The following is a 57,671-nucleotide window of genomic DNA, read 5'->3' as shown; positions in this document are numbered from 1 at the left end:
CTACGCGCGCACGGAAGGCAAAGGCCCTTTTGCTTTTTAGCGACCTTTTTGACTCCGGGTCTTGATCCATGCGCAAGGGTGAACCCTGCTATGAAGGCTTGGCCAGCAACTTGAAACCCGGACGCTGACCCATAGTTTTATGCCGAAACAGATTCAGGAGCGTTCCATGTCTCAATTTCCAAGAACCATTTCACATATCGGATTGTCGGTTCCAAATGTGGATGAGGCTGTAAAATTCTACTCCGAGGTCCTAGGGTTTTACGTCATCATGACGCCCACGGATGTGGTCGAGGATGACTCGGATATTGGCGTCATGTGCACGGATGTTTTTGGTCCGGATTGGAAAAAACTACGTATCGCACATCTGGCGACTGCGGATCGCATCGGGATTGAGCTTTTTGAGTTTGACGGGAATTACGCGCCCGAAAACAACATCGATTTCCGCAGAAATGGAACGTTTCACTTTTGCATTCAGGACCCTGACGTCGAAGGTCTGGTCGAAAAGATTGTGCAAGCCGGTGGAAAACAGCGGATGCCGATCCGGCACTATTATCCCGGAGAAAAGCCATACCGCATGGTCTATGTTGAAGACCCATTTGGTATCGTATTCGAACTCTACAGCCACTCGTATGAGCTGACCTACTCGTCTGGTGCTTACACCTGAAGCCTGCGAGCATGCTTTGATAAGCGTTAGGGCGAGAATGCAGTTGTCGCGCTGGTCCAACACGACCCGCTATATTTCCTTTCGCGCCCTGAGTGCCGCGGTGATTGTCCCGTCATCCAGATAATCCAGCTCTCCGCCAATCGGCACGCCCTGAGCCAGTGAGGTCAGGCGGACCTGCCCCTCCAACTGATCGGCGATGTAGTGGGCTGTGGTTTGGCCATCGACGGTGGCGTTGAGCGCAAGGATAACCTCTGTGATCCCTTCGGCCAGAACCCGATCCTTCAGGCGCGGGATGCGCAATTCGTCCGGGCCAACTCCGTCCAGCGCCGACAGCGTGCCGCCCAGAACGTGATAGCGGCCCTTGAACACGCCAGCGCGTTCCATCGCCCAGAGGTCGGCCACGTCTTCGACGACGCACAGCTCTCCGGTTGCGCGGTCCTCGCTGTTGCAGATGTCACAGATATCGGTGGTGCCCACATTGCCGCAATTCAGGCATTCCCGAGCGGTGATTGCGACCTGCTGCATCGCGTCTGAAAGGGGCGTCAGCAGCAGGGCGCGTTTTCGAATCAGGTGCAACACCGCGCGGCGGGCCGAGCGGGGGCCAAGGCCGGGCAGTTTGGCCATCAGGTCGATCAGATTGTCGATGTCGCTGTTCGAACTCACGGTCTGTCCTGCGTATCGCCGGAGGGAAGCTCCGGCGAATCCAATTGTGAAATGATGAAAATCAGAACGGCAGCTTGATGTCTGCGGGCAGGCCCATGCTTTCGGTCAGCTTGGCCATTTCAGCCTGAGAGCGCTCGGCAGCTTTGGTCTGCGCGTCCTTGATGGCAGCCAAAATCAGGTCTTCGACCACTTCCTTGTCGTCACCGTTGAATATCGACGGGTCGATGTCCAGACCTTTGAGCTCGCCTTTGGCGGTCGCCGTCGCCTTGACCAGACCAGCCCCGGATTCACCGACAACCATCATGTTGTTCAGCTCTTCCTGCATTTCGGTCATCTTTGTTTGCAAGTCCTGCGCGGATTTCATCATCTTGGCCATGTCGCCCAGACCGCCAAGCCCGCCGAGTCCTTTCAGCATAGGTATTCTCCTGTGTCTCTGTTTGGTCTCTAGATACGGCCCGTCGAAGCGCGGCACAAGGGTTGTCCCGCCGGTCGGAGAGGTCTTTCAAACCACGCGGACGTCGTGCAAGCCGTCTGTCTCGGTAACCGAGCAGCAGATCGATTTCAGGGTTCTTGGATGGTCGTAGTCCCAGGGACGACCGCGATGCATTGTTGCGCGCTCGTCCCAGATCAATACATCGCCGACGGACCAATGGTGCGAATAGACGTATTCGGGCTGCGTGCAAAACGCGATGGCTTCGTCCAGTAGGGACTGACTTTGTTCATGCCCCATGCCTTCGATGGCAAAGGCGTGCGAGGCGATGAACAGGGCTTCTTCTCCGGTTACCGGGTTCGGCCAAATCGCGCGCCATGGGCGATCTGGCCATCGCGTCATTTTTGGCAGCGCAGCGAGGTCGGCTGAAATTTTTGAACGGGAATGCGACAACCGGTGCCAGATGATGGCGTCCCTAAGAACGGATTTCAGACGATCTGGCATATGCGCCCAAGCGGCGCGGGTCGATGCGATCTCGGTTTCGCCGCCGGATGGCGGGACGACTTTTGCCGTCAGAATATTGATCAGCGCCGGCGTCGGCAGGAACGTGCTGTCTGTGTGCCACAACATGTTGGCCTGCAAATCCAACAGACGCAGATCGTCTTTCGCACGCAGCCCATCCTTGGTTTTGTTTGTCAGTTCGGGAAGCTGAAACTCAACATCGCGACCCGCTGCCATGGCTTCACGGTTTTCCAATGGCCCAAAAAGTTCGGCAAGGCGAATGTGGTCCGCATCAGATATCGATTGGGCCGGAAACAAAAGCACAGAGCGGGTTTCGAATGCGCGCCGGATTTCCGGAAAGTAACGCTGTTTGGTAACGTCGCGCAAATCTAGGTCGTGAACGACCAATCCGAAACGTGGGTGCAGTGGTGATGTTCGCATGAAATCCCTCCCTGGCATCATGGAAGGGTGTACCTGTTTGAAGGGTCGATCTGCTTCGTTTGCGACACGGGATCGAGCGCTTTCGGGTCAGTCTTCTTCGAACGGGTCCCACTCATCTTCAACTTCAGGAAGCGCTTCGGTCTCGACCTGGGCGGCGCGTTGTTCCGGCGTCTCGATCTTTGTGATCTTTGCCTTGGGGAATTGCGCCAGCACCGCCTGAACCAGAGGATGCTTTTCAGCTTCGGCCTTCAAGGCCAGCTCGGCCTCATCTCGCACTTCGGCAATTGTCGGCGTATCCCCGTTCGAGACGATCGAGACAGCCCACCGGTTTCCGGTCCAGCGTTGCAGGGCAGAGCCCAGCCGGGGCGCAAGGTCTGTCGTTGCATTCGTGGCTGGGGTGAACTCGATCCGACCGGGCTGATAAGACACAAGTCGCACGCCGTTTTCCACTTCAACCAGAAGCTTCACGTCGCGGTTGGCGCGGATCAGTTCGACCACGTGCTCAAAGGTCGGGTACCGGGCCAGGGCCGTCTGAGCATCCTGTGCCAATGCGGCAACCGGCGCGCCGCTTGAACCACGTGGGGCCGAGGCGTATGTGGATGCGGGGGTGGCGCTGGCCTGCGCGGGTGTTGCACCCTGCCGAGACATCAAGGTGCCGCCGCTAGGTCCACCTGCCGGAGGCGGCGGGGCGTCCTGCAGCCGTTTGACCAGTTCTTCAGGGCTGGGCAGATCAGCAACATGGGTCAGGCGGATAACGGCCATCTCAGCGGCCATCATGGCATTGGGCGCGGCCGAGACTTCTTCGAGCGCTTTCAGCAACATCTGCCACATCCGGGTCAGAACGCGCATCGGCAGGGCCTCTGCCATGTGTTGGCCACGGCTCCGTTCGTCCGGAGAAACGGTTGGGTCTTCGGCGGCGTCTGGCGTGATCTTCACGACGGACACCCAATGTGTGATCTCAGCCAGATCGCGCAAGACAGCCAATGGGTCAGCACCTTCTGCGTATTGGCCGCTGAGTTCTGTCAGTGCGCCTGCGGCGTCGCCCCGCAGGATCATGTCCATGAGGTCCAGAACGCGGCCACGGTCCGCAAGGCCCAGCATTGCGCGAACCTGTTCGGCAGTGGTTTCACCCGCCCCGTGCGATATCGCCTGGTCCAGCAGCGAGGTTGCATCCCTTGCAGACCCTTCCGCGGAGCGCGTGATCAGCGCCAGCGCATCTTCTGCGATCTCAGCGCCTTCCGCTGACGCGATCTTTTGCAGAAGGCCGATCATATCCTCGGGTTCGATCCGGCGCAGGTCAAAGCGCTGGCAGCGGGACAGAACTGTGACCGGCACCTTGCGGATTTCAGTGGTTGCAAAGATGAACTTCACATGCTCGGGCGGTTCCTCAAGCGTCTTGAGCAGCGCGTTGAAAGCGCTGGTCGAAAGCATGTGGACCTCATCGATGATGTATATCTTGTAACGCGCGCTGGCGGCGCGATAGCGGACACTGTCGATAATCTCGCGAATATCGTTCACGCCAGTTCGGCTGGCGGCGTCCATCTCCATCACATCGACGTGGCGGCCTTCCATGATCGCCACGCAGTGTTCGCATTGGCCGCAAGGTTCGGTCGTCGGGCCGCCATTACCGTCGGGCCCGATACAGTTCATACCCTTGGCGATGATCCGTGCGGTGGTGGTTTTTCCGGTGCCGCGAATGCCGGTCATGATGAAAGCCTGCGCAATCCGGTCCGCTTCGAACGCGTTTTTCAGGGTGCGCACCATGGCATCCTGACCCACCAGATCGGCAAAGGTTTCCGGGCGATATTTGCGGGCGAGAACCTGATAGGCGGGGCTGGGCGTGTCGGTCATGTTTTCTCGGTCGGATTCGGTGCTTCGGCTCAGCGTAGTGGTCGCTGCCTTCCGCGTCCACTGCGAGGCGCGATGATTTTTGATTTAGATTCTGACCGGATTCGCACTAAGCTGGTCCAACAAAATTTATGGTGCATTTTCGTTAAGAGTTCTTGGTGGAGGACACTGGTTTATGTCGCAACTGGTTATCTATGCCCTGCAAGTCGCGGGGGGTACACTTGCCCTGACATCGATGCCCGGACGGGGCGGGGATTATGAAAGGGATCTGGATACGATTGCCGCATGGAAGCCGGGGCTGGTTGTTTCAATGACAACGGACGTCGAGATGCTCCAAAACGGGGCGCAGGAATTCGGCAGCGATATCCAAAGCCGCGCCAGCCGGTGGGTGCATCTGCCGATCGAAGACTTTGGCGCCCCTACGCCTGCAGTTGAAGAGGCGTGGCCCTCGATCAGCGCGGCCGCCCGGCATGCTTTGACGGGTGGAGGGCGGGTACTGGTGCATTGTCGGGGCGGCTGCGGCAGGTCGGGAATGGTTGTTCTGCGGCTGATGGTCGAATGCGGCGAACAGCCAGACAAAGCCCTGGAGCGTTTGCGGGCGCTGCGTCCTTGTGCCGTGGAAACAGACGCCCAATTGGCCTGGGCAGCACAGAATTTTCAGGCTCAAGTCGTATAGTCTTAGGCCGAAATCTGTTCAGGCGCGTGCACGGGTTTGCGAGGCCGCAGCTTTGCAACCTCGATCATCGCGCAGGGTGGGTCTGTAATGATGCCGGATGGCAAGGCGCTGAACGTGTTTCCAAAGATCAGATCGGCGTAAGCGTTCAGGTCCTGCGGCTCTGCTTCAGGCTGTGTATCGCAAAAGATGCGAATTCTGTCTGATTGCGCTCGGAAAGTTGCGTGGCATCCTTGCGTGCAATGTGACAATTCACTGCCACCTTCAAACTCGAACCCGTCGCTTGTGGCGGCTGTGGCCTGCTTCATCGCCTCGGAAATTGAGCGTGCCAGCCGCGCCAGGGCAGGGCAGGTTTTGCCCGTCCGCTGACACACCGTTGCACTGTATTCATGCGTCTTCGTCTTCCAGATCATCCTGCGCCCTCCGCGCGTGGTGGGCAGGAGAGTTGGGTCAGGTGGGACGGCAACGTGCTGTCAGGACCTGCCCGGACACCCCGCCCGAGTTTCGGTTTCAGTTCCGATGGCAGGTCTCCTGACTTGCGGGTCATGGCTTTGCCGACCTTCCCAGCCCTAGGGGCCAGTGGTGTTTTGGCATCGCTCACCGCTTACAGTTGCGGGGGCAGTCGCGGATTTGGTTTGCGCCCGGATGACCAGACTGAACCGCACCGTGTTCCCTTTTCATCCCGACCCCTTGTGGGGGACAGGAACCATCACACAATCGCTAGCGTCTGATCCGGTTCCGAGTCAAGCTGATCTTTTACCCCGACGTGTGGTCATGCTGGATGGGGGGAACGTTCCTCTTTAGTGTTTAAAATATTGAAGCCAAGCAATTCAGTTTTTCAGTGCAGGGTCAGGGATCATGTTGGACGCAGAGCAGACGGTGTTGGCTGAAGATTTCCTTTTCCCATCCGGGTCCACGACCCTTGCAGCACGGTTGTACCGACCGCTGTCAGAGCCTGAAACCGTGGTTGTGCTGAATAGTGCAACGGGTGTGCCGCGCGACTATTATCGCCACTTCGCACAGTGGCTAGCGGCCGAGCGGGGTATGGCGTGTCTGACCTATGACTACCGGGATTTCGGGCATTCTCTGACCGGCCGTATGAAGGATGCGCGTGCAACAATGGCGGATTGGGCTTTGATCGACATGCCAGCGGCGCGGGCGGAAATGCGCAGGCGTTATCCTGATGCGCAGCAATGGACCATTGGTCATTCCGTTGGTGCGATGCTGGGGCCTGTTCAGCCCGACATCGACCAAATCGATCGGATGATTTGCGTGTGTTCGGGGCTCGTAACCCTCAGTGATCACCCATGGCCTTACCGTGGATTGGCCGGTGTTTTCTGGTATGGACACGCACCGGTACTGGTCAAAGCACTTGGCTATCTGCCGGGAAATGCGATCGGGTTTGGTGCGGACTTGCCGGGCTCGGTCTACTGGCAATGGCGCGAATGGTGCACGGCTCCTTTGAATTATGTACCTGAAATCGGACAAAACCTTCCTGAGGCGCGTTGGGACGGCTCCGGTAGACCCGTGGATTTGTTCACTTTCGAGGACGACCAGATGGTCCCGCCCGAAGCTGTCTGGCGGCTTGCCGACCTTTATGGCGCCGAGGCTAAGCGGCACCTGCTTAGGTCTGATGACTTCGGATTGTCAGAGATTGGCCATATCGGAGCTTTTGCTCGGCGTAATGCGGCAGTTTGGCCGAGCCTGATCGCGTGATCAGGCTCGACTTTTGAATTACCGAGTATTTTTCGCTTAACGCCCTTTATGCAGTTTTCGATCCTTCATGACACCCCGCACCATCTTACCGAACGCTTTGTCCCGTGCCCGGGATTGGGCGACGGTTTCCGAGTTGCGCTGATCTTCGCGCCGAAGCTTTCGCCATCGATCCAAGCGGGCAGGGTCAAGCACGCCTTGTTTGATCGCCCGCTGTACAGCACAGCCTGGTTCGGATTCGTGCTGACAATCTGAAAAACGGCAGTTCAGGCCAAGTTCGGCGAGGTCCGAGAACACCTCGTCGATACCGTCCTGAGCTTCAAGCAGACGCAATGCGCGCATTCCAGGCGTATCAATCAGCCAGCCGCCGTTGCGCATCCGGTGTAACGCGCGCGCCGTGGTTGTGTGCCGACCGCGAGCGTCGTTCTCGCGAATACCTGACGTCGCCAAATCCTGATCGGTCAAGCCGTTGGACAATGTCGTCTTGCCAACGCCTGACGACCCAACCAGTGCTCCGGTCTGGCCTTTGGGGCACCAGGATAAGACCTTTTCCAATTCCGTTAGGTCTAGCGCGTTGATCGCCAGAACTGTCAGAAACGGGTCCAGAGCCTGCACCTGTTCCGAGAAACGATTGGGGTCATCCGATTGGTCAGCCTTTGTCAGGACAACAACCGGGTAACATCCTGCCTGATGTGCAAGTGCCAGATAACGCTCTAGCCGGGGCAGGTTGAAATCAGCGTTGCACGAACTGACGATGAACAGCACATCGACATTGGCAGCGATCAGTTGCGTCGCAGCGCCTGTACCGGCGGCGCGCCGGTGCAACAGGCTGCGCCGGTCGAGTAGATGTTGCACGCGATTGTCGTCGTCCGTGAGAACCCAGTCTCCGACGGCATAGCTGCCGGTCGATTGATCAAGGGTCAGCAATGGAGATTCGCCCTGCGGATTCAGCCCGATCAGGCGGTCCCTATGAACGGAAGCGATGCGAAAAGGCGTGCACGAAGGATGAGCCGCGTGTTGCGCGGCAAAGTGAGAGGACCATCCAAGGTCCGAAAGTGAAGAATTCATTGGTCTGCCTGTTGTCAGAAACAGCAATCCCAACGGATGGCGATCGCGCATCCCCGGGTCATGTGTTCAGGCAGTCAGCAAGTAGTGTGAGATCAGAACCGCGCTGCCCGAAGGGTTTTTGTTACAATCATAAAGCCCTCCTGTGGCTAAGGTTCATGAAGTGAGAGGTTGGACATCGACCCAAGCGGGGCTCGTTGTGGCTGCTTCCTTCCGGACCTGACCAGGTTGGCGAGGCGCTCGCCCGCGCCAACCTCTCGAGTCTGGATATAGGGAAGGTGTGGGCAAAAGACAACCCGTCAGAATGTCAGGCGAATACGTTCGAACCCATTGGAATCTGATTCCAGCAGTCTGGCTTTGAACGGGCGCAATTCGTTAATGTGTTTTAACGCACCCGGACCGGTTCGAAGCACGGATTGTGTACCTGTTTGGGGTGCCAGCACAAAAGGATAAGGTTGCTGCGCGATTGGATCAGGCGGAAGGCGATCGGACAGGTAATCCCGCACCAAATCCTTGATGTCCAGCGACGGCAGATTGATGCGTTGGGCCGTGGAAGCGGCGGGGAAATGCCCACCACCGCTGACGCGGTAATTGTTGCTGGCCAGCACTAATCTCTGTTCAGGAAGAACCGGCTGGCCTGCGTATTTCAGGTCGCGAATCCGTCTGTTAGCAGGATCGATCATGCGCCCCTCGGCGTTGAAGCGCGCTGGTTGCGACGGATCAATTTTATAGGTCAGGCCAAAGATGACGTCGAAATTGTACCCGGCGCGTTTGGGGTTGATCAGATCCGTTTCGACATCACAGGCAAGCTGGTTGAACATGCTTGCCGACATTTCAAGCCAGTCCAGCACATCTGCGCCGCTGATCTGGATGGCACGCAATTCGTTGGGAAACGGATACAGATCCGCAACATGGCGCAGGCATATTTCTCCTGCCGGAACATCCGTAAAGTGCCTGGGGCCTGCGCGGCCGCCGCTTTTACCGGGAGCCACGACTGACAAAAGCGGTAATTCGCCCGGGGCGGATCCATGCAGGAAAGGACGCAGAGCTGCAGCCTGTGCCGCGGCAACCAGGGCCAGCCCGCGATCTGGTGCGCAGAAGCTGAAATAGCTGTGCATGGTGTCAGCCACGTGCGCCACAGGTTTGGCCACTGCGCGACGGGTTTGACGATGGGCATTGGCAACAAGGCGCACCAAGTCATCGTCTTCATCGACCTCAGCGCCATTTTCACAGACAGGGTGCAGTTCAACGTGGCAATCCGTAACGCTGAACCCGGCATCTGGCCGAGGTGTAACAACCAGATCGATTACGCCAAGATACGACCCCGCGGAACCGGCCATGACAACCGGTGTTTCATGTATCAACCCTTTTTCCTGATCGAGATACGAGGCGTCGCCGTGGCCGCCGCCTGGAAAGGTCAAGTGAGTGTGCCCGGCGACAATTGCGTCGATTCCATCTATAGCTGCCAGGGGGATGACGGCGTTTTCCATGCCTTCAGAAGCATCCGCCGGACCCAGGCCTGAATGGGCCAACATCACTATCAGATCACACCCTTGATTGCGCAGAAGCCCAGTCAGGTCGCGCGCGGTTGAGAAGATACCGCTGGCTGTTACCTCTCCGTTCAGGTGATGTTCTTCCCAGCGGACGGTCTGGGGGGGAAGACCAGAAATAAGGCCGATGCGAATGGGTGTCTCGGTGCCGTTCACAGATACGGTTCGGTCCAGGATTGCATGGCTATGCCAGATCTGATTGCCGCCCGAGCGAAGCAAGTTGCTGCACAAAACCGGGCATGGCGCTTGTGCGAGGATGTCGTCCAAGGTTGGCAGCCCAAAGCCAAAATCATGGTTTCCAAGGCCGATGGCGTCGTAACCAAGCGCCGCGAACGCCTGCATCATCGGATGCGGTGTGTCGTTACGAACAGCCCATTCGCCCAGAGGTGTACCCTGAATAGAATCTCCGTTGTCCACCAAAAGGACCAACGCGTCATGGGCTTGTTGACGGGCGTTTCGGATCAGGCTGGCGGTGCGCGTTAACCCAAGCGTCGGGTCCTGGGTGTCTGTGTAATAGTCAAAACCTGTCAGGTGCATATGCAGGTCAGTCGTTGCCAGAATGCGAACACGCCCGTAGTTTTTCGCGGGGCGTACCTGCTTCAATGGGTTTTGCTTCACTTCGGATAGTCTGCTTTTGAAAAGGGTTATTGATTAAATAGCACAGAGCGTAACTTAAATGATTTTTCCGAGGCCGTCATGCGGCTTTTCGACGGCGGCGATGTGTAGCGCAAAGGATTGAATTGCCATTGCAACGCAGGCTGTGACATGGCAGCCCTGTGCCCCGAACCAAAAGGAAACCCAATGAAACACGCAGAGCAGGTGACGTTTGGCGGCTCGGGCCTGGATCGGGCGGCCCATATTCGCGGGAGCGCTGAACTTCTGGAAGAAGCGACAAACAACCCGGCCACGCAATGCATGATGGTGTGGCGCGGCAAAGTTCTGGTGGAAGGTGATGGGTTGGATCAGCTTGTTTTGCTGCCGATGACGCATCCGTTGGTCAGTGACGGCCCCGAAGGCATAGTTGAGGCCCCGGTCTTTTTGGGTTTGACCGCCGAAGATGCGCCTTTGTTTGCCGTGGATATCTCTGCCTGGACGGCAGAAGGTCTGGACCTGACCGGACTAGGGGAGTTCGTAGACAAATCTGAGCAGCAGCATCCGGATTTGCCGTATGGGTGTGTGTTTGCCGAGTTGCGCCGGATCATGACGCGATTGTCGGCGCGGGATGCGGAACTGGCCGCGACGGCTAAGGCAGTGATCGGCTGGCACGAAACGCATCGGTTTTGTGCGCGTTGCGGTGCAGCCAGTGAGATGTCGCAAGGCGGTTGGCAACGCAGTTGTCCATCATGTGGCGGGCAACACTTCCCACGTACCGACCCTGTTGTGATCATGTTGATCACATATGGGGAGAATGTGCTGATGGGGCGGTCTCCGGGTTGGCCCGAGGGGATGTTTTCGTTGCTGGCCGGCTTTGTCGAGCCCGGAGAAACCTTGGAAGCTGCCGTACGCCGCGAGGTAATGGAAGAGGCGGGCGTGCCGGTCGGGGAAGTATCCTATCTGTCCAGCCAGCCCTGGCCATTCCCGGCTTCGTTGATGTTCGGCTGCGCGGGTGAGGCACTATCGTGTGACATCGCTATTGATCCCGTCGAGATCGAAGAGGCGATGTGGGTGAGCAAATCCGAGATGATGCAGGCCTTTGCCGGGGACCATCCAACTCTGTTGCCCGCTCGCAAAGGTGCAATCGCACATTTTCTTCTTGAGAACTGGCTTGCGGATACGCTGGACTGACGAAATATTGGCGCGGCCATAAACATCGAAGGGTATCATGCAGTTTTCAGCCCGTGAGGATATCGAAGCCCCAATCAACGCGGTATTCGACATGGTGTCGGATTTCGAGCGGTTCGAACGCATGGCCATGCGCCGGGGGATCGACGTAAGGCGCTCAGATGCCGAGGCGATCTTTGCTGCGGGAACTGAATGGCAGACAGAGTTCAAGCTGCGCGGCAAGTTGCGCCAGATGTCGGTGATCATGGCGGGCTACGACCGGCCTTCGCAAATGCGTTTCGAGGCCAACAGCAAGGGCATGACCGGCCTGACAAGTGTGGATTTTCTGGCCCTGTCACCGCGCAGAACGCGCCTGAGCCTCGAGATGTCACTGGTGGCCAAAACCTTGCCTGCACGCCTGTTGTTGCAATCTGTAAAGTTGGGCCAATCCCGGTTTCGCAAACAGCTGCAATCCCGGCTGAGTGAATTTGCACGCGAGTTGGAGCAGCGCCATCTGCATGGCGCATAACAAAACGCTGTTGCGCTGTTACATTGTGCGATTGAGCAAAAGAGGCAGGTTGTCGAGTTGAACGGCCACAAGCGCTAGCGTGATGATCGCTTGCAAGGAGGCTGGGCGCAGCAACCTGCGCCAATCCAAATTTGCCCAATCGAAGGAATTGTTACCTATCCGCGCGGTTGCGCGGCTGGGTAAACGCCCAGTATTTCAACGTTGGTCGTGAAATGCTCTAACTCGTCCATGGCCAGTTGCACATTCCGGTCGTCGGGATGCCCGACGATATCTGCATAGAACTGTGTCGCGGTGAAGGATCCGTCGACCATATAGCTTTCCAGCTTGGTCATGTTGATCCCGTTGGTAGCAAAGCCGCCCATCGCCTTGTAAAGCGCCGCCGGGATATTGCGGACCTGAAACACAAAGCTGGTGATCATGCCATGTTCGCCGCGACGTGTCAGATCGAACTGGCGGGACATCACAAGGAAACGGGTCGTGTTGTCGTCACTGTCCTCGATGTGGCGGGCCAGCACATTCAGGTTGTAGATCTCACCAGCCAATTCGCTGGCCAGCGCTGCAGAGTGGAGGTCGCCCACCTCAGCCACTTCGCGTGCCGCGCGGGCGTTGTCGGGGCTGACACGCCCGCGAATGTCGTGCTTTTTCAGGAACCCCGCGCATTGCGGCAGCAGCACCAGATGAGAATGTGCCTCGGTGATATCTTCCAGTTTTGCGCCGGGGACGCCCAACAAGTTGATATGTACCCGCACAAATGCCTCGCCGATGATATGCAAGCCGCTATGAGGCAACAGCCGGTGAATATCGGCGACCCGTCCGTAGGTTGTGTTTTCGACCGGAAGCATCGCCAGATCGGCCGCGCCGGAACGAACCGATTCGATCACATCTTCGAAAGTACGGCAGGGCAGGGCCTCCATATCGGGCCGCGCGTTGCGGCACGCCTCGTGACTATAGGCGCCCGGTTCACCTTGAAATGCGATGCGATTGGTCATTTGGTCGATTCCATGCAACAAGTTCGCGATTTGGTCGTTTCGTCGCGGTGTCTATACCTTGCCTCTCGTAAGGGGAAGCCTTAGACAGCAGCCCAGACAGCTGAAATGGACTCGCGATCAATGTTCGACACGATGACAGTTACCAAGGCCGCTGCAGGCCTGTTCGGCACTTTCCTGGTGCTGCTTCTGGCCAAATGGGGGGCGGATGTCCTCTATTCTTCCGGTGGCCATGGCCACGCTGAGGCCGCCTACATTATCGAAACCGAAAGCTCGGGCGAAAGCGCCGACGGTGAAGAAGTGGTCTTCGAAGACCTGCTGGCCGCCGCTGACGTTGAGAAAGGTGCCAAGGTTTTCCGCAAGTGCACCGCGTGCCACAAGCTGGAAGACGGCGCAAACGGAACGGGCCCATACCTGTACGCTGTTGTGGACCGCCCTGTTGCATCGGCCAAGGGCTTTACAGGTTACTCGGCCAGCATGCAGGCCCACGGCGGCAACTGGACGCCTGAGGCGCTGGATGCCTTCCTGGAACGCCCAAGCGCCTACATCTCGGGCACATCGATGAGCTTTGCGGGTCTGAAAAAGCCGCAGGATCGCGCAGACGTGATTGCCTATCTGCAGACAATCGGCAACTGATTGCCAGTCAGATCAAAGCTTTCCAAAGCCGCTGCCCCATGCAGCGGCTTTTTTTGTCTGAAGGAAACTTCACAAAGCGCTCACGCATTCTAAACTTGAATCTGTCAGCGTTGGCACTTTAGCTAGCGGTTACGACATTGATGATGACAATGACCCAAAGGACGAGCCACATGATATCCCTGATGCCCGCTGCACGTGATCTTAAGATACGGCCTTGGGCTGGCATATTGGGGCTGTGCACGGCTTTGATCACTCCGCAAATCGTGCAGGCTTTGGACGATGGTGTTACCAGCAGTCATGGCTACTCATATTTTGGCAATCTGGATTATCCCGCTGATTACGCTCACCTGAACTATGTGAACCCGGATGCTCCTAAAGGTGGTGAGCTTTCTTTGGCTGCCTCGGGCACGTTCGATTCTCTCAATCCCTATTCCCGCAAGGGGCGCGCTGGCGCTTTGACGACGCTGCAATATGATCGCTTGTTTGAAAGTGCGGATGACAGTGTCGGGCAATATTACGGAGTATTGGCAGAAAGTCTGGAGTATGACGAAGGGCGGAACTACGTCATCTTTCACCTGCGGCCCGAAGCAACCTTTTGGGATGGAACGCCGGTAACGGCGGAAGATGTCGTCTATAGCCACCGCCTGTTCATCGAACAGGGTCTGCCCTCTTACGCGCAGGCCGTGGGTCGCATGGTGACGGGGGCCGAAGCGCTGGATGAACATACGGTTAAGTTCTCGTTTAACCCCGAAGTTACCCGCCGTAGCCTGATCGAAACAGTAGGCTCGACCCCCGTATTTTCAAAAGCGTGGTTCGAAGCGGATGAGTCCAGGCGCCTGGATGAGCCTCGCCTGGAAGTAGCGGTTGGATCAGGTCCGTATAAGCTTGACAGCTACGACATCAATCGTCGGATCGTTTACAAGCGCCGTGATGATTATTGGGGCAAGGATCTGCCGTTCAATGTTGGTCGGAACAATTTCGACACAATCCGCGTCGAATACTTTGCTGATCAGACCGCGGCGTTCGAAGGTTTCAAAGCCGGTGAGTACACGCTGCGTATCGAAAGCGACCCCAAGCTTTGGGCGACGGGGTATGATTTCCCGAAGCTGAGCGAAGGCGAGGTGGTTCGCGATGAGATCGTGGATGGTAGTCCGCCGACCCCATCGGGTTTTGTTTTCAATCTGGGAAAACCGCAGTTTGCTGACAAGGACGTCCGCAAAGCCCTTGCCTTAGCCTTTAACTTCGAATGGGCAAACGAGTCTTTGCTGTTCGGGCTGAATGCGCCACGCAATTCCTTCATTCAAGGCACCCCGCTTGAGGCAAAAGGTCTGCCTGAAGGTGATGAGATGGCGTTTTTGCAAGCTTTGGGTGACGTTGTGCCCGGAGACTTTCTGACAGAGCCTGCGGTCTTGGCCCACGAGTCAAATCCTGCGCGTCTGAACGATCGGAGAAATCTTCGTAAAGCAGCGAAAATACTGGACCAGGCCGGTTGGCCTGTTGGCGATGGCAATGTGCGGCGCAATGCCGAAGGACAGACATTGAAGGTGAATATCCCCTATCCTTCAAACCTGCCGACTTCAACAGCAACCATGATCGAAACCTATGTTCAGAACTTGCAGTCTATTGGTGTCGACGCTTCGGCTGAAAAGGTTGACCCGGCGCAGTACACCCTTCGCAGCCGCGAGAGGGACTACGATATGGTCTATTCCACACGTTACGGTTCATTCCTGTCCACAGGCGGCGGGTTAAGCCAGATGTATGGATCGGAAGAAGCTGCATTCAGCCTCTTTAACCCCGCCGGATTGGCTAGCCCCCTAGTTGACGCAATCATTGAAGCGTCTTTTGAAACCGACAATCAGGCAGATCAGGACACGGCACTTACTGCGCTTGATCGCGCCTTGCGTTATGAGTTCTTCGTGGTCCCTGTGGGATTCATCGCTGACTACTGGACGGCATATTACGATATGTACGAATACCCCGAAAACCTGCCGCCCTATTCGTTGGGTCATCTGGATTTGTGGTGGATCAATCCGGAAAAAGAGGCTGCGTTGAAAGCGAAAGGCGCACTGCGATAACATGGGCGCCTATATTCTAAGACGCTTGTTGCTGATCATTCCAACCCTTTTGGGCATCATGATCGTCAACTTCACGCTGGTACAATTCGTGCCGGGTGGACCGGTCGAGCAGATCATCGCGCAGATCGAAGGTCAGGGGGACGTATTTGCCGGATTTGCGGGTGGAGGCGATGCTGGCGCAGGTTCTGAACCCGCAGGTGGTGTTTTCGATGATAAATATGTCGGCGCACGCGGCCTGCCGCCCGAGTTCATTGCTGAGTTGGAAAAAGAATTCGGTTTCGACAAACCGCCTTTGGAGCGGTTCCTGATTATGATGGGCAACTATCTGACGCTGGACTTCGGCGAGAGTTATTTCCGTTCGATCAGTGTGATTGATCTGGTGCTTGAAAAGATGCCGGTTTCAATCTCATTGGGTCTGTGGTCGACCCTGATTGCTTATCTGGTTTCTATTCCGCTGGGCATCCGCAAGGCGATCAAAGATGGATCACAGTTCGATACCTGGACCAGCGGGGCGATCATTGTGGCTTATGCGATCCCGGGCTTTCTGTTTGCGATCCTCCTTCTAGTGCTGTTCGCGGGTGGGTCGTACTGGCAGATCTTCCCGCTGCGCGGATTGACCTCGGACAATTGGGAGAGCCTCAGCCTGTTCGGCAAGATTGCGGACTACTTCTGGCATATTGCGCTGCCGACCATTGCGCTCACGATCTCGGCTTTTGCGACACTGACATTGCTGACCAAGAACTCGTTTCTGGATGAAATCAAGAAACAATATGTCATGACGGCCCGCGCAAAGGGACTGAGCGAGCGAAAGGTGCTGTATGGTCATGTTTTCCGCAACGCGATGCTGATCGTGATCGCGGGCTTTCCTGCGGTGTTCATCGGCGTGTTCTTTGGTGGGTCGATCATCATCGAGACGATTTTCTCGCTGGACGGTCTGGGCCGTCTGGGATTCGAGGCAGCCGTGGCGCGCGATTACCCGGTGATTTTCGGCACCCTCTTCATCTTCGGCCTGATGGGGCTGGTCGTTGGTATCATTAGCGATCTTATGTATGTGCTGGTCGATCCGCGCATCGACTTTGAAAAGCGGGAGGGGTAAATGGCGCTCTCCCCTCTGAACCAGCGTCGCTGGAACAACTTCTGTCGCAACCGGCGCGCGTTCTGGTCGCTCATCATATTCTCGGTTCTGTTTGGCCTTTCCCTATGCGCCGAGTTTATCGCAAATGACAAACCCATCGTCGTGAAGTACCGGGGTGAGTTCTATACGCCGATCTTCAACTTCTATGCGGAAACGGAATTTGGTGGCGATTTCCAGACGGAAGCCATTTATCGCGATCCCGAAGTTCAATGCCTGATCGATAGCGGCGGACTGGAAGAGTGTTTCGACGATCCCGAAGGCATCATAGAACAAATCGACGCCGGGACTTTCCAGGCGGAAGGGTTCGAGCGTGGCTGGGCGCTTTGGCCGCTGATCCCATACTCCTTCAACACTTCGGTAGACCGACCTGGGGCTGCGCCTTTGCCGCCCAACGGTCAGAATCTGTTGGGCACGGATGACACCAAACGCGATGTGCTGGCACGCGTGATATACGGGTTCCGGTTGTCGATCCTGTTCACACTGCTTGTGACCGGTGCCGCCAGCCTGATCGGTATTTTCGCTGGTGCAATTCAAGGATTCTTCGGCGGTTGGTTGGATCTGATCTTTCAACGGATCATCGAGATCTGGTCAGCGACGCCTTCGTTATATGTGATCATCATCATGTTCGCTGTTCTGGGCCGAAGTTTCTGGCTGCTGGTAGCGTTGATGATCCTGTTCAGTTGGACCGGTTTGGTCGGCGTCGTACGCGCGGAGTTTCTACGCGCGCGGAACCTTGAATATGTGCGCGCGGCGCGGGCGCTGGGCGTCGGCAATATGACCATCATGTTCCGCCATATGCTGCCCAATGCAATGGTGGCCACCTTGACTTTCATGCCCTTCATTGTCACCGGAACCATCGGCGGTCTCGCCTCGCTGGATTATCTGGGCTTTGGCTTGCCATCTTCTGCCCCGTCTTTGGGAGAGCTGACCTTGCAGGCAAAACAAAACCTGCAAGCCCCGTGGCTGGCTTTCACAGCCTTTTTCACCTTTGCCATCATGCTGTCGCTGCTGGTCTTCATTTTCGAAGGCGTGCGGGATGCGTTTGATCCTAGAAAGACCTTCTCATGAGCTTGCTGGATGTGAACAACCTCAAGGTCTCGTTCCGGCAGGACGGTCAGGTCAGCGCTGCTGTCAAAGGCGTTTCCTTCACAGTAGATCGGGGTGAAACCGTTGCATTGGTGGGCGAATCCGGCTCAGGCAAATCCGTAACGGCTTTGTCGACAGTGTCACTGCTGGGTGACAGTGCACTGGTCGAAGGATCGGTGACCTATGATGGGCAAGAGATGATCGGTGCGTCCGAGCAGCATCTTATGGATGTACGCGGCAATGACATAAGCTTCATCTTTCAGGAGCCAATGACCTCGCTGAACCCGCTGCACACGATTCAAAAGCAAATGGCGGAATCGCTGGCGCTGCATCAGGGGGTAACCGGTGACGCGGCGCGGGGGCGGATTTTGGAGCTACTGACCAAGGTTGGTATCCGCGACCCCGAGGACAGGTTGGACAGCTACCCCCACCAGTTGTCTGGTGGACAAAGACAGCGGGTGATGATCGCAATGGCGCTGGCCAACAAGCCGGACATTTTGATTGCCGATGAACCGACAACGGCGTTGGATGTGACCATTCAGGCGCAGATACTCGAGTTGTTGGCCGAATTGCAGAAATCCGAGAATATGGGGATGCTGTTCATCACCCATGATCTGGGTATCGTACGCCGGATTGCCGACCGCGTTTGTGTGATGAAGGATGGTGAGATTGTCGAAACCGGTGTCACGCAGGACATCTTTGACAACCCACAGCATCCCTATACCCGGAAACTTTTGGCCGCGGAACCTTCGGGTCAGCCCGAACCGGTTGCCTCAGACGCGGAAGAGGTCGCGCGCACCGATCACCTGAAGGTCTGGTTCCAAATCCAGCGCGGATTTCTGAAGCGTACTGTTGGCTATGTGAAGGCGGTGAATGACGCCACGCTGAGTGTACGCGCGGGTGAGACTTTGGGAATCGTCGGCGAAAGCGGTTCGGGCAAGACTACGCTGGCGCTGGCGATCATGCGCCTCATTGCGTCCGAAGGCGGCATCACCTTCCGCGATCAGGATGTGCGAAGATGGTCTACCCGCGAATTACGCAGATTGCGCAAAGATATGCAGATCGTGTTTCAAGACCCGTTCGGCAGCCTTAGCCCACGCATGACCTGTCAGCAGATCATCGCGGAAGGTCTTGCCATTCACAACATTGACCCTCACCGCGCCCCGCGTGAGCTGGTCGCCGAGGTGATGACCGAAGTGGGGCTGGATCCTGCGGCGATGGACCGGTATCCGCACGAGTTCTCAGGCGGACAGCGCCAGCGTATCGCCATTGCGCGCGCGATGGTTTTGCGGCCCAAACTGCTGGTGTTGGACGAACCGACCAGCGCGCTGGACATGACGGTGCAGGTTCAGATCGTTGATCTGCTGCGCGATCTGCAGAAGAAATACGGGTTGGCCTATCTGTTCATCAGCCACGACCTGAAAGTCGTACGGGCGATGTCGCACAACGTGATCGTCATGCGAAATGGGGATGTGGTGGAAATGGGTGCGGCCGAGGCATTGTTCGAAAACGCCCAGACCGACTATACCCGCGAGCTGATTGCAGCGGCGGGCTGAGATCAGCCCGCCTTCCTCTGGCCATTACGCGCTTGCCTTTTCTTTGGTCGCAGCTTTCGGTACTGGCCCGCGCAGTTCTTCGTAGTGATCAAAGGTTAGCTTGACCCACCCGGTTCCGCGCGTGGCACTGGCAAGGGTGCGATGCAGTTCATCCTCGGTCACGGCGGGGATCTGGGCGTTGAAGATCTCCCATCCCGACGCGTTTGGGTTGCCTTCAAATCCCAGAACCTGCCCTTGCAGCGAACTGATCGTTGGCACGAGATCGCCCACAAAGTCCGATGGCAGGTGAATCTCGGCGTTCAGCATCGGTTGCAAAACCACTGGCTTGGCCTGAGGTAGCGCTTCACGCACCGCGTTCTTTCCTGCGGTTCGGAACGCATAATCCGAACTGTCCACGTTATGGTGTTTACCGTCGCTCAGCGTGACTTTGACGTCGACCACGGGGAAACCCTCGGGGCCTTGCTCCAGCGCGTCCTTGGCACCGTGTTCCACGGACGGGATATAGTTCCTGGGCACAGCACCGCCTTTAACCACCTCTTCGAACTGGAACCCCGACCCGCGAGGCAGGGGTGCGACCGAGATCACCACATCCGCAAACTGTCCGGCGCCGCCGGATTGTTTGCGATGACGGTGCCGATGTTCGATGGGCGCGCGGATGGTTTCGCGATAGGCGGTTTCGACCTGATCCGCTTCAATCTCGATCCCAAAATCCTCGGCCAGCTTCGCGGTCACACGGCGCATGTGTTGCGGGCCTTGCGATCCAAGGATCGAATGGCCGCTCAGTTCATCCTGTTGCAGGTGCAGACCGGGGTCGATTTCGGCCAGACGGCTTAGGGCGTTGGACAGGCGCACATCGTCCCGCTCATGCGCGGGTGAGACGATTTGACGATGCGCGACCGGGTGCGAGGCCGCCCATTCCGGCAGTTCAGTCGCAGAATTGCTGTCGTAGATATAGCCGGGGTTGAGGTGGTCGGATTTGACCGCCAGACCAATCTGCCCGGCTTCCAGCGTTGCGATTTGGGTCTTGGCATCAAGCGTTGTCAGATTGCCAACGGTCTCACCGCCCAAAGCTTCATGCGCTTTGACGCCATCCCCAAGCCCGCGCAAAACAACGATCTTTCCGATGTGCTTTTTGACATCTGCAAAACCGGCAATGGCTCGGGCACTGTCGGCGGCTTCGTCCCGCCCGGCGGCGATATCAAATTCAGGCGCTTCGTGCCGCAGCGCCTTCATCAACCGCGTTAACCCGTTACCATGGCTCGCGGCACCTAGGCATGCTGGAATCAACTGGTGGTTTTGCAAGACTTGCGCGGCCAGGTCATAAACCTCGTCGCTGGGGGGCTGCTTGTCTTCGATCAGCTGCTCCAACAGATGGTCGTCAAAATCAGACAGAGTTTCCAGTAACTCGGTGCGCGCTTCCTGCTCTCGGTCTTCCACGGATTGAGGCAACTCGATCAGGGCCGAGGGTTGGCCCTCTTGATACTTCCAGGCCCGTTCAGAAATCAGATCAACCGCGCCGATGATCGTGTCTCCTTCGCGGATTGGCACCTGACGCAGGGCGATATGATGGGTGCAGTACGTTTGCAGTGCTGCGATGATGTCGCGGATGCGCCCATTGGGATTATCCATGCGGTTGATGAATAGAAAGCAGGGGATGCCCGCTTCTTCCACCAGTCGAAGGTAAGGGGCGCACAGAACGGCAGCATTGGGATCGGGGGGCACAACCACGACCGCCGCGTCCGAGATGGCCATTGCAGGCCCGACATAGGCCAGCGCATCGCCGCCGCCATCTACGTCGATCGAACACCAAGGCTCGTCCAGGTAAGAAAAACCGTGCAAATGCACGGTTCCGGAAACATCGAATGTTGTGGGGCGCCCGTCGAGGCGGCTGATGGCCTCGACCAGGGTAGTTTTGCCCGATTGGCTGGGCCCGAGGACGGTGAAAACGCGCATTAGTGTTGTCCCTCTTTCAGGTTGCAGAATGGCTGCACGAAAGGGGCGTCCGCCGCTTTTTCGTCGGCAAGGACCGTCTGTATTTGCCCGCCTCAGGGCGCAGAATGGATGGCCAGTCTGCCCCTTGAGTGTGGAGAAAAGCGCAGGCGCGCGTCAAGCCCCCGTTGTGCCCAGTGGCCTGCGGGCCCGGCGAGGCCCGCAGAAGAAGAGATCAGATCGCCGAGCTGTGGCCTGCCTTGCTCAGGTCATAGGCGTCAAAGCTGCGGGCGATCATCCGGGTCAGGGCGCGTGCCTCGGGCGGGATGAAAAGCCCGTCTTCGGTGATCCGCAACAGCCCGTCGAATGCGGCATTGGCGGAATGATACATGTCATTCAACGCGGCGGCCGAGATGTCGTGGTCGCGCAGGATTTCGGCACTGTTGATCTTAAAATCGCACATCAGCGCCTCGATCAGGCGCGCGCGCAAAATGTCCTGACCCTTGAACAGGTGCCCGCGGGCGGTCGAAAACTGCCCGTCGCGAACCGCTTTGGCATGGGCCGAGGTGGCCGAGGCGTTCTGCGCATAGCCTTGCGGAAAGCGCGAGATCGAACTGGCCCCGACGCCAATCAGAACATCGGCCTGATCGTCGGTATACCCTTGGAAGTTACGCTTTAGACGTCCCGCGTGCAGGGCACGGGTCAGACCGTCATCTTGTATGGCGAAATGGTCGATGCCAATTTCGGCATAGTTGTCCCACAGGAACAGACGGCGGGCGGTATCGAACAGCTCGAGCCGTTGTTCCGGCGTGGGAAGCGCGTCGGACGGGATCATCTGTTGGCGCTTCGCCATCCAAGGCACATGTGCGTAGCCATACAAAGCCACGCGATCCGGGCTGAGCGACAGCAGCTTCTGCACGCTTTCGGTCATCCGGGCCTTTGTCTGATGCGGCAGGCCAAAAAGGATATCTGCGTTCAAACTGGTAATGCCACGTTCGCGGATCATGTCGATGGCGTCGCGGGTGGTGTCGTAGCTTTGGATGCGACCGATGGTTTTCTGAATTTCGTCGTCGAAATCCTGCACCCCGATCGACGCACGGTTCATACCTGCCTCTGCCAGCGCATCCAGACGGTCTTCATCAATTTCGTTCGGATCAATCTCGACCGAAAATTCGGCATCAGGCCCCATGGGCACAATACCCAGGATATATTGCGCCAATTCGCGCATCAGCTGCGCGTTCAGCAAGGTTGGCGTACCGCCACCCCAGTGCAGGCGCGATAGCACCACGCCTTTGGGCAGGCGTGCTGCAAGCAGGTCTAACTCGGCCTTCAGAACGTCCACATAGGCGATCACAGGGTTGTCGGTTTGGGTTCCCTGTGTCCGGCAAGCACAGAACCAGCACAGTCTACGACAGAATGGAACGTGGATGTACAGGGAAATGGCACTGCCGGGTTTGATCCCCGAAATCCAGTCACCAAACAAGTCTGCTCCCACATCATTGCTAAAGTGGGGGGCGGTGGGGTAGCTTGTGTAACGCGGTACTTTCGCGTCAAAAAGTCCAAGCTTTGCCAATTGTGGTTTCACTATCATGGCGATACCCTTAGGCGACAGATGACTTGGTTACTTTGATGGAGATCAAGTGGGGACCCGCATGACAATAAAAGCACAGTTTGATCATTCCAATTGCGAAGACTGCCCGATTCGGCATCGCGCAGTTTGTGCTCGTTGCGATGCGGATGAGCTGGAAGAGCTTGAAAGTATTAAATATTACCGCAGTTTCGAGGCGGGCCAGACCATCATATGGTCGGGCGATCAGATGAATTTTGTGGGCTCGGTCGTGGCCGGGATCGCTTCGTTGACGCAGACCATGGAAGATGGTCGGACCCAGATGGTGGGTTTGCTGTTGCCAAGTGATTTTGTCGGCCGCCCCGGGCGCGAAGTTGCGCCTTACGATGTGCAGGCGACCACAGATGTCGTCATGTGCTGTTTCCGCAAGAAACCGTTCGAAGAGTTGATGGCAACTACACCACATATCGCCCATCGCCTGTTGCAGATGACGCTGGACGAACTTGATGCTGCCCGCGAATGGATGCTGGTGCTTGGGCGCAAGACCGCGCGCGAAAAAATCGCCAGCCTGTTGTCGATCATTGCGCGCCGGGATGCGTCGATTAGCCAGAAGGGTCTGGCAGGGCCGATTGTGTTTGACCTGCCTCTGACCCGAGAGGCCATGGCAGACTATCTGGGCCTGACCCTTGAAACCGTGAGTCGCCAGATTTCGGCCTTGAAAAAGGAAGGCGTGATCACACTGGAAGGCAAGCGCCATGTGACCATTCCGGATATGGGCCGTCTCATGGAAGAAGCTGGCGACGACTCGGATGGTGGCTTTTTGGTCTGATCCTTGTGCGCGATGGGATAGGATAAACGCCGTGACCTTGGATCGCGGCGTTTAACAACTCAGGAGCATCGCATGGTTTTTAGCAGCGTCTTGGCAATGATTTTTATCGGCGCAATCGCCGGATGGCTTTCGGGAAAGATCATGGAGGGCCGCGGATTCGGTTTGCTGGGGAACATCATCGTCGGAATTGTCGGCGCGTTTCTGGCAGGCATGATTTTCCCCGCGCTAGGCTTTTCTGTGGGCGGAGGGTTCTTTTCCTCGGTCTTTTTCGCGACCGTGGGGGCCGTGATCCTGTTGTTTGTGATCGGCCTTATCCGAAAGGCATGACAAAAGCCGCCGACTTGGGCGGCTTTCGAACTTTTTGGCAGAGTTCAGTGTGCCAGGAAAACGGGAACTGAAGATTGTTCCAGCATGTTGCGGGTTGCACCGCCAAGTATTGCTTCGCGGAAGCGCGAGTGACCGTAGGCACCCATTACGATCAAGTCAGATTCCGTGTCCGACGCATGACGGTTCAGAATATCTGACACGCGCGTCATGGTCTTGCTCAGCACATCGATCTCACACTTGACCCCGTGTCGGGCCAGCATCTGAGACAGCATTCCGCCCGGATCCGACCGGTCAGGGCCGTGGCGCGGAGGATCAATGACAACGATGCGGGCCAGTTCCGCCTGTTTCAGGAAGGGCAGAGCGCGCCGGACGGCGCACATCGCCTCAACGCTTTCATTCCAGGCGATCATTACATTGCGTGGCACTTTCATTGGCGGAGTGTCGTCCGGAACCACCAGAACCGGGCAATGGCCTTCAAACATTGCGGACTCGATGATGGGTTCAGCTTCGGCCCCGCGATCTTTTCCATAGGGGTGCGGTAAAACCACAAGATCCGAAAACCGGGCCCGATGCGCGACATGGCGTCCGATGTCAGCGATCTGCGCCACACCATGTTCAGCAGACCAGCGAACGCCGGATTTACCCAAATAGTCTTGGGCAAATGCCAGCACCTCCTGCGCCTCGGTGTTGGCTCGGCTGAGCGTCTCCTGAACGATCAGGGCGTTCGCTCCGGCATAGTAATAGCCGGTCTGGCTGCGATCGACACCAAGGCACAGCGCCTCGGCATGGGCATCCTGCGACTCTGCCAGCGCTATAACCTGAGCCAATGCAGGCTCAGCCGTTTGCGTTTCGGTCATGACAGTGAGAATAGATTTGTACGCCATTTCGACCTCTTAGTTCGGGCATATGGTCTCATGTGACCGGTTGGCCCCTTTCATCCTTTATGCGTGTCACAGAAAACGCGGAACTGTCTTGATACAGATCAAAGCAATAGCGGCTGTCGTGCTTCAGAACGGCAGCCAGTCAAATAGGTTTCGCGTGTCAAAAGAATCAAAACCGCGCGAAGCACGGCAAAGGGACGCAATATGTCGAATTACATCAAGCTGATCGTGCTTGGTCTGGTCGTGGTGTTTGCCGCCATCGGATCAAATTATGCACGCGATTTGGCGTATCAGGTGCATGCGATTCTGGTGATGCTTATCGCCGGTGGATTGTTCATCTGGACGCTTCGAAACACAGAAGAGCCAGATATTCTTGTCGATCGCTCGGGCGAATACATGGATGACGTGATCCGCTACGGCGTGATCGCAACGGCCTTTTGGGGTGTGGTAGGGTTCCTGGCTGGAACCTTTATTGCGTTCCAACTGGCGTTTCCGGTGCTCAACTTCGAATGGGCCCAAGGGTATCTGAACTTTGGACGTTTGCGTCCGCTGCACACCTCGGCGGTGATTTTTGCATTTGGCGGTAACGCGCTGATCGCAACGTCGTTCTACGTGGTGCAGCGCACCAGCGCCGCGCGTCTGTGGGGTGGAAACCTCGCATGGTTCGTGTTCTGGGGCTATCAACTGTTCATCGTGCTGGCCGCGACCGGTTACATTCTGGGCGGTACTCAGTCGAAAGAATATGCCGAACCTGAATGGTATGTGGACCTGTGGCTGACCGTTGTTTGGGTCGCTTACCTTGCTGTCTATCTGGGCACGATCATCAAGCGGAAAGAACCCCACATCTATGTGGCAAACTGGTTCTATCTGGCGTTCATCGTGACCGTTGCGATGCTGCACCTGGTCAACAACATGACCATTCCGGTCAGCATCTGGGGTTCGAAGTCGGTCATCGTCTGGTCGGGTGTTCAAGACGCCATGATCCAGTGGTGGTATGGCCACAACGCTGTGGGCTTCTTCCTGACCGCGGGCTTCCTGGGCATGATGTACTACTTCATTCCGAAACAGGCCGAGCGTCCGGTCTTCTCGTACAAGCTGTCGATCATCCACTTCTGGGCACTGATCTTCCTGTACATCTGGGCTGGTCCGCACCACCTGCACTATACCGCGCTGCCCGACTGGGCCTCGACGCTGGGCATGGTGTTCTCGGTGATCCTGTGGATGCCGTCCTGGGGTGGTATGATCAATGGCCTGATGACCCTGTCGGGTGCATGGGACAAGCTGCGCACCGACCCGGTGATCCGGATGATGGTGATCTCGGTCGGCTTCTACGGCATGTCCACCTTTGAAGGCCCGATGATGTCGATCCGCGCAGTAAACTCGCTGAGCCACTACACCGACTGGACCATTGGTCACGTGCACTCGGGCGCGCTGGGTTGGAACGGCATGATCACCTTTGGTGCGCTGTACTTCCTGGTACCTGTCCTGTGGAAGCGCGAGCGTCTGTACTCGCTGCAGATGGTCAGCTGGCACTTCTGGCTCGCCACCATCGGCATCGTGCTCTACGCCGCTTCGATGTGGGTCACCGGTATCATGGAAGGCCTGATGTGGCGTGAAGTGGATGCCAACGGCTTCTTGGTGAACTCGTTCGCCGACACCGTGGCCGCCAAATTTCCGATGTATGTGGTGCGTGCGCTGGGCGGTGTCCTGTTCGTCGCTGGCTCGGTCATCATGTGCTACAACCTGTGGATGACTGTACGTAAAGCGCCGGCCAAAGAGGCCAGCCTGACCGTCGCAGTCCCGGCTGAATAAGGAGGGCCGGAGCAATGGCAATTCTCGACAAACACAAGATCCTCGAGACCAACGCGACCCTCCTGCTGATCTTCAGCTTCCTGGTCGTAACCATCGGTGGCATCGTTCAGATCACCCCGCTGTTCTACCTTGAGAACACCATCGAAAAGGTGGAGGGCATGCGCCCTTACACCCCACTCGAAATGGCGGGTCGTGAGATCTATCTGCGTGAAGGCTGCTATGTCTGCCACAGCCAGATGATCCGCCCGATGCGGGATGAGGTTGAGCGCTATGGCCACTACTCGCTGGCGGCTGAGTCGATGTATGACCACCCGTTCCAGTGGGGGTCCAAGCGTACCGGACCTGATCTGGCGCGTGTTGGTGGCCGTTACTCGGACGACTGGCATGTGCGCCATCTGCGCGATGCACAATCGGTGGTGCCGGAATCGGTGATGCCCAAGTATGGCTTCCTCGAAACCCGCAAGATCGACGGCGAGTATATCGGTGACATCATGGCTGCCAACGCTTTGGTGGGAACGCCCTATACCGAAGACATGCTGGAGAACGCCGTGGCCGATTTCCGCGCGCAGGCCGATCCGGACAGCGACTATGACGGGTTGCTGGAACGCTATGGCGATAAAGTCAACGTGCGCAACTTCGACGGCCAGTCCGATCTGACCGAAGCCGACGCGCTGATCGCTTACCTGCAAATGCTGGGCACGCTGGTCGATTTCTCGACCTTCACCCCGGACGCAAGCCGCTAAGGAGGGTGTGATGGAAGAATATACACTCCTACGGCAGTTCGCGGATAGCTGGATGCTGCTTGTGTTGTTCGTCTTCTTTATCGGCATCATCATCTGGGTATTCCGCCCCGGTGCCAGCAAAGAATACAACGACACCGCCAACATCCCGTTCCGGCATCAAGACAAACCCGCCACATCCAAGGAGGCGCGGCAATGAGCAAGACACCTGAAAAACAGCCGGGTGATCCGAATACAACCGGTCATTCCTGGGATGGGATCGAGGAATTCGACAACCCGATGCCGCGCTGGTGGCTATGGACCTTCTATGCGACCATTTTCTGGGGTCTGATCTATACGATCATGTATCCGGCATGGCCGCTGGTTCAATCTGCAACAGCAGGGGTTCTGGGATGGTCCTCGCGTGAGCTGGTTCAGCAGGAGCTGGTTTCGTTCGAAGAGGCAAACGCCCCTTGGAATGCCAAGCTGGTAGAGACATCGCTCGAGGATATCTCGAAGGACCCCGAGTTGCAGCAATACGCTGTGAACTCTGGCGGGGCCGTATTCCGCACCTGGTGCGCACAGTGCCACGGTTCCGGTGCTCAAGGCGCGCCCGGCTTCCCCAACCTGTTAGACGATGCATGGCTGTGGGGCGGTTCGCTTGAAGATATCGAGTACACCGTTGCCTATGGTATCCGGAACGAAGAAAGCGACGATGCGCGCTATTCTGAAATGCCGGCCTTTGGTGAGATTCTCGAAAGCGAAGAGATCACCCAGGTTGTCCAATACGTTATGTCTCTGACCAATGCGCAGACCGACGACGCGGCGGCGCAAGCGGGCAAAGTTGTCTTCGATGACAACTGTGCTGCCTGCCACGGCGAAAACGGCCAGGGCGACGTATTCCAGGGTGCTCCGAACCTGACGGACGCAATCTGGCTTTACGGCGGCAGTGAAGAAGCTCTGACTGAAACGGTCACATACAGCCGCTTTGGCGTGATGCCCCCGTGGGAAAATCGTCTGACCGACGCGCAGATCCGCGCTGTCACGGCCTATGTCCACCAGTTGGGTGGTGGTCAGTAAGTTTAAAGGAACACTTTCGGGCGGTTCGCTGCCCGAAAGTTGTGGCACCGGCTGTTCCATCTGTTCGCGCGTTTCCTGAACAGCCGGTGCCTTATTTTCCAACAAACCACCTTACAGACCTACAGCCCGCTTTCGTGGGGCTATTGGGGGCGTTCTTACGGCCCGAGTCTCAGGCTGCGACAATTGGTCGGCCTGAAGCGCGTGGTTTATAAGCGTCGTGATCGGTATCGCGACAATAGCCGGTTTTCTGTTAGAATACGTGAATAATTGGTTAAAAAAACGTCTACTCCGACATCTCAGAGGTCGGTTCATCTTCAAAAGATGTGTGTTCGATGCGCGTTTTGACCCATGTCAAAGTTCGCTTGCCCGTGATCTGGAACAAGACGCCTTCAGAAGACCCATTAGTGGAGCCAGCCAGTGAGCGATTCCGATCCTGCCCCCAGCCTTTACGCAGCCAGAGAGCCGATCTTTCCAAGACGTGTCTCAGGGCCGTTTCGGAACCTGAAATGGATCATTCTTATAGTGACACTGGGCATCTACTACGTGACCCCGTGGATCAGGTGGGATCGCGGCCCCAGCCTGCCGGATCAGGCGGTACTGTTGGATCTGGCGAACCGACGGTTTTATTTTTTCTGGATCGAAATCTGGCCACATGAATTCTACTTTGTCGCCGGTCTGCTGATCATGGCCGGCCTTGGCCTGTTTCTGTTCACTTCGGCCCTTGGGCGCGTCTGGTGTGGCTATGCCTGCCCGCAAACAGTCTGGACCGACCTTTTCATACTGGTCGAGCGTTGGATCGAAGGGGATCGAAATGCTCGTCTGCGCCTGCACCGCCAAGAAAAGCTGGATTTCCGCAAGGCTCGCCTACGGATCACCAAATGGATCGTTTGGTTCTTGATTGGCTTGGCGACGGGCGGGGCCTGGGTATTCTATTTTGCAGACGCCCCGACGCTTTTGATGGATCTGGTCACTGGCAACGCGCATCCGGTCGCGTACACAACGATGCTGATCCTGACGGGCACTACCTTTTTCTTTGGCGGTTTCGCCCGCGAACAGATCTGCATCTACGCTTGCCCATGGCCCCGCATTCAAGCGGCAATGATGGACGAAGACACACTGGTTGTCGGTTACCGCGAATGGCGGGGCGAGCCACGCGGCAAGGGTAAACGGACTGCAGATTCCGAATTGGGGGATTGCATCGACTGTATGGCCTGCGTGAATGTCTGCCCTGTTGGGATCGACATTCGCGATGGACAGCAGCTTGAATGCATCACCTGCGCCCTGTGTATTGATGCCTGTGACGACATGATGGCCAAGATCGGTAAGCCGCGTGGGCTGATCGATTATATGGCCCTCAGCGATGAAACGAGAGAGCGGTCCGGCCAGCCGCCCAAAAGCGTGTGGAAGCATATCTTCCGGGCCCGCACGATCATGTACACGTCCCTGTGGTCGCTGGTTGGCTTTGCCCTGCTCTTTGCGCTGTTCATTCGCTCGGATATCGATTTGACTGTTGCGCCGGTCCGCAACCCGACATTTGTAACCCTGTCTGATGGAACGATCCGCAACACTTATGATGTGCGGCTACGTAACAAACATGGCGAAGATCGTCTGTTCACCCTGTCTCTGACCGGAGATCCGGCTATGCGGCTGGAAATCGAAGGCACGAACCTGCACACTGTGAATGTGCCGGCAGATACAGCACAATTGGCTCGTGTATATATTATCTCGTCCCGCGACACGGGCCCAGCCGGAGCGGATTCAACGCCGGTCCGCATCTGGGTTGAAGATCTGAGCAGCGGTGAGCGGGCCTATAAGGACACCACGTTTAACGGACGGGGGAATTGATCATGGCGGAACGGAAATTCACCGGAAAACACGCTTTGGCGGTGTTTGTGGGCGCCTTTGGCGTGATCATCGCCGTGAACCTTGTTCTGGCCTACAGCGCGGTCAAAACCTTTCCGGGGCTTGAGGTCAAGAATTCATACGTGGCCAGTCAGGAGTTCAACGAACGTTTGAAAGAGCAACAAGCGCTGGGGTGGACCGTACGGGCTGAAACCAAGGGCGGGTTGCTGATCCTGCACATCACCGATGAAAGTGGTGCGCCGGTTCAGGTCAGCGAGTTGCAGGCTGTTGTGGGCCGCGCGACTCATGTCCGCGAGGATTTCGTGCCGGATTTCACCTTTGACGGAACGGCCTACGCCACGCCGGCCACGTTGGGCGAGGGCAACTGGAACATTCGTCTGGTGGCGCGGGACAGTGATGGCGCGGAATTTTCGCAGCGCGTTCCGCTGTATGTGAAGGGGTAAGCGATGACGGCGCAGCTTTCTTCCGGCACCGCAGCCTGCCCGGGCTGCCTTGCAGCCCCGGCGGAACCCGCCCGGTCGATTCCGGAGGATGTGCAGATAGCCCTGTCTTTGCCGGGTATTCACTGCTCGGCCTGTATTGCGACCGTCGAAAGGGAACTGAACGCGCATCCCGGTGTTGAAAATGCACGGGTGAACCTAACCCTGAAACGCGCGATGATCAAAGCAACGCCTGAAACACGTGCTGTCGATCTGATCCCAGTGCTTGAGAAAGCCGGTTTTGAAGCGCACGAGCTTGATCCGGGCGCCTTGTCGGCCACTCAGACGGACAAGGCAGGGCGTGACTTACTGATGCGCCTGGCGGTGGCCGGGTTTGCTTCCATGAACGTCATGCTGTTGTCGGTTTCGGTCTGGTCCGGGGCCACTGACGCCACGCGGGACATGTTCCACTGGATTTCTGCCGCGATTGCTCTGCCTGCCATCGCGTTTTCAGCCCAGCCCTTCTTTGCCAATGCGTGGAGCGCCTTGCGGGTGCGCCGCCTGAACATGGATGTGCCAATTGTGTTGGCGATCTTGTTGGCGCTGGTCACATCGCTTTGGGAAACCGCGTTGAGTGGCGAACATGCCTATTTCGATGCGGCCCTGACCCTGACCTTCTTCCTGCTGGCCGGTCGTTATCTGGATTACCGCACCCGTGCCGCAGCCCGATCCGCGGCCGAAGAACTGACCGCGCTTGAGGTGCCGCGCGCGATCCGTTTGGTGGATGGCGTAGAAAATGAAATTGCAGTTGCTGATCTGAAAGTAGGCGATTTGATCCTTGTGCGCCCCGGCGGTCGGATGCCAGTGGACGGTGAGATTGTGTCGGGCCAGTCCGAACTCGACCGCTCGCTACTGACCGGAGAAACGGTGCCTGTATTTGCCGAAATCGGCCAGTTGGTCAGTGCAGGTGAGGTCAACCTGACTGGTCCTTTGACATTGCGCGCAACTGCGGTGGGCGAGGATACGTCGCTGCACCGCATGGCGGATCTGGTGGCCATCGCTGAATCCGGTCGGTCGCGTTATACTTCTTTGGCCGACAAGGCGGCCAAGCTTTATGCGCCGGGCGTTCACATCCTATCAGCGCTCAGCTTTCTGGGCTGGTACATTTATTCCGGCGATATCCGCACGGCGTTGAATATCGCGGCGGCGGTTCTGATTATCACCTGCCCATGTGCTCTGGGTCTGGCCGTTCCAGCGGTGACAACGGCGGCGTCTGGCCGGTTGTTCCGCAAAGGTATGTTGATCAAACATGCAACCGCGTTGGAGCGTTTGTCCGAGGCTGACACGGTGGTGTTCGACAAAACAGGCACTCTGACATCCGGTTCGCCGGAACTGGTCAACTTAGGGGATCATTCCCGCGCGAAGGTCGAAGTTGCCCTGGCGCTGGCCGAGGCGTCGGCACACCCATTGTCTGTGGCTTTGGCGAAAGCCGCGCGTGAGGCCGGGATCAAGCCTGCCAACGTGCGGGGCGTCGTTGAGGTTCCGGGTTACGGCACCGAAGGTGAATACCGTGGTCAACGCGTGCGTTTGGGCCGGGCCGCTTGGGTCGGCGCAGAGCAGGGCAGTGAAACCTCAGCCTGGCTGGCTATTGGCGATCATGCGCCTTTGGCCTTCCGGTTCTCGGATGCGTTGCGCCCGGGTGCGGCCGAGGCGGTCGACGCGTTGCGTGCCGCTGGCAAGCATGTGGTCCTGATGTCCGGCGACTCGCAGGGGGCCGTGCGCGCGTTGGCTGAAAAACTGGGGATCACAGATTGGATTGCCGAAGCTTTGCCGCAGGACAAGGCGCATCGCATTCAGGACCTCAGCGATAAGGGTCACCATGTCCTGATGGTGGGCGACGGTCTGAATGACACGGCGGCCTTGGCGGCGGCGCATGTTTCGATCTCACCGGCGTCAGCGTTGGATGCCGCACGGGTGGCGTCGGACATTGTGTTGTTGGGCAATGACCTTTCCCCCATCGCGGATGCTTGCGACACGGCGGTCAAAGCGACAAAACGCATTCGCGAAAACTTCCGCATCGCGACTGTCTACAACGTGATAGCCGTTCCATTGGCAGTGATTGGGCTTGCAACTCCATTGATCGCGGCGCTTGCGATGTCGACCTCGTCCATCACCGTGTCGCTCAATGCCCTGCGGTTGAGGTGAACCGGATGGAAGTTCTTGCCTACCTGATCCCGATTTCACTGTTGCTGGGCGGCGTTGGCCTGGTGGCTTTTGTCTACACTGTCCGGTCGAACCAGTATGAAGATCCTGAGGGTGACGCGCGCCGGATCCTGAGCGATGAATGGGACGATAAACCCAAACCCTGACCGCTCAGGGCAGAGTTGATCCAACTGCCCTTGAAATTGCCGCAATGCCCGGTTATGTCCGGGCCATCCGCTAGCAGAGAGAACACGCCAAATGGCCACCACCAACCCGATTCAGTTCATTCAGCAAGTCCGTGCCGAAGTGTCCAAGGTCGTCTGGCCGACCCGGCGCGAGGTGCTGTTGACCACGGTTATGGTTTTCATCATGGCGGCGCTTACGGCGGTCTTCTTTGCTTTGGTCGATCTGGGTATCCGGGGTGGCCTTCAGCTGATTCTGGGCGCGTTCAGCTAAGCGTGGAAACGCGGCTGCCCCCTTGCACAGCGGGCAATGTCAGAGTAGTTGACGCAGGACTATTCGGAATGGGCGTGTGGCGATTCGGGCTGCGCGCCGCTTTTTATTCCGGATAACGTGACAAGATTTTAATGACGGGTGTATCCGGCAAATCCGATACCCCGAAGACAGACAAGGACGACAGGTTCATGGCGAAACGGTGGTACTCGGTCAGCGTTCTTTCGAATTTCGAAAAGAAGATCGCAGAACAGATCCGCACGTCGGTGGCTGAACAGGGCCTTGAAGACGACATCGACGAAGTACTGGTGCCCACCGAAGAGGTGATCGAAGTGCGCCGCGGCAAGAAGGTCACGACCGAACGCCGCTTTATGCCCGGCTACGTTCTGGTGCATATGGAAATGTCAGATCAGGGCTATCACCTGATCAACTCGATCAACCGCGTGACCGGTTTCTTGGGCCCGCAAGGCCGCCCGATGCCGATGCGTGACGCCGAGGTGAACCAGATCCTCAACCGCGTTCAGGAAGGTGAAGAAGCGCCCAAGCTGATGATCACCTTCGAGGTCGGCGAGAAGGTCAAAGTCAACGACGGACCGTTCGAGGATTTCGACGGCATGGTCGAAGGTGTGGACGACGAAAACCAGAAACTGAAGGTCTCGGTTTCGATCTTTGGTCGCGAAACCCCGGTCGAGCTGGACTTTACGCAGGTTACGAAGCAGGGCTAATCGCTCTTCGCTTATTTTCGACGCCGCGCTGCCACGGGCAGCGCGGCGTTTTTTTTTGACGATCGTTTATCAATCAACACCAAACAGCGATCCAGCCACACGGCCAGCCGTTTTTACGGCCGGCCCGGAATAAGCTCTTGTTCTTGAAGCACTGTCAGAATGTCGAGGATTGTCGAAGGGCTGACGTCCACTGAGCCTTCAAGGAGAACGCCAAGACCACCTTCTCCGATCTCGCGCGGGCCGCCTTTGTCGTAGGTTGGGTCAAGTGACGCAAGCTCTGCCGGCAGTTCCGGGCACAGCGGAGTGTCGTTCAGTGCAAGATCCACTGCAGCCAACATCAACTCCTTCACCGAGTCTAATGTGTCGTCTTCCAGCAGTTGCTCTCGCTGTTCTTCGGGGGCCGTAAGGGTAAGATCAATAAGCTTGAAATAGGCGCAGTTGTCCCGCACTTCGACAGTTGCTTCGGTGGATAGGCTTGCCAGTATCGCTCTTTTTTCTTCACCGCGTTCAAAGTTGCGTTCACCGGTGCGGCTGCATTCAAAAATCGTGATGGTCACGTCCCCATCCAGATCTATTACTTGGTCTTCGGCCTTAAAGCTCAAATCATCAAGTCTGACTTGCAGACCACAATTGTCGACGATCGCATTGTCAGCCAACCGCTCGGGCACAACCTTTTGAACTTCGCGCAGGTCGAGAAGGGCACCGACCCCGATCCGAGTGGGCGCAGCGGCGGTGAGGTTCAGATCAAGAGTATACGGCAGTTCGGTATCGCGAACCGGTAGTGTCGCGTCGATGACAAAGTCTACCTGCTGCGCGTCAGGGGCGCGAGGGCCCAGAACTGCTGCGATAAGGGCTGGAAGAATTAACCAAAGTCTCATTCAGCAAACTCCAACACACCAAGTTCTTTCAGCCCTGCAAGGACTTTCACTATCGTCTCGGCGCTTACATCGGCCGAACCGACAACAGCAGCGCCCAATCCTCCTGGCGCGATTTCGCGCGTTCCGCCGGATTCGTAATTCGGATCAAGTACAGAGAATTCTTCAGGTAATGGCGGACAAACCGGATTGGCCGCCAAAAACTCGCCGCCCTTTTCAAGGACAGCTTCATTTATTCGGTTGGTCAGCCCAAAAAGGTCGGTAACAGCTCCGATGAACCCACGCGGTCTGAGGTCAGCGCTTTCGATACTGAACGTAAGGCATTGGCCTTTAACCTCTGCCTTGGCGACAGCAGTTGCATCAACCGTGGCCCCGAAATACCGAAAGCCGGGTTCTTCATTTCGTTTGCACCGCGTAAACTGGGCGCGGGCTGAGCCTTCTACTTTAACGGTTTCACCTATTGCAGTGACATCTCGGATCTCGAGGTAAATCTGGCGTTTACAGCTTTCTTCCAAGGGGCCAGTCAGTATCTGAGGTGCCTTTTCCTGCAATCCACGCAAATCCATGAACGCTCGCAATCGCAGGCGGGTTGGGCTGGATTCCTCTAGACCGCCGTAGACGGTGAAGGGAACGGGAATATCGCGCAAAGGAACTTCCTTGGTCAGCTTGACTTGAAAGCGACCGGCATAGGTGGCGGGGTCAATTCCTGCCGTGTTGCGTGAAGCAGTGTTTTGGGGTGCTTCGGATTGGGCAGTTGTCTCGGACACTGCACCCTGATCCTGGGCGTTGCTGCCGCATCCGGGCACAATTGCGAAAAGAACACAAATCAGTAGCCCTTTGTTTAGTCGAGATGATGCCAACTCAGACCGCCCCTTCTATATCCAACCTGCCCTAAGATAACCGTCGGGGGTTCATAAGCAACTTATGTCTTTGAGAAATCTGTTTTACTTCTTACGCGGTTGTTGGTGTTCGGGAATGGTCAGGGCGCAAAACGGTTGTGTTGCGGTAATTCTGTAGTTGGTTTCCGACGTCTCGGGGCGACGCATACTGATCAGATGAGGATCAGATCAAACTGCGCATTAGTCAGATCAACAAGGTCCGCAAACATGCAAAAAACGCCGCGAAGCATCAGGCACCGCGACGTTGTTTGATGACGAATTACGTTTCATTCTTCTCGCTCTACTGCGCCTGAACCATAGCTGCGCGCAGCAGTTGTGGGCGGTCGGTCTGTGACGGTAGGAAAACAGCTTGCGATCCGGCATCCAGTGCCGAAAGGCTCGCATCGTACCACTGCATCGCCAGATCACGACGTTCTGGCACACCGAAGCCTTCGCGCAGGTGGTGGCCAATAAGCTCTCCGTAGGCGGGCTCACCCATTGCAACCAGCATCAGCGCAGACCCGACTGCGGTGTCCATATTGTCCTGACGGTAGCCGATCGCGAGGCAGACCTTGCTTGTTGCCGCAAGATCTTCGGGGCTAAGGCCGGAATCCAGCGCAAGCTTGCGCATCTGAGTTTCTGCATCAGTTTTTGAGTTTAGAGACAAGGCGACCACTTGCGGTGCCAACATATCGCCATACGAGTCGCACTGGGCCGTTACCTGATCCGGCGTCAGCCCTTGGATGTCCTGCATAAGCTCCTCGCCGCGGGCCATGGCATAGCTTCGGGCGAGGCAGAACTGCTCGCTGAGTGCAAAATCAGGATCAGACATGTTCGACAAAGTTGTATAACCGCCATTGGTCGATGTTTGAAGCATCACCCCGCTACAGCGATTGGCTAGCGATGGACCTCCGGTTCCTCCGGAAAACAGGCTTGGCAGGCTGGCAGATTTTGTCTCCGCGGTCTCGGTCTCCTGAGGGGTCGCGACTGGCGTGGTCGGTGCCGGTGCCTGAGGGGCTGCAGCCACGGCTGATCCGCTATGGAGTTTTTGGCGATAAGCCATAAGCAGCGGTTGGCCCGAAAGTTGCATGGTGGCTTGTCCGCCGCTTGTCGCCCAGTAATAGGCTTGCATCAGGAAATCATATTGATAGGGCTGGAAGTCATGGCCATTTACAGGATAGCCCATTGAAGCCTGGTAGCGTTCGATCGCCGATCGGGTGCCACGGCCGACCTGACCATCGACACGCCCGGCATTGTAGCCAAAATAGTTGAGCGCTGTTTGGGTTTGCGCACCTTGCGTGGTCGACGGAATGCCCGGTCGGTATGTCCGGGTGGATGACCGCGCTTTCTTTTTCTGCTGGTCCTTGCCTATCGCATATCCCACGACCCCGCCGACAACGGCTCCGCCGAGGAAATCGCCAGCGTCTGCTTGTGCTGTCTGAGGCGCGGTCGCAGCGAAAGAGACCGCGATGACAAGTGTTGCTGCTAATCGGAAAATCATAATTAACCTCCACCAAAAATAACTATTTTCACTAAGTATAACACAGCTGGGATCCGCACGGGTGTCCAAGCCCACGACCGTCTGAAGCTTGGGTAGTTTGCCCGCTGGTTTGCAGGTTGTGCGGCAGTGCTTTTTTCACTGCAGTTAAAGGCATTAACACTTTATTGCATTGTTGGGTGCTTAACGCCTGGCATCTCATTGAGGCGATCGGAGCGGACTTGTATCGGACGCTCGGCAAAGCCCAAGCCTTGCTTTGGACGCGAGGGTATTGATTCTATGATTTCCAATTGGAATCCAGACCACTTGCCAAGCTTCACATTCCCCTGTACACGCCGCCTCTATCGTCTTCGGGCGAGATTCTCTCGTGGGAGGTTTCTGGGATCGCGATCCCCGACCGGACCACGCAACATAATCTGGGTGGGACGCGTCCTGCCTAAGTTGAAAGGAAAACCAAATGGCCAAGAAGCTTGCTGGTACAATGAAGCTGCAGGTTCCTGCAGGTCAGGCGAACCCGTCGCCGCCAGTTGGTCCGGCGCTGGGTCAGCGCGGCATCAACATCATGGAATTCTGCAAGGCGTTCAACGCCAAGACAGCAGACATGGAGCCCGGCGCTCCTTGCCCGACCGTGATCACCTACTATCAGGACAAGTCCTTCACCATGGACATCAAGACGCCGCCCGCGTCTTACTACCTGAAAAAAGCAGCTGGTCTGAAGCCGGTCGGCAAGCGTAACCGCCCCCGTGGCGCGGAAAACCCAGGTCGTGAGACCGTGGCTACCGTGACCAGCAAGCAGGTTCGCGAAATCGCCGAAGCCAAAATGAAAGATCTGAACGCCAACGACGTCGAAGGCGCAATGCAGATCATCCTGGGCTCGGCCCGCTCTATGGGCATCGAGGTGAAGTAAGATGGCAAAACTCGGTAAACGTACCCGCGCTGCGCGCGAAGCTGTCGCCGGCAAGGAAAACCTGTCGGTTGAAGAAGCTGTTGCTCTGGTCAAGGGCAACGCAACCTCGAAATTCGACGAGACCATCGAAATCGCGATGAACCTGGGCGTTGACACCCGTCACGCAGACCAGATGGTTCGCGGCGTTGTTGGCCTGCCGAACGGCACTGGTAAAGCGATGCGCGTTGCTGTTTTTGCTCGCGGCCCGAAGGCTGACGAAGCGAAAGAAGCTGGCGCAGATATCGTTGGCGCAGAGGACCTGATGGAAACCATTCAGGGCGGCACCATCGAATTTGATCGCTGCATTGCCACCCCGGACATGATGCCGATCGTTGGTCGTCTGGGTAAGGTTCTGGGGCCCCGTAACCTGATGCCGAACCCCAAAGTTGGCACCGTGACCATGGATGTGAAAGCAGCCGTGGAAGCAGCCAAGGGCGGTGAAGTTCAGTTCAAGGCGGAAAAAGGCGGTGTTGTGCACGCTGGCGTTGGCAAAGCGTCGTTTGACGAAGCTAAGCTGGTCGAAAACGTTCGCGCCTTTGTCTCGGCTGTTGCCAAGGCCAAGCCGTCGGGCGCCAAAGGCACCTACATGAAGAAAATCGCGCTGAGTTCGACCATGGGCCCAGGCGTGACGCTGGATGTTGCGGAAGCTTCGGGCGAATAAGCGCTTGGAAACGTAAGAATTGTGGACCCCGGTGGATTATTCCGCCGGGGTTTCTTTGTTTTGCAGGTCGTGCTTTCAAATTTGTGAAGAACAGTCTCTTTCAAATCGGTTCAATGATTTGATAGCGTCCCGCAGGTAAGCTTGCCGTGACAGTCTTGAGGCAGGGTCAATTGGCGCGCGTCAAACACTTGGTTGGAAGTTAATATGGTCGAACGAGTATTCTTTGCGCAGGACAACGAAAGTCTGGTCGTAACCTCAAGCAGTAACGGGTCGATTGTCGGAGACGGCATCATAAACAACTCTGACACACCGAATGGCACGGTTTTTGTGTACTCGTCGGGTATGGGCGCAACCATCACCCTGGATGACACGCTTGACGTTGATGTCTTCAACGATGATGACACGGCAAACCACACGATCATTGATGGCGGCGGCATTGTTGCAAACGGGCAGGGCGTTGAATCTGAATCCGTGATTACAGTGCGGGCTCTGGATGCAGGGGGAAGCCCAACCGGACCTGAGATCGACATATACGTATTCTCTCAAGGTGGCGTGACGCAGGATGTATGGGGATATGCATCTTCAGCCCCGTTGCAGGATGGTGTCTCTTACGTAAAGGTCGGCGGGTCCAACTTAGGGGCATCAGATTACGCCGATTATATCACCTGCTTTGGAGAAGGCACTTTGATCCGAACGGAGGCTGGCGATTTGCCAGTCGAAGATCTGCGGGTCGGCACTAAGGTCTGGACCCGCGATGCCGGGTTCCAAGAGGTTCTTTGGGTTGGCCATACCGAGGTGGCCGCCAAAGGTGCGTGTGCCCCGGTTGTGATCCAGGCTGGTGCGATTGGAAACTCCGGCACGTTGGTTGTGTCACAGCAACACCGGGTTTTGATTGATGTGCCCGCGGCGGAAATGCTGTTTGGTCAGGCCGAGGTTTTGGTCGCGGCCAAGCACCTGTGCGGCATGCCCGGTGTATCGATCCGCGAATCCGGGACAGTGAGATACACGCATTTCATGTTTGATCGTCATCACATCATGCAATCGAACGGCGCTCTGACCGAGAGCTTTTTCCTGACCAAAAATTCGGTCAGCACGCTGTCATCCTCGCAACGCAGTGAAATCCTGTCTCTGTTCCCGGCGCTGCAGAACGCGGATGCAGGGTTTGATCGCACTGCGGCCATGACCATCGGGTCAGGCGCGGCGTCAGTGTTGCGTGCTTACATATAATCCCTGCATCGGTTGGGTCAGATGCGAGGGCGCTTGAAATCGGGGCGAACCCTCAATTTACCCCTTGGAAACCCCGCCCTTCTGCCCTAAGTAGACCTGCGGAATAAAGCGTGCGATTCGTCGTGCGCTTTCTTTCGTTTCGTCCAAGACGGTGGGTGGGTCCATTTGGTCCCTTAATTCCCTGCCTGAGACGGGTAAGACCAAAGAATTCTGAGGGTCCCACCCTCGGGCGCATTTTGGCCAATCCCGTAACAACGGACCTGAACGCCGGAGCGAAGGCTGCGGCAAATATGAGCCGGGGTGAGGTATCGCCCCTAACTTGGAGAGAACTGTGGATAGAGCCCAGAAAGAGAAAGTGGTCGAGGAACTCGGCCAAATCTTCGAAAGCTCTGGCGTCGTAGTGGTTGCTCACTACGCCGGTCTGACAGTTGCCGAGATGCAGGACCTTCGCGCACGTGCTCGTGACGCGGGTGGCTCTGTGCGTGTTGCCAAGAACAGGCTCGCCAAAATCGCCCTTGAGGGTAAGCCGTGTGAAAGCATGGCCGACCTGCTGACAGGGATGACCGTTCTGACCTATTCCGAGGACCCCGTGGCAGCAGCCAAGGTGGCCGAGGACTTCGCCAAGGATAACAAGAATTTTGAGATCCTCGGCGGTGCAATGGGTGAGAACGCTCTGGACCGCAAAGGCGTCGAAACAGTTTCGAAAATGCCGTCTCGCGAGGAGCTTATTGCTTCGATCGTGGGCTGCATTGGCGCACCTGCTTCGAACATCGCCGGCGCGATTGGCGCACCTGCAAGCAACATCGCAAGCATGCTTTCCACCATCGAAGAAAAGGCGGAAGCTGCGTAAGCGGTTGGCACTGAATGATCTGCGTAGGGTGAATACCCTGACGTTGGAACACACACTGTAAACGGAAAGAGCTGATAAAATGGCTGATCTGAAAGCACTCGCAGAAAGCATCGTGGGTCTGACCCTGCTGGAAGCACAAGAACTGAAAACCATCCTCAAAGACGAATATGGCATCGAGCCCGCAGCAGGCGGCGCAGTTGTCATGGCAGCAGGCGGCGACGCCGGCGGCGCAGCTGAGGAAGAAAAAACCGAATTCGACGTCGTTCTGAAGAACGCCGGCGCATCGAAAATCAACGTCATCAAAGAAGTTCGCGGCATCACCGGCCTGGGCCTGAAAGAAGCCAAGGAACTGGTCGAAGCCGGCGGCAAGATCAAAGAAGGCGTGGACAAAGCAGAAGCAGAAGACGTCAAAGCCAAGCTGGAAGCAGCTGGCGCCGAAGTCGAGCTGGCCTAAGCTTAGTCTCAGGTGCGTCGCTGATGCGCCGAAAAATTTGGCTGGGTCCGGAGAAATCCGGGTCCAGCCGAACCTGTCTTAGAAAGGGCCTCAACGCATGGGGTGTTTTCTAAGACACGGTTTTCGGATCGGGAGGCCGCCTTCGGGACGGTGGCCATGAATTGATCCGGACGTGTTGTCTCGATTGTGCAAGATGCCGGGGCCCGACGGTGTCTTTGCCCGCTGAGAACATCGAAAGGTGACATCTGACATGGCTCAAACGTTCCTTGGCCAGAAACGTCTTCGTAAATACTACGGCAAAATCCGCGAAGTGCTGGAGATGCCGAACCTTATTGAGGTACAGAAATCTTCTTATGATCTTTTCCTACGCTCCGGCGATGCAGAGCAGCCAACAGACGGCGAAGGCATCAAAGGTGTGTTCCAGTCGGTTTTCCCGATCAAGGATTTCAACGAAACCTCCGTTCTGGAGTTCGTGAAATACGATCTGGAAAAACCCAAATACGACGTCGAAGAATGTATGCAGCGTGACATGACTTACAGCGCGCCGCTGAAGGTCACTCTGCGTCTGATCGTGTTTGATGTCGACGAAGACACCGGCGCGAAGTCGGTAAAAGACATCAAGGAACAGGATGTCTTCATGGGCGACATGCCTTTGATGACGCCGAACGGCACCTTTGTCGTGAACGGGACCGAGCGTGTGATCGTATCCCAGATGCACCGCTCGCCCGGTGTGTTCTTTGACCACGACAAGGGCAAGACCCATTCCTCGGGCAAGTTGCTGTTTGCCTGCCGCATCATCCCGTATCGCGGCAGCTGGCTGGACTTTGAATTCGACGCCAAGGACATCGTGTTCGCCCGTATCGACCGCCGCCGCAAACTGCCTGTGACAACCCTGCTTTATGCACTGGGTTTGGATCAGGAAGCGATCATGGACGCGTATTACAACACCGTGTCCTACAAGCTGGACAAGAAGAAAGGGTGGATCACGCCGTTCTTCCCCGAGCGTGTGCGTGGGACCCGTCCGACCTATGATCTGGTTGACGCCAAATCCGGTGAAGTGATTGCCGAAGCAGGTAAGAAAGTCACTCCGCGCGCGGTCAAAAAACTGATCGACGAAGGCACCGTAACCGACCTTCTGGTTCCGTTCGATCACATCGTTGGCAAATTTGTCGCGAAGGACATCATCAACGAAGAAAACGGCGCGATCTATGTCGAAGCCGGTGATGAACTGACCCTGGAATACGACAAAGACGGTGACCTGATTGGCGGTACTGCCAAAGAACTGATCGATGCGGGCATCACCGACATCCCGGTTCTGGATATCGACAACGTCAATGTTGGTCCGTACATGCGCAATACCATGGCTCAGGACAAGAACATGAGCCGCGAAACCGCGCTGATGGATATCTACCGCGTCATGCGTCCGGGCGAACCGCCCACCGTTGAAGCTGCGTCGGCCCTGTTCGACACCCTGTTCTTCGACAGCGAGCGTTATGACCTGTCCGCCGTTGGCCGCGTGAAGATGAACATGCGTTTGGCACTGGATGCGCCGGACACCCTGCGCACCCTACGCCGTGAAGATATCGTGGCCTGCATCAAGGCGCTGGTTGAACTGCGTGACGGCAAAGGCGACGTGGACGATATTGACCACCTCGGCAACCGTCGTGTGCGTTCGGTTGGCGAACTGATGGAAAACCAGTACCGCGTTGGCCTGCTGCGTATGGAGCGCGCGATCAAAGAGCGTATGTCGTCGGTTGAAATCGACACTGTCATGCCTCAGGACCTGATCAACGCGAAACCTGCTGCGGCTGCTGTCCGCGAATTCTTCGGCTCGTCGCAGCTGTCGCAGTTCATGGACCAGACCAACCCGCTGTCGGAAGTTACGCACAAACGCCGTCTCTCGGCGCTTGGGCCCGGTGGTCTGACGCGTGAGCGTGCGGGCTTTGAGGTGCGCGACGTGCACCCGACCCACTATGGCCGGATGTGCCCGATTGAAACGCCGGAAGGTCCGAACATCGGTCTGATCAACTCGCTGGCCACCTTTGCTCGCGTGAACAAATATGGCTTCATCGAAACACCGTATCGCGTTGTCAAAGACGCCGAGGTGACCGATGAGGTTCACTACATGTCCGCGACCGAGGAGATGCGTCACACCGTGGCGCAGGCGAACGCGACGCTGGATGCCGATGGCAAGTTCATCAACGATCTGGTGTCGACCCGCCAGGCCGGTGACTACACCCTTGCCCCGCGCGAGAATGTAGACCTGATCGACGTGTCGCCGAAACAGCTGGTCTCGGTCGCTGCATCGCTGATCCCGTTCCTTGAAAATGACGACGCCAACCGCGCTCTGATGGGCTCGAACATGCAACGTCAGGCGGTTCCGCTGCTGCGGGCCGAAGCACCGCTGGTCGGTACCGGTATCGAGGAAAAGGTTGCGATCGACTCGGGTGCTGCGATTCAGGCGAAACGCGCCGGTATCATCGACCAGGTCGATGCCCAGCGTATCGTTATCCGCGCCACCGAAGATCTGGAACTGGGTGACGCTGGCGTTGACATTTACCGTCTGCGCAAGTTCCAGCGTTCGAACCAGAACACCTGCATCAACCAGCGTCCGCTGATCAAGGTGGGTGACACCGTCCAGAAGGGCGAGGTCATTGCCGACGGTCCGTCGACCGACATGGGTGAACTGGCGCTTGGTAAGAACGTGGTCGTCGCGTTCATGCCTTGGAACGGTTACAACTACGAAGACTCGATCCTGATCAGCGAACGTATCGCGCGTGATGACGTCTTTACCTCGGTCCATATCGAGGAATTCGAAGTCGCCGCCCGTGACACTAAGCTGGGTCCGGAAGAGATCACCCGCGACATCCCGAACGTCGGTGAAGAAGCGCTGCGCAACCTCGACGAGGCGGGCATCGTTTACATCGGCGCGGATGTTGAGCCGGGCGATATTCTGGTCGGCAAGATCACTCCGAAGGGCGAAAGCCCGATGACCCCGGAAGAAAAGCTGCTGCGCGCCATCTTCGGTGAAAAAGCATCTGACGTGCGCGACACCTCGCTGCGCGTGAAGCCGGGCGATTACGGTACAGTCGTCGAAGTCCGTGTCTTCAACCGTCACGGCGTCGAAAAAGACGAGCGTGCGCTGCAGATCGAGCGTGAGGAAGTCGAACGTCTGGCCCGTGACCGGGACGACGAGTTGGCGATCCTGGACCGCAACATCTATGCGCGTCTGCAGGGCTTGATCCTAGGTAAAACCGCTGTCAAAGGGCCGAAAGGCGTCAAGGCAGGGTCGGTGATCACCGAGGAGCTGCTGGAAACTCTGACTCGTGGTCAGTGGTGGCAGCTGGCGCTGGAAGGCGAGCAGGACGCGCAGATCGTCGAAGCTCTGAACGAGCAGTACGAAGTGCAAAAGCGTGCTTTGGACGCCCGTTTCGAAGACAAGGTCGAAAAAGTCCGTCGTGGCGACGACCTGCCGCCGGGTGTGATGAAGATGGTCAAAGTCTTCATCGCCGTGAAGCGTAAGCTGCAGCCAGGCGACAAGATGGCCGGTCGTCACGGGAACAAAGGTGTGATCTCCAAGGTTGTTCCGATGGAAGACATGCCGTTCCTGGCCGATGGTACCCCGGTTGACTTCTGTCTTAACCCACTTGGCGTACCTTCGCGTATGAACGTTGGTCAGATCCTTGAAACCCACATGGGTTGGGCTGCACGCGGCCTGGGTCTGAACATTGATGAGGCTCTGGGTGAATATCGCCGCTCCGGCGATCTGACCCCGGTGCGCGAAGCGATGAAGCTGGCCTATGGCGAAGATGTCTACGAAGAAGGCATCACCGGTCTGGACGAGGATGGCCTGATCGAGGCAGCGGGCAACGTGACCCGCGGTGTTCCGATCGCAACCCCGGTCTTCGACGGCGCCAAAGAGGCTGACGTCAACGATGCGCTGGTGCGTGCGGGCTTCTCGGAAAGCGGTCAGTCGGTTCTGTTCGACGGTCGTACCGGTGAGCAATTCGCGCGTCCGGTCACCGTGGGCATCAAGTACCTGCTGAAACTGCACCACCTTGTGGACGACAAAATCCACGCGCGTTCGACCGGGCCGTACAGCCTGGTGACCCAGCAGCCGCTGGGTGGTAAGGCGCAGTTCGGTGGTCAGCGCTTTGGTGAGATGGAAGTCTGGGCTCTGGAAGCTTACGGCGCCGCCTACACCCTGCAGGAGATGCTCACCGTGAAATCGGATGACGTCGCCGGCCGGACCAAGGTCTATGAGTCGATCGTCAAGGGCGAGGATAACTTTGAAGCGGGCGTACCGGAATCGTTCAACGTTCTGGTGAAAGAAGTCCGTGGCCTCGGCCTGAATATGGAACTCCTGGATGCGGAGGTTGAGGAGTAAGGGCGCTGCCCTTTCTCCCGTCCCCCCTTCCGCAAGATTTGAGGTAACAAATGAACCAGGAAATCACCAACAACCCGTTCAACCCGCTGACGCCCCCGAAGGTCTTTGACGAGATCAAGGTCTCGCTGGCGTCGCCCGAGCGGATCCTGTCTTGGTCCTATGGCGAGATCAAGAAACCCGAAACCATCAACTACCGGACGTTCAAGCCTGAACGTGACGGCCTGTTCTGCGCGCGTATCTTTGGCCCGATCAAAGACTACGAATGTCTGTGCGGCAAATATAAGCGGATGAAGTATCGCGGCGTTGTCTGCGAAAAATGCGGTGTGGAAGTCACCCTGCAGAAAGTCCGCCGCGAGCGTATGGGCCACATCGAACTGGCCGCGCCCGTCGCACATATCTGGTTCCTGAAATCGCTGCCGTCCCGCATCGGTCTGATGCTGGACATGACGCTGCGCGATCTGGAACGCGTTCTGTACTTTGAGAACTATGTCGTCATCGAGCCTGGTCTGACTGACCTGACCTACGGCCAGATGCTGACCGAAGAAGAGTACATGGATGCGCAGGATGCCTATGGCATGGACGCGTTCACCGCGAATATCGGTGCCGAAGCCATCCGCGAGATGCTGGCCCAGATCGATCTGGAAGCCGAAGCCGAGCAGCTACGCGCCGATCTGGCCGAAGCCACCGGCGAGCTGAAGCCCAAGAAGATCATCAAGCGTCTGAAGGTTGTTGAATCCTTCCTCGAGTCGGGCAACCGGCCCGAATGGATGGTTATGACTGTGATCCCGGTCATTCCGCCGGAATTGCGTCCGCTGGTTCCGCTGGATGGTGGCCGTTTCGCGACTTCGGACCTGAACGATCTGTATCGCCGCGTCATCAACCGGAACAACCGTCTGAAGCGTCTGATCGAACTGCGCGCGCCTGACATCATCGTCCGCAACGAAAAGCGGATGCTGCAGGAATCCGTGGATGCTCTGTTCGACAACGGCCGTCGTGGCCGCGTGATCACTGGCGCCAACAAGCGCCCGCTGAAATCGCTGTCGGACATGCTGAAAGGCAAGCAGGGCCGCTTCCGTCAGAACCTTCTGGGTAAGCGCGTCGACTTCTCGGGCCGTTCGGTCATTGTGACCGGTCCGGAGCTTAAGCTGCACCAGTGTGGTCTGCCCAAGAAGATGGCGCTGGAACTGTTCAAGCCGTTCATCTACTCGCGCCTTGAAGCCAAGGGTCTGTCTTCGACCGTGAAACAGGCGAAGAAACTGGTCGAGAAAGAGCGTCCCGAAGTGTGGGATATTCTCGACGAGGTGATCCGCGAACACCCTGTCATGCTGAACCGTGCGCCGACGCTGCACCGTCTTGGCATTCAGGCGTTCGAGCCGGTCCTGATCGAAGGTAAAGCGATCCAGCTGCACCCGCTGGTCTGTTCGGCCTTTAACGCCGACTTCGACGGTGACCAGATGGCCGTTCACGTGCCGCTGAGCCTTGAGGCGCAGCTGGAAGCCCGTGTTCTGATGATGTCGACGAACAACGTTCTGTCGCCTGCAAACGGCGCACCGATCATCGTTCCATCGCAGGATATGATCCTGGGTCTCTACTATGTGACCCTGGAGCGCGAAGGCATGCCGGGCGAAGGCAAGGTCTTTGGTTCGATCGAAGAAGTTCAGCATGCGCTGGACGCGGGTGAGGTGCATCTGCACTCAAAAATCACCGCGCGGATCACGCAGATCGACGACGAAGGCAACGAAGTTCAAAAGCGCTATGAAACCACTCCGGGCCGTCTGCGTCTGGGTGCTCTGCTGCCGATGAACAACAAAGCGCCGTTCGAACTGGTCAACCGCCTGCTGCGGAAGAAAGAAGTGCAGCAGGTGATCGACACCGTCTACCGTTACTGCGGTCAGAAAGAGTCGGTTATCTTCTGTGACCAGATCATGTCGATGGGCTTCAAAGAAGCGTTCAAGGCGGGCATCTCGTTCGGTAAGGACGACATGGTCATCCCAGGCGACAAGTGGGGCATCGTTGATGACACCCGCGGTCAGGTGAAGGATTTCGAACAGCAGTACATGGATGGCCTGATCACTCAGGGCGAAAAGTACAACAAGGTTGTCGATGCCTGGTCGAAGTGTAACGATCGCGTCACCGACGCGATGATGAGCACGATCTCGTCATCGGATCGGGCAGAGGACGGGTCCGAGCAGGAACCGAACTCGGTCTACATGATGGCCCACTCGGGTGCGCGTGGCTCGGTCACTCAGATGAAACAGCTGGGCGGTATGCGCGGCCTGATGGCCAAGCCGAACGGTGACATCATCGAGACGCCGATCATCTCGAACTTTAAAGAAGGCCTGACCGTTCTCGAGTACTTCAACTCGACCCACGGTGCCCGTAAGGGTCTGTCGGATACCGCTCTGAAGACAGCGAACTCGGGTTACCTGACCCGTCGTCTGGTGGACGTGGCGCAAGACTGTATCGTTCGTGAGATCGATTGTGGCACCGAGCGTGCGATCACAGCCGAAGCCGCTGTGAACGACGGTGAGGTTGTCGCCTCGCTGGCCGAACGTGTGCTGGGCCGTGTCGCTGCTGACGATGTTCTGCGTCCGGGCACCGATGAGGTGATCGTGGCTGCAGGTCAGCTGATCGACGAACGTATGGCCGACACCATCGACGAAGCCGGTGTTGCCTCAATGCGCATCCGCTCACCTCTGACTTGTGAGTCCGAGGAAGGCGTCTGTGCAACCTGCTACGGTCGTGACTTGGCCCGCGGTACCATGGTGAACACAGGTGAAGCTGTCGGCATCATCGCCGCTCAGTCGATCGGTGAACCCGGTACGCAGCTGACCATGCGGACTTTCCACATCGGTGGTGTTGCGCAAGGTGGTCAGCAGTCGTTCCAGGAAGCCAACCAAGAAGGTGTTGTCGCGCTCGAGAACCCGCAGATCCTGGTCAATGCCGCAGGCGAAAGCCTGGTCATGGGCCGGAACATGAAGCTGGTGATCAACGACGAGCATGGCGAAGAGCGTGCCAGCTTCAAGTTGGGCTACGGCTCCAAGCTGTTCGTCAAAGACGGCACCAAAGTGGCCCGTGGCGACAAGCTGTTCGAATGGGATCCCTACACCCTGCCGATCATCGCCGAGAAAGCCGGTACCGCGAAATACGTTGACCTTGTTTCGGGCCTTGCTGTCCGCGACGAGACTGACGAAGCAACCGGCATGACCCAGAAGATCGTGATCGACTGGCGCGCGGCCCCCAAAGGCAGCGACCTCAAGCCCGAGATCATTCTGGTCGGTGAAGATGGCGAGCCGGTCCGCAACGACGCGGGCAACCCGGTTCACTATCCGATGTCGGTGGATGCGATCCTGTCGGTCGAAGATGGCCAGCAAATCGAAGCCGGTGACGTTGTCGCGCGTATCCCGCGTGAAGGTGCCAAGACCAAGGACATCACCGGTGGTTTGCCGCGTGTGGCCGAACTGTTCGAAGCCCGTCGTCCGAAAGATCACGCGATCATCGCAGAAGCCGATGGTTACGTGCGCTTTGGCCGCGACTACAAGAACAAGCGCCGTATCAGCATCGAACCGGCGGACGAGTCCATGGAGACCATCGAGTACATGGTACCCAAGGGCAAGCACATCCCGGTCGCCGAAGGGGACTTCATCCAGAAGGGTGAATACCTGATGGACGGTAACCCGGCTCCGCATGACATCCTGTCCATCATGGGTGTCGAAGCGCTGGCGGATTACATGATCGACGAGGTGCAGGACGTGTATCGTCTGCAGGGCGTGAAGATCAACGACAAGCACATCGAGGTCATCGTGCGCCAGATGCTGCAGAAGTGGGAGATCCTGGATTCAGGCGACACCACCCTGCTAAAAGGCGAGCATGTCGACAAGCAGGAGTTCGACGCGGCCAACGAGAAGACCCTCTCGCGCGGTGGTCGTCCGGCACAGGGCGAACCGATCCTGTTGGGGATCACCAAAGCCTCGCTGCAGACGCGTTCGTTCATCTCGGCGGCGTCGTTCCAGGAAACCACCCGTGTGCTGACCGAAGCTTCGGTTCAGGGCAAGAAGGACAAGCTGGTTGGCCTGAAAGAGAACGTCATCGTTGGTCGTCTGATCCCCGCCGGTACCGGTGGGGCCACTCAGGCCGTCCGCCACATCGCGCAGTCGCGTGACAACGTGGTCATCGAAGCCCGCCGGGAAGAGGCCGAAGCCGCCGCTGCTCTGGCCGCGCCGACTTTCGACGACGACATGGTTGGTGATGAGCTGGACGTTCTGGTGGAAACCCCGGAAAGCCGCGAGTAAGCTCACAGTATAAATTTGAAAAAGGCCCTGCAAAACGCGGGGCCTTTTTTCTTGGATTAGTGTCAACGTTGGCCCACGGCAATTGAAAGCAATAGCTAAGGCATTAGCGGTATATCTGTAGGCTCTGGCGCGGCCCCTGCGGCGGTGAGCATGGCATTTATTTGCCCCCGGTGATGGGCTTGGTGATTAAAGAACTGAACAACACAGACGGCCTTAGGCATTTCGATTTTGGATAAGCTGCCAGGTGGGTACCACCTGACAAAACCATTGAGATATTCACAGGTTGTGCCAGAAGCCCATCCTTGGATTTCCGTATCGCGCTGCGTGCGTAAGTCTTTGAATTCAGACCAATCTGAAGGGCTGGTCAGTGAATGGGTGATTGTTTCCTGTGGGCGTTCGTTTCCTTTGATGCGCTCAAGCATAAGGGCATCGGCCCAATAGAGGTGGTTCATAGTTGCAGCGATGGATTTGAAGAACGCGCCTCGATCCTTCCAGCGCTGAGCTTCGGTCAAGCCGTCCGATGCAGTGATGAGCGAGATATTTTGCCATCTATTGTAGCGCGCCATAAGTCGGCAATAAGCGGCTGAAATCATCTTTCATGGCCTCAGAGTTATTGTGGAAGTATTGGGAAAATTGAGCGCTTTACATTGGAACAAGGCAAATTGCGCTGGGGCCCGCACACGCTATCACGTCGTTGGGTGACTATGAAATTACAGATGTCACCGGCTTTGCGTGAGCTTTTTCTCAATCAAGCCTGTCAATGCGCTGCATAACCAAGTCCTGTTTTCGGTTCGCGCTTGTTAACACGAAAGCAGATTGCGTTGTGGCAAGACAGCACGACAATTTGATCCAACACTGCCTTCAAGCACGGTGCTTCGTTCTTGCGGACCCACAATCTCTAGCTTAGCTCCGACCAGAGATATTATTTTGATTTTGAATTGGCTCATGGGCACAGAACACAACTCTTTCGAAGATCGCGTTGCGCGGATCAGGCAGCGCTCAGACGAGAATGCAAGAAACGCACCCCGGCCCAGAGCCGAGAGCTTCTGGCGACGCCTGGCCTATCCAGGTGCATTTGTCGGGGCGTTTTTGCTGGGGATCTTTGCCGTTTTTCTGACCCGCTACATTCAGTATCAATCCGTCGGCATACCAGTTCAACGACAGGTTGATACGCAGGATTTCGTCAGCCTCGGTCTTGCGGGTGGGGCCTGCATCATGGTGACGCTTTTTCTGAAAGGTAAGCTTCGAGAATTTGCAGGTGCGCTAACGGTTGGCGCGTTGCTGACGACATTCACCTTTCACAACCTTGTTTGGAACTACCCGGTATTTTTTGAGCAAACCTACGGAAAAGACTGGGTGGATTTTGTCAAAGACACGACGGAACCTTCGAGCTTGAACGTCTTCGGAATTATTTTGCCTTTAGGCTGACATCTGGATGGTGGCGGCAAGCGATATTGACATCCAAGGTTATACCCTGGCCAATACAGGCGTTTGCCAGCCCGGAGCCCAATCCTTATGACCCCGAACACCAAAGGTGCCTTGCTAATGATGGGCAGCATGGCGGCATTTACCCTGAACGATACGCTGGTGAAGGTCGCGTTACAGGAATTGCCGCTTTTCCAGTTGGTTGCACTAAGGGGTGCTTTGGCCGTTATGCTGGTTTATCTGCTGGCGCGGTCTCTGGGGGCGCTGCACCTGAATTTTTCGCGGCACGACAAGTGGCTGGTCGCCCTGCGTAGCTTGACCGAACTGGCTGCCACTTTCTTTTTTTTGACAGCGTTGAAGAATATGCCGCTTGCCAACGTGACGGCCATTTTGCAGGCGCTGCCACTGACTGTCACGCTGGGCGCGGCGTTGGTTTTCTCAGAGCAGGTCGGCTGGCGGCGTACCTTGGCGATTGTTGTGGGGTTCATTGGTATGGTGTTGATCGTACGGCCGGGCCCGGACGGGTTCAGCGTGTATTCTGTCTATGCCCTGATCGCAGTGGCGTTGATTACGGTTCGGGATCTTGTTACCCGACGCATGTCCGCCGATGTGCCGTCGATGGTTGTGACCCTGGCAACCTCGGGCTCAATCGCAGTTGTCGCGGCGATTGCTTCGGTTTTTGAAGGATGGGCGCCGGTCTCGGCTGCAGCAGGGTCTCTGGTCGCCGTCGCTGCCGTCTTTGTGCTGATGGGATATCTTTTAAGCGTCATGGTCATGCGTCAGGGGGATGTTGGATTTGTTGCCCCGTTTCGGTATTCCAGCCTGCTCTGGGCGTTGGGGCTGGGGTGGGTCGTTTTTGATGAATGGCCAGATGCGGTGACGATGCTAGGTGCAGCGCTGATCGTAGGCGCAGGGTTGTTCACACTCTTCCGCGAGAGGGTTCGTCAAGGTGCAGCGTGAACCTGCCTGACATAGGTCTGGTCAATGGCAAAGCGGGATAGGAATTCGGCTTTTTGTGGTGGTGAAAGCGGACTTAGGTCGGCATTCGTGCTTCTTGTGCGGGGAGAGTCATTGAATCGGTTCAAGCCACGCACCCACATCGGGCCATCGGGGCGGGTGACCACAGGCATAGCCCGGTTCATCCTGTTGTGGGCAAAATTCATGATTGATTTCCGGTTGCCGCCCTGCACAAACATGCCAAGCCCGGCTGTCATCAGCGGGCGATGCACGCGAATGGCCTGAATCCCTTGGGCATTTGCGCGGGCCAGATACCCGAAGTTGAAATCAATCGCCACCATAGTGCGGCTCTGCAAGAGCGCTGCGCAATCAACTGCCGTTCCCCGCAGTCTTTCGACAAAGTCCACGGCCACTGCATCATCATCGTCGTGACGAAACTGCAGGCAAGGCGCGTCGAGATTTTGACGTGCCGCATTCAGAACCTCTTGCATGACCTTCCTGTGCCGGCCCGGAGGTCTGGCGACAATTTCTACCCGTTTCAGGTCAGCGGTCAGGTCGTTCAGGCGATCGAAGGCGGGTTTGGGCAGGCATTCACCAATGACGATCCGCAGATGAAAGTCTTGGTCGGTTTGCTGTCGCAGACCGGGCAGGGCGATGGTTTCAAACAAACGGAACCGCTCTTCCAACCGATCGTGGTGATACAGGAACTGCCGCCGTTCTTCGACAGAGGCATGCATGGTTTGAAACCCACCAATGGCGGGATAGGAAAAGCGGCAAAGACCGAGGACCTGCATCTGCTCAAGTCCCGACAGGGGTAGTTTCGACCTCTTCAGGGTCGATAGAGAAACGTGTACGCAAATCCATTGCCTGTTCCCCAGTGACGGGCAACAAATCACGCGTATCCTTCCGGGCGTGGTCCGAGTCGTTGAACCCGTGCAGCATCCGCACCCACATTGGTGCGTCCGGGTAGCTGACGACTGGCATGAACCGCGCCAGTCTGTTGTGCAGTCGGTCAAAGATTGTCCGTTTACTTCCGCCCCGAACATACATACCCAAGCCGACCCCCAGCAGTGATCGATAGACCTGCGCGACGTGCAACTCATTTTTGTCACGCCGGGCGACGTAACCGAGGTTGTAGTCTATCGCGACCGACTCGCTCTGCTGTACCAGTCCTGCATTTTCGCGAATTGCAGAGCGTAGCTTTTCTATGAAATCGACCGAGACCGCGTCATCGTCGTCATGCCGAAACTGAAGGCAGGGTTTATGCGGGTCTGTTCGGGCGGTGTTCAGAACCTCCCGCATCACTCGCTTATGATCTGCGGCTTCCTTTTCGATGATGCGGATCTGTTTGATCCCAGCGGTCAGATCTCGTAGCCGTTGCGCATAGGGTGGCGGCAGGCATGTTCCCGTAAGCACCAGCAGCTCAAACGCCTCATCGGTTTGGGAGCGAAAGCCGGGCAGAGTGATGGTTTCAAACAGGCGAAAGCGTTCCTCCATCCTGTCGGTGTCATACAGAAACCGTCTTTGATCTTCGATTGAGTCTTGGCTGAGCCGAAAGCCGCCAATCGAAGGATAGGAAAAGCGGCACAGGCCAATCACTTGCATCTGTTGTCCATCACCTGGTATTCCGCACGACTATGCCCCCGCCGTGAAACGGCTGCAACGGGGTGGTAGCGTCTTATGTTGAAGCCTCCGACGCCCTAATCCCTGCCCGCCCGAGGCTGCCGGTATAGTGCTGTTGACACTTGGGTCGACTCCGCCTATTACGCGCGTCATCTCGGTACCGGGGGCCGCCCCAAAACCGATTTCAGTAATGAACTGGTCAAGACCCGGACAATTTTGCAGTTCGCGTCCTCTGATAACCAACCGCGACGTTCACCTCGGAATGGGAACGCTCGCGGATTTTGCGCTTGTGGACGCATGAGTGCAACGAATTTAGCCGCACGCAGCCCGCGTGCATGTCATGTGTGTTGCAAAACGGGGAAGAAACCGGAATGCCAACTATTCAACAGCTGATCCGCAAACCGCGGCAGCCTAAAGTAAAACGCTCGAAGTCCATGCACCTGGAGCAGTGCCCGCAGAAGCGCGGCGTCTGCACCCGCGTGTACACCACCACACCGAAAAAGCCGAACTCGGCTATGCGTAAGGTTGCCAAAGTGCGCCTGACCAACGGGTTCGAGGTCATCTCGTACATCCCCGGTGAAAGCCACAACCTGCAGGAACACTCGGTTGTTCTGATCCGTGGCGGCCGTGTGAAAGACCTTCCCGGTGTGCGTTACCACATCCTGCGCGGTGTTCTGGATACTCAGGGCGTCAAAGACCGTAAGCAACGTCGTTCGAAATACGGCGCGAAGCGTCCCAAGTAAGAAGGAGAGGCTGATATGTCACGTCGTCACGCCGCCGAAAAACGCGAAGTCCTGCCTGACGCCAAGTTTGGCGACAAGGTACTGACCAAATTCATGAACAACCTGATGATCGACGGCAAGAAGTCGGTCGCAGAGCGCATCGTTTACAACGCGTTTGACCGCGTTGAGAACAAGGTAAAGCGCGCTCCTGTCGAAGTGTTCCACGAAGCGCTCGACAACATCAAACCATCGGTCGAGGTTCGCTCGCGCCGGGTTGGTGGTGCAACCTATCAGGTTCCGGTCGAAGTGCGCCCCGAGCGCCGCGAAGCGCTGGCCATCCGCTGGCTGATCACTGCTGCGCGCGGCCGCAACGAAAACACCATGGAAGAACGCCTCGCCGGTGAACTGCTGGACGCTGTACAGTCCCGCGGTACTGCCGTGAAGAAGCGCGAAGACACCCACAAGATGGCCGAGGCAAACAAAGCCTTCAGCCACTACCGTTGGTAATTCAGAGGCTTATCAAAAATGGCACGCGAATATCCGCTCGAACTGTACCGTAACTTCGGTATCATGGCGCACATCGACGCAGGTAAGACCACCTGCTCGGAGCGTATCCTGTATTACACTGGTAAATCCCACAACATCGGTGAGGTGCACGATGGTGCAGCCACCATGGACTGGATGGAGCAGGAGCAGGAACGCGGCATCACCATCACCTCGGCTGCGACCACCACCTTCTGGGAACGCACCGAAGACGGTCAGACCGCCGATACCCCCAAGCACCGCCTGAACATCATCGACACCCCCGGCCACGTTGACTTCACCATCGAAGTTGAACGCTCGCTGGCGGTTCTCGACGGTGCTGTCTGCGTTCTGGACGCAAACGCCGGTGTTGAGCCCCAGACCGAAACCGTGTGGCGTCAGGCTGACCGCTACAAGGTTCCGCGTATGGTTTTCGTCAACAAAATGGACAAGATCGGCGCAGACTTCTTTAACTGCGTTCGCATGATCGAAGACCGCACCGGCGCACGCGCTGTTCCGGTTGGTATCCCGATCGGCGCCGAGTCCGAGCTTGAAGGTCTGATCGACCTGGTCACCATGGAAGAATGGCTGTGGCAGGGCGAAGATCTGGGCGCTAGCTGGATCAAAGCTCCGATCCGCGACAGCCTGAAAGACATGGCTGACGAATGGCGCAGCAAGATGATCGAAGCGGCCGTCGAAATGGACGACGACGCGATGATGGAATACCTGGAAGGCAATGAGCCCGACGTTCCGACCCTGCGCGCCCTGCTGCGCAAAGGCACCTTGGACATCGCGTTTGTTCCGGTTCTGGGTGGTTCTGCGTTCAAGAACAAAGGTGTTCAGCCGCTGCTCAACGCTGTGATCGACTATCTGCCCAGCCCGCTGGACGTTGTTGATTACATGGGCTTTAAGCCCGGCGACGAGGAAGAAGTTCGTGACATCGCACGTCGTGCCGATGACGCAATGGCGTTCTCGGGTCTTGCGTTCAAAATCATGAACGACCCCTTTGTTGGCTCGTTGACCTTTACCCGGATCTACTCGGGCACCATGAACAAGGGTGACTCGATCCTGAACTCGACCAAAGGTAAGAAAGAGCGCATCGGTCGTATGATGATGATGCACTCGAACAACCGGGAAGAGATCGAAGAAGCGTTTGCAGGCGACATCATCGCGCTGGCGGGTCTGAAAGACACCACCACCGGTGACACACTGTGTGATGCGAAGGATCCGGTGGTTCTGGAAACCATGACCTTCCCCGATCCAGTGATCGAGATCGCGGTTGAGCCCAAAACCAAGGGCGACCAGGAAAAGATGTCCCAGGGTCTGGCCCGTCTGGCCGCTGAAGACCCGTCTTTCCGCGTGGAAACCGACCTAGAATCGGGTCAAACCATCATGAAAGGCATGGGCGAACTTCACCTGGACATTCTGGTTGACCGTCTGAAGCGCGAGTTCAAGGTTGAAGCGAACATCGGTGCACCGCAGGTGGCCTATCGTGAAACCATCTCGATGCCGGTCGAGCACACCTACACCCACAAGAAACAGTCGGGTGGTTCGGGTCAGTTCGGTGAAGTTAAGCTGGAAATCCAGCCGACTGAGCCGGGCGAAGGGTACTCGTTCGAAAGCCGCATCGTTGGTGGTGCTGTTCCGAAGGAATACATCCCAGGTGTTGAAAAAGGCATCAACTCGGTCATGGACAGCGGCCCGCTGGCTGGTTTCCCTGTGATCGACTTCAAGGTTGCCTTGCTGGACGGTAAGTTCCACGACGTTGACTCGAGCGTTCTGGCGTTCGAAATCGCGGCCCGTATGTGTATGCGTGAAGGTATGCGCAAAGCAGGCGCGAAACTGCTGGAACCGATCATGAAGGTCGAAGTGATCACCCCGGAAGAATACACCGGCGGTATCATCGGCGACCTGACCTCGCGTCGTGGCCAGGTGTCTGGTCAAGAACCGCGCGGCAACGCAATCGCGATCGACGCGTTCGTTCCGCTGGCGAACATGTTCGGCTACATCAACACTCTGCGTTCGATGTCGTCGGGCCGTGCCCAGTTCACCATGCAGTTCGACCACTACGATCCGGTTCCGCAGAACATCTCGGACGAGATTCAGGCGAAATACGCATAAGCGAAGATTTGAGGGAGCTCCGGTGCGGGGCTCCCTTCATTACCGAAAAAGGAGGCCATCATGGCAAAGGAAAAGTTTGAGCGTACAAAACCGCACGTCAACATCGGCACGATTG

At 57.1% G+C, this 57,671-nt stretch carries 51 protein-coding genes, 1 other RNA gene and 1 riboswitch; of the genes, 34 read left to right on the top strand and 18 right to left on the bottom strand.

Annotation, left to right across the window (positions count from 1 at the left end):
• Positions 1–166 precede the first annotated feature (166 nt).
• Positions 167–664, top strand: coding sequence for a lactoylglutathione lyase family protein (locus tag GOV89_RS16710; protein ID WP_171238674.1), 498 nt, complete (start codon positions 167–169; stop codon positions 662–664).
• Positions 665–733: 69 nt separating this feature from the next.
• On the opposite strand, the gene recR is transcribed toward GOV89_RS16710, so the two are convergent.
• The 4 genes from recR to GOV89_RS16690 form a co-directional block, all read right to left on the bottom strand.
• Entirely contained in the window at positions 734–1,327 is a 594-nt protein-coding gene (gene recR / locus GOV89_RS16705; protein WP_171180150.1) for a recombination mediator RecR, read from the bottom strand.
• A 61-nt stretch (positions 1,328–1,388) separates the two neighbouring features.
• Positions 1,389–1,742: a YbaB/EbfC family nucleoid-associated protein gene (locus GOV89_RS16700; RefSeq protein ID WP_171180148.1), complete on the bottom strand. Its 354-nt coding sequence runs from the start codon at positions 1,740–1,742 to the stop codon at positions 1,389–1,391.
• A gap of 87 nt (positions 1,743–1,829) precedes the next feature.
• A complete protein-coding gene (locus tag GOV89_RS16695) occupies positions 1,830–2,699 on the bottom strand; it encodes a TauD/TfdA family dioxygenase (protein WP_171180146.1) in 870 nt (289 codons plus the stop codon).
• Positions 2,700–2,786: 87 nt separating this feature from the next.
• Complete coding sequence (locus GOV89_RS16690) at positions 2,787–4,550, bottom strand: DNA polymerase III subunit gamma/tau (protein WP_171238673.1); 1,764 nt, start codon at positions 4,548–4,550, stop codon at positions 2,787–2,789.
• Positions 4,551–4,722: 172 nt separating this feature from the next.
• Here GOV89_RS16690 and GOV89_RS16685 point away from each other — a divergent pair, with 172 nt between their 5' ends.
• On the top strand, positions 4,723–5,223 hold the full coding sequence (locus GOV89_RS16685) for a protein-tyrosine phosphatase family protein (protein ID WP_171180143.1): 501 nt from the start codon (positions 4,723–4,725) through the stop codon (positions 5,221–5,223).
• Between the two features lie 2 nt (positions 5,224–5,225).
• Here the strand turns inward: GOV89_RS16685 and GOV89_RS16680 are convergent, their stop codons facing one another.
• Entirely contained in the window at positions 5,226–5,633 is a 408-nt protein-coding gene (locus GOV89_RS16680) for a hypothetical protein (RefSeq protein ID WP_171180140.1), read from the bottom strand.
• Positions 5,634–5,723: 90 nt separating this feature from the next.
• A riboswitch (cobalamin riboswitch) is annotated at positions 5,724–5,946 on the bottom strand.
• A 132-nt stretch (positions 5,947–6,078) separates the two neighbouring features.
• On the opposite strand from GOV89_RS16680, the gene GOV89_RS16675 reads away from it, so the two are divergent.
• Positions 6,079–6,936, top strand: a complete 858-nt coding sequence (locus GOV89_RS16675) for a hypothetical protein (RefSeq protein ID WP_171180139.1) — start codon at positions 6,079–6,081, stop codon at positions 6,934–6,936.
• A gap of 36 nt (positions 6,937–6,972) precedes the next feature.
• Here the strand turns inward: GOV89_RS16675 and rsgA are convergent, their stop codons facing one another.
• From rsgA to GOV89_RS16660, 3 genes are all read right to left on the bottom strand, one after another.
• Positions 6,973–8,001, bottom strand: coding sequence for a ribosome small subunit-dependent GTPase A (rsgA, locus tag GOV89_RS16670; RefSeq protein ID WP_171236034.1), 1,029 nt, complete (start codon positions 7,999–8,001; stop codon positions 6,973–6,975).
• Between the two features lie 158 nt (positions 8,002–8,159).
• Positions 8,160–8,258: signal recognition particle sRNA small type (gene ffs / locus GOV89_RS16665), an RNA gene on the bottom strand.
• Positions 8,259–8,297: 39 nt separating this feature from the next.
• Positions 8,298–10,151, bottom strand: a complete 1,854-nt coding sequence (locus tag GOV89_RS16660; protein WP_245222934.1) for a bifunctional 2',3'-cyclic-nucleotide 2'-phosphodiesterase/3'-nucleotidase — start codon at positions 10,149–10,151, stop codon at positions 8,298–8,300.
• 198 nt (positions 10,152–10,349) lie between these two features.
• Here GOV89_RS16660 and nudC point away from each other — a divergent pair, with 198 nt between their 5' ends.
• Positions 10,350–11,333: an NAD(+) diphosphatase gene (nudC, locus tag GOV89_RS16655; RefSeq protein WP_171180135.1), complete on the top strand. Its 984-nt coding sequence runs from the start codon at positions 10,350–10,352 to the stop codon at positions 11,331–11,333.
• 37 nt (positions 11,334–11,370) lie between these two features.
• Positions 11,371–11,838, top strand: coding sequence for an SRPBCC family protein (locus tag GOV89_RS16650; RefSeq protein WP_171180133.1), 468 nt, complete (start codon positions 11,371–11,373; stop codon positions 11,836–11,838).
• A gap of 155 nt (positions 11,839–11,993) precedes the next feature.
• On the opposite strand, the gene GOV89_RS16645 is transcribed toward GOV89_RS16650, so the two are convergent.
• On the bottom strand, positions 11,994–12,827 hold the full coding sequence (locus GOV89_RS16645; RefSeq protein WP_171180131.1) for a prephenate dehydratase: 834 nt from the start codon (positions 12,825–12,827) through the stop codon (positions 11,994–11,996).
• Between the two features lie 120 nt (positions 12,828–12,947).
• Between GOV89_RS16645 and GOV89_RS16640 the strand changes: the two genes are divergently transcribed.
• From GOV89_RS16640 to GOV89_RS16620, 5 genes are all read left to right on the top strand, one after another.
• The gene (locus GOV89_RS16640) at positions 12,948–13,460 is read left to right on the top strand and encodes a cytochrome c family protein (RefSeq protein WP_171180413.1); all 513 of its coding nucleotides are present in this window, start codon (positions 12,948–12,950) and stop codon (positions 13,458–13,460) included.
• A gap of 170 nt (positions 13,461–13,630) precedes the next feature.
• Positions 13,631–15,535 (top strand): extracellular solute-binding protein, encoded by a 1,905-nt coding sequence (locus GOV89_RS16635; protein ID WP_171238672.1) that lies wholly within the window; start codon positions 13,631–13,633, stop codon positions 15,533–15,535.
• A 1-nt stretch (position 15,536) separates the two neighbouring features.
• Positions 15,537–16,631: a microcin C ABC transporter permease YejB gene (locus GOV89_RS16630; protein ID WP_171180127.1), complete on the top strand. Its 1,095-nt coding sequence runs from the start codon at positions 15,537–15,539 to the stop codon at positions 16,629–16,631.
• Positions 16,632–17,738 (top strand): ABC transporter permease, encoded by a 1,107-nt coding sequence (locus tag GOV89_RS16625; RefSeq protein ID WP_171180125.1) that lies wholly within the window; start codon positions 16,632–16,634, stop codon positions 17,736–17,738.
• Entirely contained in the window at positions 17,735–19,312 is a 1,578-nt protein-coding gene (locus GOV89_RS16620; RefSeq protein ID WP_171238671.1) for an ABC transporter ATP-binding protein, read from the top strand. The genes GOV89_RS16625 and GOV89_RS16620 overlap by 4 nt, the downstream gene beginning before the upstream one ends.
• A 24-nt stretch (positions 19,313–19,336) precedes the next feature.
• Here the strand turns inward: GOV89_RS16620 and GOV89_RS16615 are convergent, their stop codons facing one another.
• Positions 19,337–21,265, bottom strand: coding sequence for an elongation factor G (locus GOV89_RS16615; RefSeq protein ID WP_171180121.1), 1,929 nt, complete (start codon positions 21,263–21,265; stop codon positions 19,337–19,339).
• A gap of 211 nt (positions 21,266–21,476) precedes the next feature.
• Positions 21,477–22,832: an oxygen-independent coproporphyrinogen III oxidase gene (hemN, locus tag GOV89_RS16610; RefSeq protein WP_171180119.1), complete on the bottom strand. Its 1,356-nt coding sequence runs from the start codon at positions 22,830–22,832 to the stop codon at positions 21,477–21,479.
• Between the two features lie 61 nt (positions 22,833–22,893).
• Here hemN and fnrL point away from each other — a divergent pair, with 61 nt between their 5' ends.
• Positions 22,894–23,637, top strand: a complete 744-nt coding sequence (fnrL, locus tag GOV89_RS16605) for a transcriptional regulator FnrL (RefSeq protein WP_171180117.1) — start codon at positions 22,894–22,896, stop codon at positions 23,635–23,637.
• A gap of 72 nt (positions 23,638–23,709) precedes the next feature.
• On the top strand, positions 23,710–23,964 hold the full coding sequence (locus tag GOV89_RS16600) for a GlsB/YeaQ/YmgE family stress response membrane protein (RefSeq protein WP_171180115.1): 255 nt from the start codon (positions 23,710–23,712) through the stop codon (positions 23,962–23,964).
• A 44-nt stretch (positions 23,965–24,008) separates the two neighbouring features.
• Here GOV89_RS16600 and GOV89_RS16595 read toward each other — a convergent pair whose 3' ends face one another.
• Entirely contained in the window at positions 24,009–24,848 is an 840-nt protein-coding gene (locus GOV89_RS16595) for a universal stress protein (RefSeq protein ID WP_171180113.1), read from the bottom strand.
• Positions 24,849–25,049: 201 nt separating this feature from the next.
• Here GOV89_RS16595 and ccoN point away from each other — a divergent pair, with 201 nt between their 5' ends.
• The 10 genes from ccoN to nusG all read left to right on the top strand — a co-directional run bounded on the left by ccoN (position 25,050) and on the right by nusG (position 34,118).
• Positions 25,050–26,657: a cytochrome-c oxidase, cbb3-type subunit I gene (gene ccoN / locus GOV89_RS16590; protein ID WP_171095983.1), complete on the top strand. Its 1,608-nt coding sequence runs from the start codon at positions 25,050–25,052 to the stop codon at positions 26,655–26,657.
• 14 nt (positions 26,658–26,671) lie between these two features.
• The gene (ccoO, locus tag GOV89_RS16585; RefSeq protein ID WP_171180111.1) at positions 26,672–27,400 is read left to right on the top strand and encodes a cytochrome-c oxidase, cbb3-type subunit II; all 729 of its coding nucleotides are present in this window, start codon (positions 26,672–26,674) and stop codon (positions 27,398–27,400) included.
• Between the two features lie 10 nt (positions 27,401–27,410).
• On the top strand, positions 27,411–27,596 hold the full coding sequence (locus GOV89_RS16580; RefSeq protein ID WP_171095986.1) for a cbb3-type cytochrome c oxidase subunit 3: 186 nt from the start codon (positions 27,411–27,413) through the stop codon (positions 27,594–27,596).
• Complete coding sequence (gene ccoP / locus GOV89_RS16575; RefSeq protein WP_171180109.1) at positions 27,593–28,456, top strand: cytochrome-c oxidase, cbb3-type subunit III; 864 nt, start codon at positions 27,593–27,595, stop codon at positions 28,454–28,456. Before GOV89_RS16580 ends, ccoP begins: the two co-directional genes overlap by 4 nt.
• 417 nt (positions 28,457–28,873) lie before the next feature.
• Positions 28,874–30,301 carry a cytochrome c oxidase accessory protein CcoG gene (gene ccoG / locus GOV89_RS16570; protein ID WP_171238670.1) on the top strand — a complete coding sequence of 476 codons (1,428 nt, stop codon included), beginning with the start codon at positions 28,874–28,876 and terminating at the stop codon, positions 30,299–30,301.
• A gap of 2 nt (positions 30,302–30,303) precedes the next feature.
• Positions 30,304–30,762 (top strand): FixH family protein, encoded by a 459-nt coding sequence (locus tag GOV89_RS16565; RefSeq protein WP_171236022.1) that lies wholly within the window; start codon positions 30,304–30,306, stop codon positions 30,760–30,762.
• A gap of 3 nt (positions 30,763–30,765) precedes the next feature.
• Positions 30,766–32,943 (top strand): heavy metal translocating P-type ATPase, encoded by a 2,178-nt coding sequence (locus GOV89_RS16560; RefSeq protein WP_171180103.1) that lies wholly within the window; start codon positions 30,766–30,768, stop codon positions 32,941–32,943.
• A gap of 5 nt (positions 32,944–32,948) precedes the next feature.
• A complete protein-coding gene (gene ccoS, locus GOV89_RS16555) occupies positions 32,949–33,107 on the top strand; it encodes a cbb3-type cytochrome oxidase assembly protein CcoS (protein WP_170596844.1) in 159 nt (52 codons plus the stop codon).
• Between the two features lie 91 nt (positions 33,108–33,198).
• On the top strand, positions 33,199–33,396 hold the full coding sequence (gene secE, locus GOV89_RS16550; protein ID WP_050605011.1) for a preprotein translocase subunit SecE: 198 nt from the start codon (positions 33,199–33,201) through the stop codon (positions 33,394–33,396).
• Between the two features lie 188 nt (positions 33,397–33,584).
• A complete protein-coding gene (gene nusG / locus GOV89_RS16545; RefSeq protein ID WP_170427716.1) occupies positions 33,585–34,118 on the top strand; it encodes a transcription termination/antitermination protein NusG in 534 nt (177 codons plus the stop codon).
• 113 nt (positions 34,119–34,231) lie between these two features.
• Here the strand turns inward: nusG and GOV89_RS16540 are convergent, their stop codons facing one another.
• From GOV89_RS16540 to GOV89_RS16530, 3 genes are all read right to left on the bottom strand, one after another.
• Entirely contained in the window at positions 34,232–34,996 is a 765-nt protein-coding gene (locus GOV89_RS16540) for a hypothetical protein (protein ID WP_171180101.1), read from the bottom strand.
• Positions 34,993–35,760, bottom strand: coding sequence for a hypothetical protein (locus tag GOV89_RS16535; RefSeq protein ID WP_171180099.1), 768 nt, complete (start codon positions 35,758–35,760; stop codon positions 34,993–34,995). Before GOV89_RS16535 ends, GOV89_RS16540 begins: the two co-directional genes overlap by 4 nt.
• A gap of 412 nt (positions 35,761–36,172) precedes the next feature.
• Positions 36,173–37,372: a peptidoglycan-binding domain-containing protein gene (locus tag GOV89_RS16530; protein WP_171180096.1), complete on the bottom strand. Its 1,200-nt coding sequence runs from the start codon at positions 37,370–37,372 to the stop codon at positions 36,173–36,175.
• A gap of 454 nt (positions 37,373–37,826) precedes the next feature.
• Here GOV89_RS16530 and rplK point away from each other — a divergent pair, with 454 nt between their 5' ends.
• The 7 genes from rplK (at position 37,827) to rpoC (ending at position 50,186) form a co-directional block, all read left to right on the top strand.
• The gene (gene rplK, locus GOV89_RS16525) at positions 37,827–38,276 is read left to right on the top strand and encodes a 50S ribosomal protein L11 (RefSeq protein ID WP_010440985.1); all 450 of its coding nucleotides are present in this window, start codon (positions 37,827–37,829) and stop codon (positions 38,274–38,276) included.
• Position 38,277: 1 nt separating this feature from the next.
• A complete protein-coding gene (rplA, locus tag GOV89_RS16520) occupies positions 38,278–38,976 on the top strand; it encodes a 50S ribosomal protein L1 (RefSeq protein ID WP_171180094.1) in 699 nt (232 codons plus the stop codon).
• Positions 38,977–39,180: 204 nt separating this feature from the next.
• Positions 39,181–40,203: a Hint domain-containing protein gene (locus GOV89_RS16515; RefSeq protein WP_171180092.1), complete on the top strand. Its 1,023-nt coding sequence runs from the start codon at positions 39,181–39,183 to the stop codon at positions 40,201–40,203.
• 331 nt (positions 40,204–40,534) lie between these two features.
• Complete coding sequence (rplJ, locus tag GOV89_RS16510; RefSeq protein ID WP_171238669.1) at positions 40,535–41,053, top strand: 50S ribosomal protein L10; 519 nt, start codon at positions 40,535–40,537, stop codon at positions 41,051–41,053.
• A gap of 79 nt (positions 41,054–41,132) precedes the next feature.
• Positions 41,133–41,507, top strand: coding sequence for a 50S ribosomal protein L7/L12 (rplL, locus tag GOV89_RS16505; protein WP_008204003.1), 375 nt, complete (start codon positions 41,133–41,135; stop codon positions 41,505–41,507).
• A 250-nt stretch (positions 41,508–41,757) separates the two neighbouring features.
• Positions 41,758–45,894, top strand: a complete 4,137-nt coding sequence (rpoB, locus tag GOV89_RS16500) for a DNA-directed RNA polymerase subunit beta (protein WP_171180091.1) — start codon at positions 41,758–41,760, stop codon at positions 45,892–45,894.
• Positions 45,895–45,944: 50 nt separating this feature from the next.
• Positions 45,945–50,186, top strand: coding sequence for a DNA-directed RNA polymerase subunit beta' (rpoC, locus tag GOV89_RS16495; protein WP_171238668.1), 4,242 nt, complete (start codon positions 45,945–45,947; stop codon positions 50,184–50,186).
• Between the two features lie 95 nt (positions 50,187–50,281).
• Here rpoC and GOV89_RS16490 read toward each other — a convergent pair whose 3' ends face one another.
• A complete protein-coding gene (locus tag GOV89_RS16490; RefSeq protein WP_171238667.1) occupies positions 50,282–50,779 on the bottom strand; it encodes a DinB family protein in 498 nt (165 codons plus the stop codon).
• Between the two features lie 223 nt (positions 50,780–51,002).
• Between GOV89_RS16490 and GOV89_RS16485 the strand changes: the two genes are divergently transcribed.
• A complete protein-coding gene (locus GOV89_RS16485; RefSeq protein WP_171180087.1) occupies positions 51,003–51,614 on the top strand; it encodes a hypothetical protein in 612 nt (203 codons plus the stop codon).
• An 87-nt stretch (positions 51,615–51,701) separates the two neighbouring features.
• Positions 51,702–52,571 carry a DMT family transporter gene (locus GOV89_RS16480; RefSeq protein ID WP_171180085.1) on the top strand — a complete coding sequence of 290 codons (870 nt, stop codon included), beginning with the start codon at positions 51,702–51,704 and terminating at the stop codon, positions 52,569–52,571.
• Here GOV89_RS16480 and GOV89_RS16475 read toward each other — a convergent pair.
• Together GOV89_RS16475 and GOV89_RS16470 are read right to left on the bottom strand one after the other, a co-directional pair.
• The gene (locus GOV89_RS16475; RefSeq protein ID WP_171238666.1) at positions 52,556–53,362 is read right to left on the bottom strand and encodes a putative rhamnosyl transferase; all 807 of its coding nucleotides are present in this window, start codon (positions 53,360–53,362) and stop codon (positions 52,556–52,558) included. The genes GOV89_RS16480 and GOV89_RS16475 overlap by 16 nt on opposite strands.
• A gap of 4 nt (positions 53,363–53,366) precedes the next feature.
• Positions 53,367–54,173 carry a putative rhamnosyl transferase gene (locus GOV89_RS16470; RefSeq protein ID WP_171180079.1) on the bottom strand — a complete coding sequence of 269 codons (807 nt, stop codon included), beginning with the start codon at positions 54,171–54,173 and terminating at the stop codon, positions 53,367–53,369.
• 389 nt (positions 54,174–54,562) lie between these two features.
• Here GOV89_RS16470 and rpsL point away from each other — a divergent pair, with 389 nt between their 5' ends.
• Genes rpsL through fusA form a run of 3 tightly spaced genes read left to right on the top strand, consistent with a single transcriptional unit; the run spans position 54,563 to position 57,556 of the window.
• Positions 54,563–54,934 carry a 30S ribosomal protein S12 gene (rpsL, locus tag GOV89_RS16465; protein WP_005621086.1) on the top strand — a complete coding sequence of 124 codons (372 nt, stop codon included), beginning with the start codon at positions 54,563–54,565 and terminating at the stop codon, positions 54,932–54,934.
• A 15-nt stretch (positions 54,935–54,949) separates the two neighbouring features.
• Entirely contained in the window at positions 54,950–55,420 is a 471-nt protein-coding gene (gene rpsG, locus GOV89_RS16460) for a 30S ribosomal protein S7 (RefSeq protein WP_010441203.1), read from the top strand.
• Between the two features lie 18 nt (positions 55,421–55,438).
• On the top strand, positions 55,439–57,556 hold the full coding sequence (gene fusA, locus GOV89_RS16455) for an elongation factor G (RefSeq protein ID WP_171180077.1): 2,118 nt from the start codon (positions 55,439–55,441) through the stop codon (positions 57,554–57,556).
• Positions 57,557–57,671 lie beyond the last annotated feature (115 nt).

This window comes from Ruegeria sp. HKCCA5763, assembly GCF_013034545.1.
Lineage (GTDB): Bacteria > Pseudomonadota > Alphaproteobacteria > Rhodobacterales > Rhodobacteraceae > Ruegeria.
The sequence above is the reverse complement of the archived record's forward strand: the minus strand, read 5'-3'. Positions and strand labels throughout refer to the sequence as shown.

Bases quoted from the DNA above. Each gene is read 5' to 3' on its own strand.
- GOV89_RS16490 (WP_171238667.1), bottom strand. From the start codon at position 50,779: ATGATTTCAGCCGCTTATTGCCGACTTATGGCGCGCTACAATAGATGG.
- GOV89_RS16690 (WP_171238673.1), bottom strand. From the start codon at position 4,550: ATGACCGACACGCCCAGCCCCGCCTATCAGGTTCTCGCCCGCAAATAT.
- GOV89_RS16645 (WP_171180131.1), bottom strand. From the start codon at position 12,827: ATGACCAATCGCATCGCATTTCAAGGTGAACCGGGCGCCTATAGTCAC.
- GOV89_RS16640 (WP_171180413.1), top strand. From the start codon at position 12,948: ATGTTCGACACGATGACAGTTACCAAGGCCGCTGCAGGCCTGTTCGGC.
- GOV89_RS16695 (WP_171180146.1), bottom strand. From the start codon at position 2,699: ATGCGAACATCACCACTGCACCCACGTTTCGGATTGGTCGTTCACGAC.
- GOV89_RS16620 (WP_171238671.1), top strand. From the start codon at position 17,735: ATGAGCTTGCTGGATGTGAACAACCTCAAGGTCTCGTTCCGGCAGGAC.
- rpsL (WP_005621086.1), top strand. From the start codon at position 54,563: ATGCCAACTATTCAACAGCTGATCCGCAAACCGCGGCAGCCTAAAGTA.
- GOV89_RS16685 (WP_171180143.1), top strand. From the start codon at position 4,723: ATGTCGCAACTGGTTATCTATGCCCTGCAAGTCGCGGGGGGTACACTT.
- GOV89_RS16530 (WP_171180096.1), bottom strand. From the start codon at position 37,372: ATGATTTTCCGATTAGCAGCAACACTTGTCATCGCGGTCTCTTTCGCT.
- GOV89_RS16580 (WP_171095986.1), top strand. From the start codon at position 27,411: ATGGAAGAATATACACTCCTACGGCAGTTCGCGGATAGCTGGATGCTG.
- nudC (WP_171180135.1), top strand. From the start codon at position 10,350: ATGAAACACGCAGAGCAGGTGACGTTTGGCGGCTCGGGCCTGGATCGG.
- ccoN (WP_171095983.1), top strand. From the start codon at position 25,050: ATGTCGAATTACATCAAGCTGATCGTGCTTGGTCTGGTCGTGGTGTTT.
- GOV89_RS16650 (WP_171180133.1), top strand. From the start codon at position 11,371: ATGCAGTTTTCAGCCCGTGAGGATATCGAAGCCCCAATCAACGCGGTA.
- GOV89_RS16595 (WP_171180113.1), bottom strand. From the start codon at position 24,848: ATGGCGTACAAATCTATTCTCACTGTCATGACCGAAACGCAAACGGCT.
- GOV89_RS16565 (WP_171236022.1), top strand. From the start codon at position 30,304: ATGGCGGAACGGAAATTCACCGGAAAACACGCTTTGGCGGTGTTTGTG.
- rplK (WP_010440985.1), top strand. From the start codon at position 37,827: ATGGCCAAGAAGCTTGCTGGTACAATGAAGCTGCAGGTTCCTGCAGGT.
- rpoC (WP_171238668.1), top strand. From the start codon at position 45,945: ATGAACCAGGAAATCACCAACAACCCGTTCAACCCGCTGACGCCCCCG.
- GOV89_RS16625 (WP_171180125.1), top strand. From the start codon at position 16,632: ATGGCGCTCTCCCCTCTGAACCAGCGTCGCTGGAACAACTTCTGTCGC.
- GOV89_RS16615 (WP_171180121.1), bottom strand. From the start codon at position 21,265: ATGCGCGTTTTCACCGTCCTCGGGCCCAGCCAATCGGGCAAAACTACC.
- GOV89_RS16700 (WP_171180148.1), bottom strand. From the start codon at position 1,742: ATGCTGAAAGGACTCGGCGGGCTTGGCGGTCTGGGCGACATGGCCAAG.
- GOV89_RS16470 (WP_171180079.1), bottom strand. From the start codon at position 54,173: ATGCAAGTGATTGGCCTGTGCCGCTTTTCCTATCCTTCGATTGGCGGC.
- GOV89_RS16560 (WP_171180103.1), top strand. From the start codon at position 30,766: ATGACGGCGCAGCTTTCTTCCGGCACCGCAGCCTGCCCGGGCTGCCTT.
- ccoS (WP_170596844.1), top strand. From the start codon at position 32,949: ATGGAAGTTCTTGCCTACCTGATCCCGATTTCACTGTTGCTGGGCGGC.
- rplL (WP_008204003.1), top strand. From the start codon at position 41,133: ATGGCTGATCTGAAAGCACTCGCAGAAAGCATCGTGGGTCTGACCCTG.
- GOV89_RS16475 (WP_171238666.1), bottom strand. From the start codon at position 53,362: ATGCAGGTCCTCGGTCTTTGCCGCTTTTCCTATCCCGCCATTGGTGGG.
- GOV89_RS16680 (WP_171180140.1), bottom strand. From the start codon at position 5,633: ATGATCTGGAAGACGAAGACGCATGAATACAGTGCAACGGTGTGTCAG.
- GOV89_RS16515 (WP_171180092.1), top strand. From the start codon at position 39,181: ATGGTCGAACGAGTATTCTTTGCGCAGGACAACGAAAGTCTGGTCGTA.
- rplA (WP_171180094.1), top strand. From the start codon at position 38,278: ATGGCAAAACTCGGTAAACGTACCCGCGCTGCGCGCGAAGCTGTCGCC.
- hemN (WP_171180119.1), bottom strand. From the start codon at position 22,832: ATGATAGTGAAACCACAATTGGCAAAGCTTGGACTTTTTGACGCGAAA.
- GOV89_RS16480 (WP_171180085.1), top strand. From the start codon at position 51,702: ATGACCCCGAACACCAAAGGTGCCTTGCTAATGATGGGCAGCATGGCG.
- GOV89_RS16710 (WP_171238674.1), top strand. From the start codon at position 167: ATGTCTCAATTTCCAAGAACCATTTCACATATCGGATTGTCGGTTCCA.
- ccoP (WP_171180109.1), top strand. From the start codon at position 27,593: ATGAGCAAGACACCTGAAAAACAGCCGGGTGATCCGAATACAACCGGT.
- rsgA (WP_171236034.1), bottom strand. From the start codon at position 8,001: ATGAATTCTTCACTTTCGGACCTTGGATGGTCCTCTCACTTTGCCGCG.
- fusA (WP_171180077.1), top strand. From the start codon at position 55,439: ATGGCACGCGAATATCCGCTCGAACTGTACCGTAACTTCGGTATCATG.
- GOV89_RS16630 (WP_171180127.1), top strand. From the start codon at position 15,537: ATGGGCGCCTATATTCTAAGACGCTTGTTGCTGATCATTCCAACCCTT.
- nusG (WP_170427716.1), top strand. From the start codon at position 33,585: ATGGCGAAACGGTGGTACTCGGTCAGCGTTCTTTCGAATTTCGAAAAG.
- rpoB (WP_171180091.1), top strand. From the start codon at position 41,758: ATGGCTCAAACGTTCCTTGGCCAGAAACGTCTTCGTAAATACTACGGC.
- ccoO (WP_171180111.1), top strand. From the start codon at position 26,672: ATGGCAATTCTCGACAAACACAAGATCCTCGAGACCAACGCGACCCTC.
- rpsG (WP_010441203.1), top strand. From the start codon at position 54,950: ATGTCACGTCGTCACGCCGCCGAAAAACGCGAAGTCCTGCCTGACGCC.
- GOV89_RS16540 (WP_171180101.1), bottom strand. From the start codon at position 34,996: ATGAGACTTTGGTTAATTCTTCCAGCCCTTATCGCAGCAGTTCTGGGC.
- GOV89_RS16635 (WP_171238672.1), top strand. From the start codon at position 13,631: ATGATATCCCTGATGCCCGCTGCACGTGATCTTAAGATACGGCCTTGG.
- GOV89_RS16675 (WP_171180139.1), top strand. From the start codon at position 6,079: ATGTTGGACGCAGAGCAGACGGTGTTGGCTGAAGATTTCCTTTTCCCA.
- secE (WP_050605011.1), top strand. From the start codon at position 33,199: ATGGCCACCACCAACCCGATTCAGTTCATTCAGCAAGTCCGTGCCGAA.
- fnrL (WP_171180117.1), top strand. From the start codon at position 22,894: ATGACAATAAAAGCACAGTTTGATCATTCCAATTGCGAAGACTGCCCG.
- GOV89_RS16600 (WP_171180115.1), top strand. From the start codon at position 23,710: ATGGTTTTTAGCAGCGTCTTGGCAATGATTTTTATCGGCGCAATCGCC.